This window comes from Frigoribacterium sp. PvP054 (assembly GCF_040547465.1).
In the GTDB taxonomy this organism is placed as follows: Bacteria; Actinomycetota; Actinomycetes; order Actinomycetales; family Microbacteriaceae; genus Frigoribacterium.
This window is the reverse complement of the sequence record NZ_JBEPPU010000003.1, coordinates 111,545-167,368: the sequence shown is the minus strand read 5'-3', so window position 1 is coordinate 167,368 and position 55,824 is coordinate 111,545. Positions and strand designations below refer to the sequence as shown.

The 55,824-nt window shown below is 69.0% G+C and carries 54 protein-coding genes and 1 pseudogene (1 of these 55 running past the window's edge); 31 read left to right on the top strand and 24 right to left on the bottom strand.

From position 1 onward, the window contains the following. From rnpA to ABID81_RS06350, 7 genes are all read left to right on the top strand, one after another. Positions 1–234 carry the 3' portion of a ribonuclease P protein component gene (gene rnpA / locus ABID81_RS06380; RefSeq protein WP_354593977.1) on the top strand. Its footprint begins 102 nt before the window's first position, so 234 of the gene's 336 nt are visible here — the last part of the coding sequence; the start codon falls outside the window, past its left edge; it ends in the stop codon at positions 232–234. Next, positions 231–584 carry a membrane protein insertion efficiency factor YidD gene (yidD, locus tag ABID81_RS06375; protein WP_354593976.1) on the top strand — a complete coding sequence of 118 codons (354 nt, stop codon included), beginning with the start codon at positions 231–233 and terminating at the stop codon, positions 582–584. Before rnpA ends, yidD begins: the two co-directional genes overlap by 4 nt. A gap of 10 nt (positions 585–594) precedes the next feature. Beyond that, positions 595–1,551 (top strand): membrane protein insertase YidC, encoded by a 957-nt coding sequence (yidC, locus tag ABID81_RS06370; RefSeq protein WP_354593975.1) that lies wholly within the window; start codon positions 595–597, stop codon positions 1,549–1,551. Then, entirely contained in the window at positions 1,548–2,111 is a 564-nt protein-coding gene (locus tag ABID81_RS06365) for a Jag family protein (RefSeq protein WP_354593974.1), read from the top strand. Before yidC ends, ABID81_RS06365 begins: the two co-directional genes overlap by 4 nt. Positions 2,112–2,119: 8 nt before the next feature. After that, positions 2,120–2,755, top strand: coding sequence for a 16S rRNA (guanine(527)-N(7))-methyltransferase RsmG (rsmG, locus tag ABID81_RS06360; RefSeq protein ID WP_354593973.1), 636 nt, complete (start codon positions 2,120–2,122; stop codon positions 2,753–2,755). Between the two features lie 217 nt (positions 2,756–2,972). Beyond that, positions 2,973–3,896 (top strand): ParA family protein, encoded by a 924-nt coding sequence (locus tag ABID81_RS06355; RefSeq protein WP_488628537.1) that lies wholly within the window; start codon positions 2,973–2,975, stop codon positions 3,894–3,896. Next, on the top strand, positions 3,896–4,843 hold the full coding sequence (locus ABID81_RS06350) for a ParB/RepB/Spo0J family partition protein (protein WP_354593971.1): 948 nt from the start codon (positions 3,896–3,898) through the stop codon (positions 4,841–4,843). The genes ABID81_RS06355 and ABID81_RS06350 overlap by 1 nt, the downstream gene beginning before the upstream one ends. An 809-nt stretch (positions 4,844–5,652) precedes the next feature. On the opposite strand, the gene ABID81_RS06345 is transcribed toward ABID81_RS06350, so the two are convergent. The 6 genes from ABID81_RS06345 to ABID81_RS06320 form a co-directional block, all read right to left on the bottom strand. Further along, positions 5,653–6,615 (bottom strand): D-alanine--D-alanine ligase family protein, encoded by a 963-nt coding sequence (locus tag ABID81_RS06345; protein WP_354593970.1) that lies wholly within the window; start codon positions 6,613–6,615, stop codon positions 5,653–5,655. Positions 6,616–6,689: 74 nt separating this feature from the next. Next, positions 6,690–7,994 carry an aminotransferase-like domain-containing protein gene (locus ABID81_RS06340; protein ID WP_354593969.1) on the bottom strand — a complete coding sequence of 435 codons (1,305 nt, stop codon included), beginning with the start codon at positions 7,992–7,994 and terminating at the stop codon, positions 6,690–6,692. Between the two features lie 117 nt (positions 7,995–8,111). Continuing rightward, positions 8,112–8,438, bottom strand: a complete 327-nt coding sequence (gene trxA, locus ABID81_RS06335) for a thioredoxin (RefSeq protein WP_043595317.1) — start codon at positions 8,436–8,438, stop codon at positions 8,112–8,114. Positions 8,439–8,486: 48 nt separating this feature from the next. After that, positions 8,487–9,479 carry a thioredoxin-disulfide reductase gene (trxB, locus tag ABID81_RS06330; protein ID WP_354593968.1) on the bottom strand — a complete coding sequence of 331 codons (993 nt, stop codon included), beginning with the start codon at positions 9,477–9,479 and terminating at the stop codon, positions 8,487–8,489. Positions 9,480–9,600: 121 nt separating this feature from the next. Then, a complete protein-coding gene (gene murJ / locus ABID81_RS06325) occupies positions 9,601–11,265 on the bottom strand; it encodes a murein biosynthesis integral membrane protein MurJ (protein WP_354593967.1) in 1,665 nt (554 codons plus the stop codon). Beyond that, entirely contained in the window at positions 11,262–13,511 is a 2,250-nt protein-coding gene (locus ABID81_RS06320) for a DUF6049 family protein (RefSeq protein WP_354593966.1), read from the bottom strand. The genes murJ and ABID81_RS06320 overlap by 4 nt, the downstream gene beginning before the upstream one ends. Before the next feature lie 251 nt (positions 13,512–13,762). On the opposite strand from ABID81_RS06320, the gene ABID81_RS06315 reads away from it, so the two are divergent. From ABID81_RS06315 to dnaB, 12 genes are all read left to right on the top strand, one after another. Next, on the top strand, positions 13,763–15,202 hold the full coding sequence (locus ABID81_RS06315; protein ID WP_354593965.1) for a CCA tRNA nucleotidyltransferase: 1,440 nt from the start codon (positions 13,763–13,765) through the stop codon (positions 15,200–15,202). 193 nt (positions 15,203–15,395) lie between these two features. Then, entirely contained in the window at positions 15,396–15,794 is a 399-nt protein-coding gene (gene rpsF, locus ABID81_RS06310) for a 30S ribosomal protein S6 (RefSeq protein WP_056260245.1), read from the top strand. A 4-nt stretch (positions 15,795–15,798) separates the two neighbouring features. Beyond that, positions 15,799–16,371 carry a single-stranded DNA-binding protein gene (locus ABID81_RS06305; RefSeq protein ID WP_354593964.1) on the top strand — a complete coding sequence of 191 codons (573 nt, stop codon included), beginning with the start codon at positions 15,799–15,801 and terminating at the stop codon, positions 16,369–16,371. A gap of 51 nt (positions 16,372–16,422) precedes the next feature. Then, positions 16,423–16,683, top strand: coding sequence for a 30S ribosomal protein S18 (gene rpsR / locus ABID81_RS06300; RefSeq protein WP_043595327.1), 261 nt, complete (start codon positions 16,423–16,425; stop codon positions 16,681–16,683). Between the two features lie 14 nt (positions 16,684–16,697). Then, entirely contained in the window at positions 16,698–17,150 is a 453-nt protein-coding gene (gene rplI, locus ABID81_RS06295) for a 50S ribosomal protein L9 (protein ID WP_354593963.1), read from the top strand. Between the two features lie 682 nt (positions 17,151–17,832). Next, entirely contained in the window at positions 17,833–18,987 is a 1,155-nt protein-coding gene (locus ABID81_RS06290; protein ID WP_354593962.1) for a LacI family DNA-binding transcriptional regulator, read from the top strand. A 2-nt stretch (positions 18,988–18,989) separates the two neighbouring features. Further along, complete coding sequence (locus tag ABID81_RS06285; RefSeq protein ID WP_354593961.1) at positions 18,990–20,507, top strand: sugar ABC transporter ATP-binding protein; 1,518 nt, start codon at positions 18,990–18,992, stop codon at positions 20,505–20,507. 31 nt (positions 20,508–20,538) lie between these two features. Beyond that, positions 20,539–21,510 carry an ABC transporter permease gene (locus ABID81_RS06280; RefSeq protein ID WP_354593960.1) on the top strand — a complete coding sequence of 324 codons (972 nt, stop codon included), beginning with the start codon at positions 20,539–20,541 and terminating at the stop codon, positions 21,508–21,510. A gap of 227 nt (positions 21,511–21,737) precedes the next feature. Continuing rightward, positions 21,738–22,688, top strand: coding sequence for a substrate-binding domain-containing protein (locus tag ABID81_RS06275; RefSeq protein ID WP_354593959.1), 951 nt, complete (start codon positions 21,738–21,740; stop codon positions 22,686–22,688). A gap of 119 nt (positions 22,689–22,807) precedes the next feature. Beyond that, positions 22,808–23,905 (top strand): ribokinase, encoded by a 1,098-nt coding sequence (locus tag ABID81_RS06270; protein ID WP_354593958.1) that lies wholly within the window; start codon positions 22,808–22,810, stop codon positions 23,903–23,905. Continuing rightward, complete coding sequence (rbsD, locus tag ABID81_RS06265) at positions 23,902–24,285, top strand: D-ribose pyranase (RefSeq protein WP_354593957.1); 384 nt, start codon at positions 23,902–23,904, stop codon at positions 24,283–24,285. Before ABID81_RS06270 ends, rbsD begins: the two co-directional genes overlap by 4 nt. A gap of 1,155 nt (positions 24,286–25,440) precedes the next feature. Beyond that, entirely contained in the window at positions 25,441–26,829 is a 1,389-nt protein-coding gene (gene dnaB / locus ABID81_RS06260) for a replicative DNA helicase (protein WP_354593956.1), read from the top strand. Here dnaB and ABID81_RS06255 read toward each other — a convergent pair. From ABID81_RS06255 to ABID81_RS06235, 5 genes are all read right to left on the bottom strand, one after another. After that, on the bottom strand, positions 26,826–27,140 hold the full coding sequence (locus tag ABID81_RS06255) for a DUF7882 family protein (protein ID WP_354593955.1): 315 nt from the start codon (positions 27,138–27,140) through the stop codon (positions 26,826–26,828). The two genes, dnaB and ABID81_RS06255, sit on opposite strands and share 4 nt — an antisense overlap. 172 nt (positions 27,141–27,312) lie before the next feature. Beyond that, positions 27,313–27,951: a DUF1345 domain-containing protein gene (locus ABID81_RS06250; RefSeq protein ID WP_354593954.1), complete on the bottom strand. Its 639-nt coding sequence runs from the start codon at positions 27,949–27,951 to the stop codon at positions 27,313–27,315. A gap of 62 nt (positions 27,952–28,013) precedes the next feature. Next, entirely contained in the window at positions 28,014–29,174 is a 1,161-nt protein-coding gene (locus tag ABID81_RS06245; protein ID WP_354593953.1) for a glutathione-independent formaldehyde dehydrogenase, read from the bottom strand. A gap of 122 nt (positions 29,175–29,296) precedes the next feature. Beyond that, a complete protein-coding gene (locus ABID81_RS06240; protein ID WP_354593952.1) occupies positions 29,297–30,472 on the bottom strand; it encodes a zinc-dependent alcohol dehydrogenase in 1,176 nt (391 codons plus the stop codon). Further along, positions 30,469–30,954, bottom strand: coding sequence for a hypothetical protein (locus tag ABID81_RS06235; RefSeq protein WP_354593951.1), 486 nt, complete (start codon positions 30,952–30,954; stop codon positions 30,469–30,471). Before ABID81_RS06235 ends, ABID81_RS06240 begins: the two co-directional genes overlap by 4 nt. A 400-nt stretch (positions 30,955–31,354) precedes the next feature. Between ABID81_RS06235 and ABID81_RS06230 the strand changes: the two are divergent. The 7 genes and pseudogenes from ABID81_RS06230 to ABID81_RS06200 all read left to right on the top strand — a co-directional run. Beyond that, a pseudogene (locus ABID81_RS06230) lies at positions 31,355–31,624 on the top strand (DnaB-like helicase C-terminal domain-containing protein); the annotation flags it as partial. Positions 31,625–33,294: 1,670 nt separating this feature from the next. Next, positions 33,295–34,038, top strand: coding sequence for a hypothetical protein (locus ABID81_RS06225; RefSeq protein ID WP_354593950.1), 744 nt, complete (start codon positions 33,295–33,297; stop codon positions 34,036–34,038). 214 nt (positions 34,039–34,252) lie between these two features. Next, positions 34,253–35,821, top strand: coding sequence for a class I SAM-dependent DNA methyltransferase (locus ABID81_RS06220; protein WP_354593949.1), 1,569 nt, complete (start codon positions 34,253–34,255; stop codon positions 35,819–35,821). Then, positions 35,818–37,020 (top strand): restriction endonuclease subunit S, encoded by a 1,203-nt coding sequence (locus ABID81_RS06215; protein ID WP_354593948.1) that lies wholly within the window; start codon positions 35,818–35,820, stop codon positions 37,018–37,020. The genes ABID81_RS06220 and ABID81_RS06215 overlap by 4 nt, the downstream gene beginning before the upstream one ends. After that, positions 37,020–37,757, top strand: a complete 738-nt coding sequence (locus ABID81_RS06210; protein ID WP_354594096.1) for a TIGR02391 family protein — start codon at positions 37,020–37,022, stop codon at positions 37,755–37,757. The genes ABID81_RS06215 and ABID81_RS06210 overlap by 1 nt, the downstream gene beginning before the upstream one ends. Further along, entirely contained in the window at positions 37,754–40,888 is a 3,135-nt protein-coding gene (locus tag ABID81_RS06205) for a type I restriction endonuclease subunit R (RefSeq protein WP_354593947.1), read from the top strand. The genes ABID81_RS06210 and ABID81_RS06205 overlap by 4 nt, the downstream gene beginning before the upstream one ends. 271 nt (positions 40,889–41,159) lie before the next feature. Continuing rightward, the gene (locus ABID81_RS06200; RefSeq protein ID WP_354593946.1) at positions 41,160–41,384 is read left to right on the top strand and encodes a hypothetical protein; all 225 of its coding nucleotides are present in this window, start codon (positions 41,160–41,162) and stop codon (positions 41,382–41,384) included. On the opposite strand, the gene ABID81_RS06195 is transcribed toward ABID81_RS06200, so the two are convergent. From ABID81_RS06195 to ABID81_RS06180, 4 genes are all read right to left on the bottom strand, one after another. Then, positions 41,381–42,292: a hypothetical protein gene (locus ABID81_RS06195; RefSeq protein WP_354593945.1), complete on the bottom strand. Its 912-nt coding sequence runs from the start codon at positions 42,290–42,292 to the stop codon at positions 41,381–41,383. The genes ABID81_RS06200 and ABID81_RS06195 overlap by 4 nt on opposite strands. A gap of 600 nt (positions 42,293–42,892) precedes the next feature. After that, positions 42,893–43,819 (bottom strand): metallophosphoesterase family protein, encoded by a 927-nt coding sequence (locus ABID81_RS06190; RefSeq protein WP_354593944.1) that lies wholly within the window; start codon positions 43,817–43,819, stop codon positions 42,893–42,895. Then, a complete protein-coding gene (locus tag ABID81_RS06185; RefSeq protein WP_354593943.1) occupies positions 43,812–44,507 on the bottom strand; it encodes a hypothetical protein in 696 nt (231 codons plus the stop codon). The genes ABID81_RS06190 and ABID81_RS06185 overlap by 8 nt, the downstream gene beginning before the upstream one ends. A gap of 238 nt (positions 44,508–44,745) precedes the next feature. After that, a complete protein-coding gene (locus tag ABID81_RS06180; RefSeq protein WP_354593942.1) occupies positions 44,746–45,177 on the bottom strand; it encodes a hypothetical protein in 432 nt (143 codons plus the stop codon). Positions 45,178–45,376: 199 nt separating this feature from the next. On the opposite strand from ABID81_RS06180, the gene ABID81_RS06175 reads away from it, so the two are divergent. Further along, on the top strand, positions 45,377–45,847 hold the full coding sequence (locus tag ABID81_RS06175) for an NAD-dependent epimerase/dehydratase family protein (protein WP_354593941.1): 471 nt from the start codon (positions 45,377–45,379) through the stop codon (positions 45,845–45,847). A 117-nt stretch (positions 45,848–45,964) separates the two neighbouring features. Here the strand turns inward: ABID81_RS06175 and aqpZ are convergent, their stop codons facing one another. Further along, positions 45,965–46,747: an aquaporin Z gene (gene aqpZ / locus ABID81_RS06170; protein WP_354593940.1), complete on the bottom strand. Its 783-nt coding sequence runs from the start codon at positions 46,745–46,747 to the stop codon at positions 45,965–45,967. A gap of 41 nt (positions 46,748–46,788) precedes the next feature. Continuing rightward, positions 46,789–47,187 carry a phage holin family protein gene (locus tag ABID81_RS06165; protein ID WP_354593939.1) on the bottom strand — a complete coding sequence of 133 codons (399 nt, stop codon included), beginning with the start codon at positions 47,185–47,187 and terminating at the stop codon, positions 46,789–46,791. Positions 47,188–47,409: 222 nt separating this feature from the next. Here ABID81_RS06165 and ABID81_RS06160 point away from each other — a divergent pair, with 222 nt between their 5' ends. Beyond that, the gene (locus ABID81_RS06160; protein WP_354593938.1) at positions 47,410–47,892 is read left to right on the top strand and encodes a hypothetical protein; all 483 of its coding nucleotides are present in this window, start codon (positions 47,410–47,412) and stop codon (positions 47,890–47,892) included. 88 nt (positions 47,893–47,980) lie between these two features. Here ABID81_RS06160 and ABID81_RS06155 read toward each other — a convergent pair whose 3' ends face one another. The 5 genes from ABID81_RS06155 to ABID81_RS06135 form a co-directional block, all read right to left on the bottom strand. Then, entirely contained in the window at positions 47,981–49,822 is a 1,842-nt protein-coding gene (locus ABID81_RS06155; protein WP_354593937.1) for a cation:proton antiporter, read from the bottom strand. Continuing rightward, a complete protein-coding gene (locus tag ABID81_RS06150; RefSeq protein WP_354593936.1) occupies positions 49,822–50,604 on the bottom strand; it encodes a hypothetical protein in 783 nt (260 codons plus the stop codon). The genes ABID81_RS06155 and ABID81_RS06150 overlap by 1 nt, the downstream gene beginning before the upstream one ends. A 33-nt stretch (positions 50,605–50,637) precedes the next feature. After that, positions 50,638–51,123: a tetratricopeptide repeat protein gene (locus ABID81_RS06145; RefSeq protein ID WP_354593935.1), complete on the bottom strand. Its 486-nt coding sequence runs from the start codon at positions 51,121–51,123 to the stop codon at positions 50,638–50,640. Between the two features lie 99 nt (positions 51,124–51,222). Further along, a complete protein-coding gene (locus tag ABID81_RS06140) occupies positions 51,223–52,215 on the bottom strand; it encodes an AraC family transcriptional regulator (RefSeq protein ID WP_354593934.1) in 993 nt (330 codons plus the stop codon). A gap of 275 nt (positions 52,216–52,490) precedes the next feature. After that, positions 52,491–53,414, bottom strand: coding sequence for an NmrA family NAD(P)-binding protein (locus ABID81_RS06135; protein WP_354593933.1), 924 nt, complete (start codon positions 53,412–53,414; stop codon positions 52,491–52,493). Between the two features lie 261 nt (positions 53,415–53,675). Here ABID81_RS06135 and ABID81_RS06130 point away from each other — a divergent pair, with 261 nt between their 5' ends. Continuing rightward, on the top strand, positions 53,676–53,864 hold the full coding sequence (locus tag ABID81_RS06130; RefSeq protein ID WP_354593932.1) for a hypothetical protein: 189 nt from the start codon (positions 53,676–53,678) through the stop codon (positions 53,862–53,864). On the opposite strand, the gene ABID81_RS06125 is transcribed toward ABID81_RS06130, so the two are convergent. After that, positions 53,861–54,070 (bottom strand): hypothetical protein, encoded by a 210-nt coding sequence (locus tag ABID81_RS06125; protein WP_354593931.1) that lies wholly within the window; start codon positions 54,068–54,070, stop codon positions 53,861–53,863. The two genes, ABID81_RS06130 and ABID81_RS06125, sit on opposite strands and share 4 nt — an antisense overlap. Positions 54,071–54,374: 304 nt before the next feature. Continuing rightward, entirely contained in the window at positions 54,375–54,740 is a 366-nt protein-coding gene (locus ABID81_RS06120) for a winged helix-turn-helix transcriptional regulator (protein ID WP_354593930.1), read from the bottom strand. 85 nt (positions 54,741–54,825) lie between these two features. Between ABID81_RS06120 and ABID81_RS06115 the strand changes: the two genes are divergently transcribed. Together ABID81_RS06115 and ABID81_RS06110 are read left to right on the top strand one after the other, a co-directional pair. After that, a complete protein-coding gene (locus ABID81_RS06115) occupies positions 54,826–55,227 on the top strand; it encodes a RidA family protein (protein ID WP_354593929.1) in 402 nt (133 codons plus the stop codon). A gap of 209 nt (positions 55,228–55,436) precedes the next feature. After that, on the top strand, positions 55,437–55,817 hold the full coding sequence (locus tag ABID81_RS06110; protein ID WP_354593928.1) for a hypothetical protein: 381 nt from the start codon (positions 55,437–55,439) through the stop codon (positions 55,815–55,817). Positions 55,818–55,824 lie beyond the last annotated feature (7 nt).

Genomic DNA, 55,824 nt, shown 5'->3' with positions numbered 1-55,824 from the left:
CGTCGTGACGACGACCTGATCCGGTTCGGCTTCATCGTGGCCAAGACCGTCGGCAACGCGGTCGTGCGCAACACGGTCCGTCGCCGACTCAAGGGCGTCTGCCACGAGCTGCTGCCGACGCTGCCCCCGGGGGTCGACGTCGTGATCAGGGCCTTGCCAGGCAGCCCCGACGTTGCGTGGTCTACCCTGCTCACGGACATCTCCGAGGTGGTCGGCAGGGGCGTGAGGGCATGACGAGAGCGGCGCAGTTCGTGGGGTTGCTGCCCCGCAACGCGTGCGTGCTCGTCCTCCGCGTCTACCGCGCGGTCGTCTCACCGATCTACGGCGACGTCTGCCGCTACTACCCGTCGTGTTCGAGGTACGCCCTCGAGGCCATCCAGCTGCACGGCGTCGTGCGCGGCGTGGCGATGGGCAGCTGGCGCATCGCCCGGTGCCACCCCTGGGCAGCGGGGGGCGTCGACGACGTCCCCGAGCCCCGTACACAGAAGTACCGCGTCACGAAGTCCGGCTTCGTGACACCGCGATCCACCGCCGACCTCGTCGGATCCGGCCGGATCGTCGCACAGAGCCACGGAAAGGGCTGACCCGAACACCATGGACTTCATCGGCACCATCCTCTGGCCCCTGAGATGGGTCGTCGAGGCGATCCTCGTCGGCTTCCACAACGTCCTCACGGCGTTCGGCATGGACACCGCGGCCGGCAGCACCTGGGTGCTCTCGATCGTCGGACTCGTCCTCGTGGTGCGGGCCTGCCTCATCCCCATCTTCGTGCGGCAGATCAAGAGCCAGCGTCGCATGATGGAGATCGCGCCCCGGCTCAAGAAGATCCAGGACAAGTACAAGGGCAAGCGCGACCAGTTCAGCCGCGAGGCGATGTCGCGCGAGACCATGGCGCTCTACAAGGACACGGGCACCAACCCGCTCAGCTCGTGCCTGCCCCTGCTGATCCAGATGCCGATCTTCTTCAGCCTCTACACGGTGCTGCACAACGCCCAGCAAGAGAAGGTGGGCATCGGCCTGCTGAACGCGGCCCTCTCGAACTCGTTCGGCGAGTCGGCGCTCTTCGGCGCCCCCCTGAAAGAGACCTTCCTCGGGGCCACCACGTGGGAGGTCCGTCTGATGGCCGGCGCGATGGTGGTCATCATGACCGCCTCGCAGTTCATCACCCAGCTGCAGATCGTCTCGAAGAACATGTCGCCCGAGACCAAGGCGAGCCCCATGTTCAAGCAGCAGCGCATGCTCTTGTACTTCCTCCCTCTCGTCTTCGTCTTCTCGGGCCTCTCCTTCCCCCTCGGCGTCATGTTCTACTGGCTCACCTCGAACATCTGGACGATGGTGCAGCAGTTCCTGGTCATCCGGAACATGCCCACCCCCGGCAGCGAGGCGGCCCTCGCCCGTGAGGAGCGCCTCGCGAAGAGGCAGCAGCGCAAGGGGCTGCCCACCATCACCGTGACCGAGATCGAGTCGGCACCCGCCGTGCCCAAGACGACCCAGCGGACGCAGCCCGTCGGCAAGAACCGCGCCAAGAAGCAGAACGGCCCCAAGAAATGACCTCTGACGACTCCACGACCGACATCGTCGAGCCCGCCGCCGAGAACGGCGACGACGCCGCCTCGACCGACACGCAGGAGGCGCGGGTCGACTCCGACGGCCCGTCGGACGTCCTCGACGAGGGCGACATCGCGGCCGACTACATCGAAGAGCTGCTCGACATCTGCGACTTCGACGGCGACATCGACATCGAGGTGCGCGGGGGCCGCTCGTACATCTCGGTCGACTCGAGCGGAGAGCAGAAGCTCCGCGTGCTGTCCAAGCCCGACACGGTCAACGCCCTCCAAGAGCTCACCCGCATCGCCGTGCAGACGAAGACGGGCGAGTTCTCCCGCCTCATCCTCGACATCGGTGGGTCGCGTGCGACCCGTGAGACCGAGCTCGAGCGCCTGGTCGACCACGCGGTCACCAAGCTCGAGGACGGTGCGACGTCGGCCTCCCTGCCCCCGATGTCGTCCTACGAGCGCAAGCTCGTCCACGACATCGTCGCCGCCCGTGGCTTCACCTCGGAGTCCGAGGGCGAAGGCCGCGACCGGCACACCGTCATCACGCGTCCCTGAGCCGTCGCATGACCGACACGTCGACCCTCGAGGCCGAGCCGGCCGTCGCCACCGAGATCTTCGGAGATCGGATCGACGTGGTCCGAAGTTACGTCTCCGACCTCGCCCAGCACGGTGAAGAGTTGGGCCTCATCGGGCCGCTCGAACTTCCTCGCCTCTGGACGCGCCACATCGTCAACTGCGGCCTGTTGGCTCCTCTGCTCGTCGCCGGCCGGGTCGGAGACATCGGGTCGGGTGCCGGCCTGCCCGGCCTCGTCCTCGCCGCGGCTCGACCCGACGCCACGCTGGTGCTCATCGAACCGATGGAACGTCGGGTCGACTGGCTGACGGCCGAGGCCGAGCGGATGGGCCTCGACAACGTCGAGGTCGTCCGGGGCCGCGCCGAAGAGGTGCAGTTGGACGGGTGGCTGGATCAGGCGACGGCGCGAGCCGTGTCCGCCCTGTCGAAGCTGATCCCTCTCACGGCACCCCTGGTCAAGACCGGCGGACAGTTGCTGCTGATGAAGGGTGCCCGGGTCGACGACGAGATCACCGCTGCCCGCAAGGTCATCGCGCGACACCACCTCATCGACGTCGAGGCTCGTGAACTGGGTGTGGGGCTCGTGGACGAGACGACACGCGTCTTCATCGCCACGCTCGACTAGGCTGCGACCCAGTTAAAGGCCACCTGGCCAGGAGTTCTCACGCGAGACCCTTCCTTGTGTCGACTCCGACAGAAGCGGCCGCCACGGGCTGTGCCCGGCCGTGTCGCCTGTCGTTGTCGGGTGCTCACGATAGACTCGGCCTTCGATCCCCGACGACCACCATGCCGACATCCGGCCGACGTGGTCACTCCTCCGGGTTGGTCGTTTCACGTGAAACATGGCGATACGGAGACCCTCAGTGAGTTCCTCGGCTGACGACGACAGAAGCACTCCCCTGGCCCGAGAGCTCGCCGACCTCAACCGCCGGAAGCAGGCTCTCTCACGCGAGCCCTTGCCGGCTCCGGCCGAGACCCGTGTCATCACCGTGTCGAACCAGAAGGGTGGGGTCGGCAAGACCACCACCACCGTGAACCTCTCGGCCGCCCTCGCCCGCAGCGGTGCCAAGGTCCTCGTCATCGACCTCGATCCCCAGGGCAACGCCTCGACCGCGTTGGGCGTCGAGCACCGTGCCGAGACGCCGAGCGTCTACGACGTCGTGGTCAACGACGGTGCGGTCGCCGACGTGGTGCAGAAGAGTCCCGAGTTCGACACCCTCTTCTGCATTCCCGCGACCATCCACCTGGCCGGAGCCGAGATCGAGCTCGTCTCTTTGGTGGCCCGTGAGCAGCGCCTGAGCCGTGCGCTCTCGGAGTACCTGACCGAGACCGAGAAGGCCGGTGAGCGCTTCGACTACGTCTTCATCGACTGCCCACCGTCGTTGGGTCTGCTGACCATCAACGCCTTCGTCGCCGCCAGCGAGGTGTTGATCCCCATCCAGTGCGAGTACTACGCCCTCGAGGGTCTGAGCCAACTGCTGCGCAACATCCAATTGATCGAGAAGCACCTGAACCCCCGGCTCAAGGTGTCGAGCATCCTGTTGACCATGTACGACGGTCGGACGAACCTGGCTCAGCAGGTCGTGGCCGACGTCCGCGAGCATTTCCCTGATGAGGCGCTCAACACCCTCATCCCACGGTCCGTCCGGATCAGCGAAGCGCCGGGTTACGGGCAGACTGTCATCAGTTACGACACCAACTCCCCCGGGTCCATCTCGTACCTCGAGGCGGCCGCCGAACTAGCACGTCGAGGAGCACCCCAGTAATGGCAACCAAGAGAACCGGTCTCGGCCGCGGCATCGGAGCCCTCATCCCCGTCTCGGACGAGAGTCAGGACCGTCCGGTCGACGTGTTCTTCCCCACCGCGCAGCAGACGGCGGACGAGCTCATCGCCGTGCCCGGTGCCCGGCTGGCGAACCTCAACCCCCTCGACATCACGCCGAACGCCCAGCAGCCCCGGGCGGAGTTCCGGGCCGAGGAGCTCGCCGAGCTGGTGACGTCGATCCGTGAGGTGGGCGTCCTGCAGCCGATCGTCGTCCGGCCCGTGAAGAAGGCTGGCAAGGGTGCTGCCCAGTACGAGCTGGTCATGGGTGAGCGGCGACTGCGCGCCACGAAAGAACTCGGTCTCGCCACCATCCCCGCGATCGTCAAGGACACCGCAGACGACGCGATGCTGCGCGATGCGCTCCTCGAGAACCTGCATCGAGCCGAGCTGAACCCGCTTGAAGAAGCATCCGCCTATCAGCAACTTCTCGCCGACTTCGGCATCACGCAGGACGAGCTGGCCACGCGCATCGGTCGCAGCCGGCCGCAGATCACGAACACGCTAAGGCTGCTCCGTCTGCCTGCCACCGTCCAGCGTCGCGTCGCCTCCGGCGTGCTGACGGCAGGCCATGCTCGTGCCATCTTGAGCACGGGAGACCCGGTGCTCATGGCGCGGCTGGCCGACCGCATCGTCAACGAAGACTTGAGCGTCCGGGCCGCGGAAGCCATCGCTGCAGGCGGTAGCGCCAAGCCCAAGTCGACGCGGACGGCGACACCGGGCAAACACCAGGCTCACCTCGACGAAGTAGCTGAGAGCCTCGGTGACCGGTTCGAGACGCGGGTCAAGGTGTCGCTGGGTGCTCGCAAGGGCTCCATCACCATCGACTTCGCCTCGATGCAGGACTTGAACCGCATCCTGGGTCAGCTCGGTCACGAACAAGAGAGCTGATCAGTCGGCAGCGATCTCGTTGTTTCACGTGAAACCCCGTGCCAAGCCCTGGGTGAAGAGCACGATCAACGACTCTCGCCTGTCCTGACAGTCCTCGAGAGTTACGTTTCACGTGAAACCGTCCGCGTGTTGTCCTAACTTCGACGTCGACGTCGACTTTGTTCTGCCGGCCACATGACCGACGGAGGTCGCACTTCTCCTGCTGTGTGCTGCGTAGGTGTGCTGTGTGCTGCGTGCGTGTGCTGGGCGCTGGGCGGGTGTGCTGTGCGCTGGGCGCCTGGCGCCAGGCGGCACTTGTCAGGCGCGCGGCTCGAAGTGCATGATGCGAGGGGTCAGGTGCTGAACGCTCCCGCTCGCGCTCATGTTTGCATTCCCGCTCCCCGTCACTGATCGCAGCCTCATCCTCACTCCCCCTCCCGTCTTGGTGCTCCGCCGCTGATGCGGGCGGTACCTGAAGAAGCTGATCAGGGCCCACCCGGGCTTGATATCGCTCATCGTCGAGTCTGTGTTCGCCGGCAGGGGTGGCACGTGCGTCCATCGGAAGGCCCCGGCCCGGCACCTCGGATCGACCGGAGCGAGTCCGCCGAGGCTCGCTCCGGAGGCCGTAGCCGGGGCACCGGGCCTTCGTCATGGCTACCGTGGCTGTGGCTACGGCATCCGACCAGCCCGTTCGCTTGAATCCCGAATCGATCACTCGTCACTGCACACGAACGTGGAGCGCCCGTCGACCGGTGCGGAACGACGTCACATGTTCTCTGAGAAGTCACAGACTGATGACGTTTCACGTGAAACGTCCTCGGAGCGTCAGCTCAACGCTGGTGGTCGGTGACGGCCTTCTCGGCGAGGGCGGCGTAGAACATGCCGAGCTCGTAGCCCGCGGACTCCAGGGCCATGGGGACGAGGGACGTCTCGGTCAGTCCAGGCAACACGTTGACCTCGAGGAACCACGGCGTCCCGGCGGCGTCGACGATGAGGTCGACCCGCGACAGGTGTCGCAGTCCGAGGGCCTCGTGGACGGCGACGGCAGCTCGGGCGGCGGCTTCGGCGGCCGACGGCTCGAGGCGCGCGGGTGTGTAGAACGTGGTCTCGCCAGCGTTGTACCGTGCCTCGAAACCATAGAACCCCTGTCGAGGGACGATCTCGACGGCGGGCAGGGCGAGGGGTCCGTCTCCCGTGTCGATCACGCCGACGGCGATCTCGGTGCCGGTGATCTTCTGTTCGACGATGACGTCGTCGCAGTACGTGTAGGCGTCGACCATGGCGCGAGGCAGTGCCGACACGTCGTCGACGACCGTGACACCCTGAGCCGACCCCCCTCGCGCAGGCTTGACGACTACGGGCACGGGGTGCTCGTCGGCGATGGCCGCCAGCACGCCGGCGGCTCCGAGTTCACGGAACGCGTCGTGCGACAAGGTGATGCCGCGCGGCGTGGACACGCCCACGCGTCGGGCGAGCTCCTTGGCCGTCGGTTTGTCCCAAGCCAGTCGAGCCGCTGCTGCCGTGCTGCCGACGAACGGGACGTCAAGCGCCTCGAGCAGTCCTCGCAGGGCACCGTCCTCACCGCTGGCGCCGTGCAGGGCGGGCCAGACGACGTCGGGCCGGGACGTGGTCAGGTGGCCGAGCAGCGTCGCGTCGGGATCGCGGAGCTCCACCTCGATGCCGTGGGTCGCGAGACTGTCGACCACGCGCCTCCCGGATCGCAGGGACACGTCACGCTCGTGCGAGATGCCGCCGGCGAGGACGGTGACGCTGTGCAACGGGCTCGATGCCATGGTGGGCCCTCCTCGGGTGCCGCGGTGCGCGTATGTGCTGTCACCGGCCGACCTCGATGTGTCTAAAGTGCTGGTCAGTTGGTGTTCGGGGGCGGGACGACGACGCTCTGCGGACGGGCGGCCGGGTTCGACAGGCCGGCGGCCGAGAACGTCCGCAGCAGGTCGAGCTCGCCGTTGACGACGGCCGCGAGCCGTGCGACTCCGGTGCGGATCGACTCGGGTGTCGGGTAGCAGAACGAGAGTCGGATGTTCTGTCGCCCCTGGCCGTCGGCGAAGAAGGCGGTGCCGGGCGTGTAGGCGACGAGCTCTTTGACGGCCCGGGGCAGCATCGCCTTCGAGTCCAGCTCGGGGGGCAGCCCCACCCAGACGAAGAAGCCGCCGTCGGGGACGTTCCAGCTGAGCTTGGGCAGGTACTCGCCGAGGGCCGAGATCATCGCGTCGCGTCGTTCGCGGTAGAGCCCTCGGAAGGTCTCGATCTGTCCTCGCCAGTCGGCCTGGTCGAGGTACTCGGTGATGACGAACTGCCCGAACGAGTTGGGTGACAGCGTGGCCGACTCGTTGGCCAGGATGAGCTTCTCGCGGATCGCGTGCGGGGCCAGCGCCCACCCCACCCGGAATCCGGGCGCGAGCGTCTTCGAGAACGAGCCGAGGTAGATGACGCCCTCGTCGTCGATCGAGCGCATCGCCTGGGGTGCGGGCTGGTCGAAGTAGAGCAGGCCGTAGGGGTTGTCCTCGAGGACGAGGATGCCGGCCGAGCGGCAGATCTCGAGGATCTCGACCCGGCGGGCCCAGGTTAGCGTGACGCCGGCCGGGTTGTGGAAGTTCGGGATCGTGTAGAGGAACTTGATGCGTCCGCCGCGGGCCGTGACGCCCGCGACGGCCTCACGCAGCGCCTCGGTCACGAGGCCGTGCTCGTCCATCGCGACGTGGACGACGTCGGCCTGGTAGGCCTTGAACACCCCGAGGGCCCCGACGTAGCTCGGCGATTCGGCCAGCACGACGTCGCCGGGGTTCACGAACAGGCGGGTGACCAGGTCGAGGGCCTGCTGCGAGCCGGTCGTCACGACGACGTCGTCCGCGCTGCCACGGATGCCCTCCATGGCCATGATCTGCATGATGTGCTCACGGATGGCCGGGGTGCCCTGACCGCTGCCGTACTGCATGGCCATGGCTCCCCCGTCGGCCATGACACGGTCGATCGCGCCGGTGACGAGCTCGCGGGGCAGCGCCGAGACGTATGGCATGCCGCCGGCCAGGGACACGACCTCGGGGCGCGAGGCCACGGCGAAGAGGGCTCGGACCTCGGAGGCGCTCAGGCCGGCCGTGCGGTCGGCGTACGAGTCGTACCACGGGTCGAGGTTGGTGCCCTTGTCGCTCATCGGTGTCCCTGTTCTGTCAGAGGGTGCTGCGGTCAAGACTATGCCCGTCCGGGCCGGGGACGACGAGGGCCCGCCCAGCGTGTGCTGGGCGGGCCCTCGTCGTGGTGTCGGCGTCGACTACGCGATGAACTCCGCCAGGTCGGCCTCGAGGGCCGGCTTCGGCTTGGCGCCGATGACGGTCTTGACGACCTCGCCGCCGCGGTAGACCTTCATGGCCGGGATCGAGGTGATCTGGTACTTCATGGCGGTCTGCGGGTTGTCGTCGACGTTGAGCTTGACGATCTCGATCTTGTCGCCGTGCTCGGCGGCGATCTGGTCGAGGATGGGCGAGACGGCGCGGCACGGGCCGCACCACTCGGCCCAGAAGTCGACGAGGATCGTCTTGTCGGAGTTGAGGACGTCGGCCTCGAAGGACGCGTCGGTCACTGCTTTGGCGCTGCTCATGGTGTTCCTTTCGTCAGGGTGATCTGGGTTGGCTTCGGGAGGCGCGGGTCAGGCGACCACGGACTCGGACGTCTCGACGCCCTCGGCCGACCCGATGGTCTGCTCGGCTAGAAAGGTCTGGTCGAGCGAGGCCAGGTAGTGCTCGACGTCGAGCGCCGCGACGGTGCCGGACGCCGCGGCCGTGGCGGCCTGTCGGTAGGTCGCGTCGATGACGTCGCCCGCGGCGAAGACGCCGGTCAGGTTGGTCTTCGAACTGCGGCCCTGCACGGCGATGGTGCCCTCGGAGGTCAGGTCGACCTGGCCGTGCACGAGGTGCACGCGGGGGTCGTTGCCGATGGCGATGAAGAGGCCGTCGAGGTCGAGGTCGCTCGTGCTGCCGTCGACCGTGTCGGTCAGGGTGACGCCGGTGGCCTTCTCGCCGCCGAGGATCGCCGTGACCTGCTTGTCGAACAGGAACTCGATCTTGTCGTTCGCGTGCGCCCGGTCCTGCATGATCTTGGACGCGCGCAGGCTGCTCGAGCGGTGGATCACGTAGACCTTCGACGCGAAGCGGGTCAGGAAGGTCGCCTCTTCCATCGCCGAGTCGCCGCCGCCGACGACGGCGATCGCCTTCTCCTTGAAGAAGAAGCCGTCGCACGTGGCACACCAGCTGACGCCGCGGCCGCTCAGGCGCTCTTCGTCGGCGAGGCCGAGCTTGCGGTAGGCGCTGCCCGTGGCGAAGATCACCGTCAGGCTCTCTTCGACGGTGCCGTCGCCCAGCGTGACCTTCTTCACGTCGCCGGTCAGGTCGACCGCGGTGACGTCGTCCAGCAGCACCTCGGCGCCGAACTTCTCGGCCTGCTCCTGCATCTTGAACATGAGCTCGGGGCCCTGGATGCCGTCGGGGAACCCGGGGAAGTTCTCGACCTCGGTGGTCTTCATGAGCTCGCCGCCGGCCTCGACCGAGCTCGCGACGATGAGGGGGCGGAGACCGGCGCGGGCGGCGTAGATGCCGGCCGTGTAGCCGGCGGGGCCGGAGCCGATGATGATGACCTGGCGCATGGGCACCTTCCTGGGGATGGACTTCACGAGCGGGAAGACGACGGGCGGGTGGTGGCCCGCGCGGTCGGATCCCTCGATCGTCTGGTGGAACGCATCCTACCGACGGGGCATTCCCGGGCGGTCAGCGTCGGCGCAGGCGGGACAGTGCGGGCGCGAGACGGGTGGTGACCGGGGTGGTCAGCGCGCGCAGTTCGGGGATGCGCGTGACCCAGAGCAGGGCCAGGTACACGACGGCCATCACCACACCGGCCACGACGACCGTGACGATGCCCTGCACCCGGCCCGCCTGTGCGAATCCGTAGGGGACGAAACCACCCATGGAGGCGACGACGACCAGGCCGACGACGCCCGCGACGAGCGAGAAGACCGAGAACTGCACGTAGCGCCGCAGCACCCAGCGGCCGTCGATGCCGCCGAGGCGCCTCTTGACGACGACGAGGGCGACGACCGCCTGGGTCGAGCCGGCGATCGACGTCGTGACGGCGATGGCGACGGCGATGCTCTGGGGGGCCACGACGACGGCGGAGAGACCGACGCCGGCGACGAAGACGATCGACTGGACGAGCTGCAGGAAGAACGGGGTGCGCTGGTCGTGCATCGAGTAGAAGACCCGCTGCACGATGAAGAGCACGCTGAACAGCACGAGGCCGGGCATGTAGCCGAGGATCACCTGGGCCGTGCGGGTCGAGCCGGCGAAGTCGACCTCGAAGAACCGGGCGAACGGGTAGGCGACGACGCACATGGCGACGGCCGCGAACACCATGAACATGCCGATGGCCCGCAGCGACTGCGACATGTCGACCCGCACGGCCGTGAGGTCTCCGCGTGAGGCGTGCCCGCTCATGCGCGTGAAGTAGGCGGTGCCGATCGAGACGGCGATGATGCCGTGGGGCAGCATGAAGAGCAGCCAGGCGTTGGCGAGCACGGCGTTCGAGGCACCCACCTCGCTGCCGAGGGTCGCGACACGGCTCTGGACGAGGCCCGCCAGCTGGGTCACGAGGACCATGCCGAAGAGCCAGCCCGCGGCCTTCCCGGTGGCGCCGAGGCCGACGCCCCGCCAGCGGAAGTCGGGCCGGAAGCCGAGTCCGGCCCGCCGCCAGAAGAGCAGCAGGAAGGCGGCCTGGGCGAGGACGCCGAGGGTCGCCGTGGCCGCGATGACGAAGATCCGGTCGGGCGTCCAGACCGCGACCGCGGAGTTCTCGACGGCCCCGCCGAACAGGACCATGAACACGACCAGGCCGACGATGGCGACGACGTTGTTGAGCACGGGGGCCCAGGTGAAGGGCCCGAAGACCTGTCGGGCGTTGAGCACCTCGCTCAGCAGCGAGTACATCGCGTAGAAGAAGATCTGGGGCAGGCACCAGTACGCGAACGCCGTGGCGAGGGCGAGCTGGTCGGAGGTGAACCCCGCCCCGCCGTCGGTGCTCTGCTGCGCGTAGAGCCGGACGAGCACGGGGGCGAGCAGCGTGCCGACGAGGCCGACGACCGCGAAGACGATCGTGCCGAGGGTGACGATCTTGTTGACGAACCGTTGCCCGCCGTCGTCCGAGGTCGCCGCCCGGACGATCTGCGGCACGAGCACCGCACTGAGCAGACCGCCCGCGATGAGGGCGTAGATGTTGTTCGGCAGCTGGTTCGCCAGGGCGAACGAGTCCGCCGCGCGGCTCGCCGACTGCCCGATCGCCGCGGCCAGCACGGCCGCCTTCACGAACCCGAGGACGCGCGAGACCATCGTCCCGGACGCGAGGAGGATGCTGGCGCGACCGAGACCGCCCTGGTTGCTCACATGGACTCCTGGACGGGCGGCGCGGTGGCCGCATCGGGTGTCGGGCCGTCGTCGGAGGACCGGGCCTCGTCGCGCGCCCTGCGGCGCTTGCGGAAGGTGCGGTAGAGGCCGCCGACGAACAGGGCGGCGAAGGCGACGCCGAAGATCCAGGTGATGGCGGTCTCCCACCCGGCCTGGACCGACAGCGGGACCTCGACGGGCGTCGCGATGGCGATGCCCGACAGGCTGACGAGCTGCAGCTGCACCGAGACGGTGCCGTTGGCCACCGACTGGACCGGCACGCTGACGCGGGTCTGCGACTGGGGCTGGATCGTCACCTCGATCGGGCTGCGCTCGATCGAGAGGATCGAGTTCGAGGGCGTCAGCTCGAGCATCACCGTCGCGACCGAGTCGGTCCGGTTCTCGAGGTAGAGCGGCAACGCCGACCGGTCGCCGAGGATCGAGATGGGCGACCCCTGGACGACCGCCACGAGACCGGAGGTCGCGGTCGCCTCGGCCACGGCGGAGGCCACCTCGGCGGGGAAGCCGTCGACGTTGTCACGCCAGGCGTGCGAGGCGAGGGCCATGGTGCGCAGGCGGGCGGTCTCGGTGACCAGCTGCGGCTGGGCGAGGGCGGTCGCGAAGTCGACGACCTTCTGGTCGGCGGACACGAGGTCACGCAGCTGGGCCAGGCGGGCGTCGCTCTCAGGGCTGTCGACGACCGTCGCCGTCGACGGCGTGCTCGACAACGCGTCGGTCAGCGTGGCTCCGCTCACCCACGGCAGACCGTCGACGGCCTGCAGCGTGCGGGTGAGGAACTGACCGGTCGACGGCCACTCGCGCCCGAGCGTCGTCAGCAGGGTGCGGGCGTCGCTCGGGCGTTCGTAGGCGACGGTCGCGATCGTCGCGGACAGCTGCGCCATCGTCGCCTGCCACTCGGCGAGGGTCGTCGCCTCGGCCGCCTGGGTGAGCAGGGTCGACAGGGGCTCGTCCGAGACGACGGCCGGGACGCCGTCGACCGTCACCGCGGCGTTCTCGGTCGAGTCGCCCTCGACGTCGACGTTGTCGCTCGAGAGGATGGTCGACGTGTACGACCCCGCGGCGAAGGCCGTGAGGTCGGCCCCCACGACGGACGACTGGCGGGGCCAGACGACGCCCTGCTGGGTCCACGGGAAGTCCAGCAACTGCTCGGTGGTCGGCAGGGTCACGCCGTCGGCGGGTGTCTCGGACGGGGTCGGCTCGTCGGTCGGCGCGTCGGTCGACCCGTCGCTCGGCAGGGCGGACGGGTCGGCTCCGGCGACGCCCGTGCCCGAGCCGTCGGCCGCGGCGGGCGTCTCGGCGCTCGGCGCGTCGGTGGGGGTCTCGGTCGGGGCCACCAGGCCCTCGAAGCGGTCGGGGTCGACGAGCGTGTCGAGCGAGGTCACGGTGGGCACGGTCGAGGCGCCGGCCTGGCGCAGCCCGGCGATGTCGGCGTCGGCGTACGCCAGGGGGAAGGTGTCGTTCGGCAGGGCCTGCAGCTCGGCGAGCCAGTCGAGGGCCGACTGCGGCGCCTCGGTGCCGAGCAGGCGGATCGACGCGACGATCATCGGGTCGACGCCGAGGGTCGCTCCCGTGCCCGTCACGGCGTCGAGCTCGCGACGCAGCACCCCGCCCTCGGAGGTGTAGGCGGCGAGGGCCGAGGCGTCGAGGACGCCGGTCTCGCTCTCGGGCGTCGTGATCGGCACGGCGACCGCGACGCGGGTCGGCTGGAAGCTGTCGGCCGGGTACCAGACCACGCTGCTGCGGGTCTGCGCCACCTGGCCGCCGGACGCGTCGAGCACGCGGGCCCCGAGGGCTCGGGCCCCGAAGGTGCGGCCCGCGAGGCCGAGGCCGGAGGCGGGCACGACGACCGTGTCGAGCGCGACGGACGTCCCGGCCGCGACCGCCGGCACGTCGACCTGCGCTATCTGGCGCCCGAGGTAGTCGTCGCCCGAGACGTCGTCGGGATCGAGCCACGAGGCCAGCTTGGAACGGGTGGTGAACGGCTCACGGTCCAGGTAGATGCGGGCCGTGCTCGCCGCGAGGTCGGAATCGCCGCCGTTCGAGACCGTGACCCCGAGGGTGAGGTCGTCGTCGGGTCGCAGCACGCCGTCCAAGGCCGGTTCGACGGTCATCGTGACCCCGTCGCCGACCGGTGCGGACGCGGCCCGGGCCGTCGTCGCCGGCAACCCCGCCGACACGACGAACACCGCCAGCAGGGCGGCGATCACGGCGAAGAAGAGTCTCATGGGCGTCAGGTGTCGACGGCAGCAGGGGCCGTTCGAGCATGCCGAGTCTAGGCAACGCGGACCGGGAAGCAGCGGCGAAGCGCCTGCGAGGCGGGGAGTGAGGCACCGTGAGGCGGGGAGTGAGGCACCGTGAGGCGGGGAGTGAGGCACCGTGAAGCGGGGAGGGAGGTGCGGCGAGGTGGGGCGGGACCGACCGCGCGGTGCGCCGGGGCTCAGCCCGCGCCTCCTCGGCTGTGGCAAGGTTGTCCGTCATGGACAGCGTCGCACGGGCCCTTGAGCGACTGGACGATCTGGCCGCCACCCCCCGCATCGAGAAGCTCGCCGCCGCGTTCGCCGAGGCCGGTCACGAGCTGGCCCTCGTCGGCGGCCCGGTGCGCGACGCCTTCGTCGGTCGGCCGGTCAACGACCTCGACTTCACCACCGACGCCGACCCCGACCGCATCCTCGCGATCGTCGCGCCGCTGGCCGAGGCGCACTGGGACGTCGGCCGGGCCTTCGGCACCATCGCCGCCCGCGTCGACGGCGAGACCGTCGAGATCACGACCTACCGCAGCGACGTCTACGACGGCGAGACTCGCAAGCCCGTCGTCGAGTTCGGCGACACGCTCGAGGGCGACCTCGTCCGACGCGACTTCACCGTCAACTCGATGGCGCTGCGGCTGCCCGAGCGCGTCCTGGTCGACCCGTCCGGCGGCGTCGAGGACCTGCTGCAGGCCCGGCTCGCCACCCCGGGCACGGCCGTCGACTCGTTCCGCGACGACCCGCTGCGCATGATGCGGGCCGCCCGCTTCACGGCCCAGCTCGGCTTCACCGTGTCGGACGAGGTGCGCGAGGCGATGACCGCCCGCGCCGAGACCCTGTCGATCGTCTCGGTCGAGCGCGTCGCCGACGAGCTGTCGAAACTGCTCAAGACCGAAACCCCCCGAGGCGGTGTCCGGCTGCTGGTCGACACCGGACTGGCCGACCACGTCATGCCCGAGCTCGCCGCCATGCGCCTCGAGATCGACGAGCACCACCACCACAAGGACGTCTACGAGCACAGCCTCACCGTGCTGGACCAGGCCATCGGCTACGAGCGCGAGCGGCACCCGGGCCAGGCCCCCGACCTCACGCTGCGCCTCGCGGCCCTGCTGCACGACTGCGGCAAGCCCGCCACCCGCCGTCTCGAGCCGGGCGGGGTGGTCACCTTCCACCACCACGACGTCGTCGGTGCGAAGCTCGCGAAGAAGCGATTGAAGGCGCTGCGCTTCGACAACGACACCATCGCCGCCGTCTCGCGCCTGATCGAGCTGCACCTGCGGTTCTTCGGCTACACCGAGGGCGCCTGGACCGACTCGGCCGTGCGGCGGTACGTCCGCGACGCCGGTGACCAGCTCGAGCGGTTGCACATGCTGACCCGCGCCGACGTCACGACCCGCAACCGGCGCAAGGCCGACCGGCTCGGCTTCGCCTACGACGACCTCGAGGAGCGCATCGCAGAGCTGCGCGAGCGCGAGGAGATCGACTCGCTGCGACCCGACCTCGACGGCGTCGAGATCCAGCGGGTGCTCGGCATCGGCCCGAGCCGCGAGGTCGGCGAGGCCTACCGCTTCCTGCTCGAGCTCCGCACCGAGGAGGGGCCGCTGGGGGCCGAGGTCGCCACCGAGCGCCTGCTCGCCTGGTGGGACGCACGCGGGGGCGCTGGGGAGTAACCGGTCCTGAGGGTGTCGACCCGCGCCTCCTCGGCGGTGCCCGGCCTCCCGGCCGAGGGCGCGGCATTGATTCAGGAGGCGCGCTCGGCTACGCTGGGAAGGTTGCGTCTGCCTCTCGGCCGACGCAGCGTCATGAACACCCTCCTGTCACAGACCGTCTGTGACCGTCAAGTCCGAAGGAGGTGGGTTAGTCATGCACCAGTACGAACTGATGGTCATCCTGGACCCCGAGATCGATGAGCGCACCGTCGCCCCGAGCTTGGACAAGTTCCTCAACGTCATCCGCAACGACGGTGGCACCGTCGACAACGTCGACATCTGGGGACGCCGCCGTCTGGCCTACGAGATCAACAAGAAGACCGAGGGCATCTACGCCGTCGTCAACCTGACCTCGAACCCGGCCGCCACGGTCGAGCTCGACCGCCAGCTGGGTCTCTCCGAGGCCGTGCTGCGCACCAAGGTCCTGCGTGCCGAAGAGGCGATCGCCATGGTCGCCGCCGCCAAGAAGGTCAGCGACGAGAAGGCCGCCCGCAAGGCCGCCAACGCCGCCGCCGCCCCGGCTGCTCCCGCCGCCGAGAAGGCTGCCGAGTAGTCCGATGGCAGGCGAGACCGTCATCACAGTGGTGGGCAACCTCACCAGTGACCCCGAGCTGCGCTACACGCAGAACGGGCTCGCGGTCGCGAACTTCACCATCGCGTCGACCCCCCGCACGTTCGACCGCGCGTCGAACGAGTGGAAGGACGGCGAGGCGCTCTTCCTCCGTGCCAGCGTCTGGCGCGAGTTCGGCGAGCACGTGGCCAGCAGCCTCACCAAGGGCAGCCGGGTCATCGCTCAGGGCCGGCTCAAGCAGCGCTCGTACGAGACCAAAGAGGGCGAGAAGCGCACCAGCATGGAGCTCGAGATCGACGAGATCGGCCCCTCGCTGCGGTACGCGACCGCCCAGGTGACCCGCGCCTCCTCGTCCCGCGACGGTGCTGCCGGTGGCGGTTCCTTCGGGGGCGGCGCCGGTGGTGGCAACCGTGGTGGCCAGCCGGCCCAGGTCGGCGGCGGTCAGGCGCAAGAACCGTGGGGTCAGCCCGCCGGCGGCCAGGGTGGCAACACCTCGGGCGGCGACGTCTGGAACACCCCCGGTGGCAACGGCACCTACAACGACGAGACGCCCTTCTAGGCGTCGTCGTTCCCCTTCAAGTACTTCTTCATTCATCGAAAGTAGAAACCAATGGCTGGAAAGAGCAGCGGCGACCGCCGCAAGCCCCTCCGCGGCAAGGGCGGCAAGAACGCCGCTCCCGCGAAGTCGATCCGCGTCGGTGTCATCGACTACAAAGACGTCGCGACCCTGCGCAAGTTCATCTCGGAGCGTGGAAAGATCCGCGCCCGTCGCATCACCGGCGTCTCCGTCCAGGAGCAGCGCCTCATCGCCCGTGCCGTGAAGAACGCCCGTGAGATGGCGCTCCTCCCCTACGCCGGCTCCGGCCGCTGATCGGAAGGACCACCATGTCGAAGGTAATCCTGACCCACGAGGTCTCCGGCCTCGGTTCCGCCGGTGACGTCGTCGACGTCAAGAACGGCTACGCCCGCAACTACCTGGTGCCCCAGGGCTTCGCCGTGGCGTGGAGCCGCGGTGGCGAGAAGCAGGTCGCGCAGATCCGCACGGCCCGCGAGACCCGCGAGCTCAAGACGATCGAAGAGGCCCACGACCTCAAGCAGCGTCTCGAGGCCCAGAAGATCCGCCTCACGGTGAAGACCGGTGCCGACGGCCGCCTGTTCGGCTCGGTCCGTCCGGCCGACGTCGCCGACGCCGTGACCGCCCAGGGCGTCGCGACGATCGACAAGCGCAAGGTCGAGATCCCCTCGGCCATCAAGGTGACGGGTGAGCACGAAGCCACCCTCCGCCTGCGCGAGGACGTCATCGCGACGATCACGCTGACGGTCGTCTCGGCCAAGTAGTACCCCGGGTGCTCCGGCGCCCCGGGTGCTCAGGCACCTGCTGTACGCGAGAGCGGCGGTCCCCCTCGGGGGCCGCCGCTCTTCTGCGTGCCAGGGGCGAGGTGCAGGGCTCGCAACGAACCCCGTTCACGAAGGTGAACCCCGTTTTCTCGGGGTTCGTCTTCGTGAACGGGGTTCTTCTCGTGCCGTGCCGTGCCGTGCACCGTGCCTCCTCGGGGCGGCACGTGGTCGCCATGAACCCGGTTTCGAACGATGAACCCGTTCGCAACCGGGTTCATCGCTCGAAACCGGGTTCTTCGGCAGAAGAAGACGCGGGGCAGGGGCGGCTGGCGTGACACCGAGGGGGCGCGGGGTCGAGGAGGCGCGGGGCGGCTGGTGTGACACCGGGCGGGGGACGAGGAGGCGCGGGGCGGGGAGGCGGGGAGGCAAGGAGGCGCGGGGCGGCTGGGGCGGGCACCGCGCCTCCTCGACTTCTCGCGTTGACAGGGCGGGGTCTCGCGTTGACGGGGCGGGGTCGCGTTGACAGAGCGGGGTCTCGCGTCGACAGGGCGGGGTCTCGCGTTGACAGGGCGGGGTCGCTCGTCTACTGTCGTGGAATCGGTTCCATGGAATCGATTCCACGACGAGGCACCGGCGACGGAGCCCGCAGGGCACCCGCATCACTACGACGAGGTAGAGACCGATGAACACCGTGACGATCAGGGACGTGGCGCAGCGCGCCGGCGTCTCGGCCGCGACGGCGTCCCGCGTCCTGTCGGGCAACCCCGCGACGTCGCCCGAGGCCCGTTCGCAGGTCGAGCAGGCCGCCCGTGAGCTCGACTTCCGTCCGAACGCCCAGGCCAGGGCGTTGCGCTCGACGCGGTCCGACACGGTCGGGCTGCTCGTCTCGGACGTCCGCAACCCGTTCTTCGCCGACCTCGCGCACACCATCGAGCAGTCGCTGCTCGAGCTCGGCTACGTCACCCTGCTCGGCAACGCCAACGAGAACCGCGCCCAGCAGGACCGCTACCTCGACACCCTCATCTCGCGCCGCGTCGACGGCGTCATCGTCGCCCCGCAGGGCACCGACTCGGCGAGCATCGACTCGCTGCTCGCCCGCGAGGTGCCGACCGTGTTCGTCGACCGGACGATCCCGGGCGTCGACGTGCCGAGCGTGACGACCGACAGCACCCCGGGCATCCGTGCCGCCGTCCAGCACCTGGTCGACCTCGGTCACGAGCGCGTCGGCTACGTCGCCGGGCCGCAGAGCGTGTCGACCGGCCGCGAGCGACTCGAGGCGTGGAGCGCCGCAGCCGCCGAGCTCGGCCTCAGCACCGACCCCGAGCTGGTCTACGTCGGCGACTTCCAGTCGGCCAGCGGGTCGGCCGCCGTGCACGCGCTGTTCGAGCTCGACGAGCCGCCGACCGCGATCCTCGCCGCCGACAGCCTGATGGCCGTCGGCGCCATCGCCATGCTCAACCGCCTCGGCATGCGCATGGGCACCGACGTCTCGGTGATCGCCTTCGACGACATCGAGTGGTTCTCGCTGCTCGACCCCGCGCTGACCGTCATCGCGCACAGCGTCGAGGAGATGGGCCGCATCGCCGTCCAGCTGCTGCACGAGGTCATCGACGGGTCCACCCCCGACTCGGTCGTGCTGCCCAGCGAACTGATCGTGCGCGAGTCGACGACCCGCGCCTCCCGCGGAAGCGCAGGAGGCGCGACGGGCGGTTCCGCGACGGTCACCTCCGCGACGCGCGAGACCCCCGCGACCCGCGCCTCCTCGTCCCCCACCGGCCCGACCGGCCCGACCGGCCAGACCGGCACCACCACACCCCCACCCCTCGGCAGGAACTGACCATGCCCCCTTCGATCGACGACGATCGCCCCCTGCTCACGCTCGAGAACGTCAGCAAGTCGTTCGGCCCCGTGCGGGTCATCGACGACGTCACCGTGCACGTCCGGCCCGGCAAGGTGCAGGTGCTGCTCGGTGAGAACGGCGCCGGCAAGTCCACCCTCATCAAGATGATGTCGGGCGTGTACCAGCCCGACGCCGGCCGCGTGCTGGTCGACGGTGAGGCCGTCCACCTGCCGAACACGCACGCCGCCGAGAAGCTCGGCATCGCGACGATCCACCAGGAGCTCAACCTCGTCGCGTCGCTCAGCGTCGCCGAGAACGTCATGATGGGGCGGTTCCCGACGCGGTTCGGCCTGGTCGACCGCAAGGAACTCAAGAAGCGCGCCCGCGCCGCGCTCGACCTGATCGGGCTCGACGTCGACGTCGACCAGAAGGTCGGCGAGCTCGGCATCGCCCGCCAGCAGCTGGTCGAGATCGCGAAGGCGTTGAGCATCGACGCGCGCATCCTCATCCTCGACGAGCCGACCGCGGCGCTGACCCGCCACGAGACCGAGATCCTCTTCCGGGTCGTCGAGCAGCTGCGGGCCCGCGGCGTCGGCATGCTCTTCATCAGCCACCACCTCGACGAGATCGCCGAGATCGGCGACACCGTGGCCGTGCTGCGCGACGGCGCGTTCGTCGCCGAGCTGCCCGCGTCGACCGACGAGGACGAACTCGTCCGCCTGATGGTCGGCCGCGACATCGAGCAGCAGTACCCGCGGACGCCCGGCAGCCAGGGCGACTCCCCCGTCGTGCTCGAGGTGCGGGGCCTGACCGGCTCGGTCTTCCGCGACGTCTCGTTCGACGTGCGGGCGGGCGAGGTGCTCGGCATCGCCGGGCTCGTCGGCGCCGGTCGCACCGAGGTCGTGCGGGCCATCGCCGGGGTCGACAAGTACGACTCGGGGTCCGTGAGCGTCCGCGGCAGGCGCCTCAAGAAGGGCGACGTCGCCGGGGCCATCGCCGCGGGCGTCGGCCACGTGCCCGAGGACCGCAAGGCGCAGGGGCTCGTGCTGGGCGCCTCGGTGAACGACAACCTCGGCTACGCCACCCTCGCCAGCAGCTCGAAGGCCGGCCTGGTCGACTTCGCCGGGCAGCGCGCGAAGGCCGACGAGGTCGCCTCGACCCTGCGGATCCGCATGCGCGACATCGACCAGGAGATCGGCTCGCTGTCGGGCGGCAACCAGCAGAAGGCCGTGTTCGGCCGATGGATCATCGCCGGCTCGACGGTGCTGCTGCTCGACGAGCCCACCCGCGGCGTCGACGTCGGCGCGAAGGTCGAGATCTACGAGCTGGTGAACCGCATCACCGACGCCGGAGGCGCGGTCGTGATGGTCAGCAGCGAACTGCCCGAGGTGATGGGCATGAGCGACCGCATCCTCGTGATGCGCGACGGAGTCGTCGCCGGCGAGGTCGCCGCGGCCGACGCCACCCAGGACACGCTGATGACGCTCGCGGCGCGCGACGTCTCCGAGACGAACTGACCCGAGAAGCACGGACCGAGGAAGACACCCCATGACCACCACCACCGTGAAGGCGCAGCGACGCTCCTTCGACATCAAGACCTTCCTGGCCGCGAACGGGGCCCTCGTCGGGCTCGTCGTGCTCTGCCTGGCCCTCTTCATCGCGACGCCGGACTTCCTGACCGGCCGCAACCTGCTGAACATCGGCATCCAGGTGTCGACCGTCGCCGTCCTGGCGTTCGGCATGACCTTCGTCATCGTCGCGGGCGGCATCGACCTCTCGGTCGGTTCGGTCGCCGCGCTGTCGGCGATGGTCTCGGGTTGGTTCTTCGCCTCGGCGGGGTTGCCCGGCGGCCTGGCGCTCGCGCTCGGCCTCGGCACCGGCCTCGTGGCCGGCCTGGTCAACGGCTTCGCCAGCGCGTACGGCAAGCTGCCCTCGTTCATCGCGACGCTCGCCATGCTGAGCGTCGCGCGCGGCCTCACCCTGGTCGTCTCGGACGGCCGCCCGATCGCGACTCCCCCGGCCGTGTCGTTCCTGGGCGGCAACATCGGGCCGGTGCCCGTGCCGATCATCGTGCTCGTGCTGGCCGCGATCGTCGCGTCGTTCATCCTCAACCGCACCGTCATCGGACGCTCGATGTATGCGGTCGGCGGCAACGCCGAGGCCGCGCGCCTCTCGGGCCTGCCGGTCAAGCGCATCGTCGTCACCGTCTTCGGCCTGGCCGGGCTGTTCGCGGCCCTGGCCGGCCTGCTGCTCGCCGGTCGCCTCGACTCGGCCCAGCCGCAGGCAGCCTCGGGCTACGAGCTCGACGCCATCGCCGCGGTCGTCATCGGCGGCGCGAGCCTGGCCGGCGGCGTCGGCCGCATCTCGGGCACCATCATCGGCGCCCTCGTGCTCGTGGTCATCCGCAACGGCCTCAACCTGCTCAACGTCACGTCGTTCTGGCAGCAGGTCGTCATCGGCCTCGTCATCGCCCTGGCCGTGGGCGTCGACGTGCTGCGACGCAAGACCCGCAGCAGCTGACCGCCGGGCCCCGTCGAGGGCGCGGCCGCGCGGGTCGCACCGACAGCCGAGGAGGCGCGGTGCGAGCCGGACGCGCGGCGTCGCGCCTCAGCGGGGCGGCGGCAGCTGCGGGGCCCGGCCCTGCGGCCGTCGCCGCGGATGCCGGCCCGGGTCCTCGTTAGTCGACCCGCGCCTCCTGATCTCTTCCCCTTTCCCCCCTCACCACCCCAACCCCCGAAGGACACACGATGAAGTTGACCTCGTTCCGCAAGGCCGCCACCGTCACGGCGATCGCCGCCCTGGTCGCGACCGGCACCGCCGGCTGCAACCGCACCCCCGCCGGAGAGGCGGACCGCCCCACGGTGGTCCTGTCGCTCAGCACCCTGAACAACCCGTTCTTCGTCGAGCTGCGTGACGGCGCGACCGCCGAGGCGAAGAAGAAGAACGTCGACCTCGAGATCGTCGACGCCCAGAACGACTCGGCCACCCAGGCCAACCAGCTCGCCACGGCCGCCTCGACGGCCGACGCGGTCATCTTGAACGCCGTCGACAGCGACGCCGCCGGCCCCGCCGCCAAGGCGCTCAACGACGCCAACGTGCCGATCGTGGCCGTCGACCGTGCGGTGAACGGCGCCGACGTCGCCTCGTTCGTCGCGAGCGACAACGTCGCTGGCGGCGAGCAGGCCGCCAAGGCCCTCGCCGAGGCGATCGGCGAGAAGGGCGAGGTCATCGTGCTGCAGGGCGTCGCGGGCACCTCGGCCAGCCGCGACCGCGGCGAGGGCTTCACCAAGGGCATCGCCGCCTACCCCGACATCACCGTCGTCGCGCAGCAGACCGCCAACTTCGACCGCGCCACCGCGCTCGACGTGACGACCAACCTGCTGCAGGCGCACCCGAACGCGGTCGGCGTCTTCGCCGAGAACGACGAGATGGGCCTCGGAGCGATCCAGGCGCTCGGCTCGCGGGCCGGCACCGACGTCAAGGTCGCGGCCTTCGACGGCACCGAGGACGGCCTCAAGGCCATCGAGGCCGGTACGCTCTCGAGCACGATCGCGCAGCAGCCCGCCGAGCTCGGCGCCCTCGCGGTCGACCAGGCGGTCAAGGCGATCGACGGCGGCAGCGGCGACGAGGGCCCCTCGGACCAGGCCGTCGAGGTCATCACCGTCACGAAGGAGAACGTGGGTGACTTCCTCGAATGAGTGGTTCTAGTACGGACGCAGCGGGCGTAGGAGGCGCGGGTGCGGTCGGCGCGGAGGCTTCGGTTCCGGCCGGCGCGGCTGGCGCAGGCGGCGCGGCTGCCTCGGCCGGCACGGTCGTCGTGGTCGGGTCGATCAACGTCGACCAGGTCGTGACCGTCGACCGCCTGCCCCTGCCCGGAGAGACCCTGATCGGCTCGTCGATGACCCTCTCCCCCGGCGGCAAGGGTGCGAACCAGGCCGTCGCCGCCGCCCGTCGCGGTGCCCGCACCGTGATGATCGGTGCGGTCGGCGACGACGGACGCGCCGACGACGCCCTGCCCTACCTGCGCTCGAGCGGCGTCGACGTCAGCGGCGTCGACACCGTGCCCGGGCCCACGGGCCTGGCCGTCGTCAGCGTCGGGGGCGACAGCGAGAACACGATCGTCGTCGTCCCCGGGGCGAACGGTGCCGTCGGAGCCTCGCTCGTCGACGGGCACGCGGGTGTGCTGGCCGACGCCGCGGTGGTCGTCCTGCAGGGAGAGATCCCCGTGGACGGCATCGCCGCCGCCGTGCAGCACGCCGGCGGGCGCGTGGTGTTCAACCTCGCCCCGGTGATCGACGTGCCGGTGGACGTGGTCAAGGCCGCGGATCCGCTGGTCGTCAACGAGCACGAGGGCCGGCTGCTGCTGGCGGCGTGGGGTGCTGCGGGTGCTGGTGCTGGGGCTGCCGCGGGCTCGGCCTCCGGCTCGGACGCGTCGGCTGTCGGCTCCGCTTCGCCCGCCGCGTCGGCCGCCGGTCCGGACGAGGAGGCGCGGGTCGACGACGAGTCGGTCGTCGCCTCCCTGCGCGCCCAGGGGGTCACCTCGGTCGTCATGACCCGCGGTGCCGCCGGGGCGATCGTCTCGGACGCGTCGGGCACCGTGGCGGTCGCGTCGCCTCGCGTGGTCGCCGTCGACTCCTCCGGAGCGGGAGACGCCTTCGTCGGCGCCCTCGCCGCCGGGCTGGCCGCGGGTTCGTCGCTGCTCGAGGCCGCCCAGGACGCCGTGCGCGTCGGGGCGTACTCGGTGACCGGCGTCGGCACGCAGGCGTCGTACCCGACGCTCGACGACGAGCTGCCTGCTGCTGCTTCGTCGTCCGCTGACGCTGACGCTGACGCTGCTGCTGCTGGCTCTGCGGCGACCGCCGCTCCGACGGAGGGGTCGGCGGATGCCGACTCGACTGCCGGGGTGACGTCGTGAAGCGCGGCGGCCTGCTCAATGCGCAGCTCAACCACGCGGTGAGCGGCCTCGGACACGGCGACCTCGTCGTCGTCGCGGACTGCGGCCTGCCCCTGCCGGCCGGAGTCCCCGTGGTCGACCTCGCCGTCGTCCACGGCCTGCCCGCCTTCTCCGACGTGCTCGACGCGCTGACGGCCGACGTGGTGTTCGAGGCCTGCACGGCCGCGGACGAGAGTGACGACTCCCCCGCCGGTGACTGGATCACGTCCCGCTTCGACGACGTGGCCTACGTCTCGCACGACGAGCTGAAGCGGCTGTCGGGTGGGGCGCGCCTCCTCGTCCGGACGGGTGAGGCGACCCCGTACGCCAACGTCGTCCTGCGCTGCGGCGTCCCGTTCTGAGGCACCTGCTCCCCCCCGAACCCCGTTCGCGAAGGTGAACCCCGATCGATCGGGGTTCACCTTCGTGAACGGGGTTCTTGGCCGTTCTGCCCCGCCGTCCCTCCCCCGGCCCGGCCGCCCTCGACCACCCATGAACCCGGTTTCGAACGATGAACCCAGAAGCATCCGGGTTCATCGTTCGAAACTGGGTTCTTCGTCGTGCGGGGACGGGCCGGGGCGGGCAGGCGGGCTGGGAGGCGCGGGCAGGAGCCGCGGCGCCAGGCCTCGCGCCGGTCTGGCGTCGCCCTTCGAACCCCGTTCGCGAAGGTGAACCCCGATCAACCGGGGTTCATCCTCGTGAACGGGGTTCTTCCCCGTTCCGCCCCGCCGTCCCTCCCCCGGCCCGGCCGCCTTCGACCACCCGTGAACCTGATTTCGAACGATGAACCCGGAAGGAACCGGGTTCATCGTTCGAAACCGGGTTCTTCGTCGTGCGGAGGCGGGCCGGGACGAGCAGGAGGGCGGGCAGGCGGGGGCAGGAAGCGCGGTGCGGGAGGCGCGGTGCCGGAGGCGCGGTGCGGCAGGCGCGGTGCGGGAGGCGCGGTGCGGGAGGCGCGGTGCGGGAGGCGCGGTGCGGGAGGCGCGGTGCGGGAGGCGCGGTGCGGGAGGCGCGGGGTGGCAGGCGGAGGGCAGGCGGCACGGTGCGGGAGGGCGGATGCGGCCCTGACCAGGGGCTTCGCAGGGCCCGCCTTCGGGGGTTACCGGAAGCTGAACGCGAGATGTGTCGCTACCGGTCGCCGTGCCTCCTTGTCAAGTTCTTTGTGCACAGGCAGATGTCAAATCGGATGTCTCAACCCCCGGTTTAGACAATCTTTTCCACACAGGTGTGGAATACGAAAAACCCAGGTCAGAGGGAGGTAAACCAACTGAAGTATCTCGTTGTCCACAGCGTGATCCACAGTTCTCCCCAGGGCCGCCCGGCGTTTCTCACCGGTTCTCCCCAGAGTTATCCACAGGTGCATTTGCTGTGGAGAACTCGGTGTCCATAAGGTGTACCCGCGCTCGTCAGGGGTGGGTCACGGCGGTTCGGCAGGGGGATGTCGGGGGTCTGTCGTACAACTGCTCTGAGCGTCTTCGGTGCTGCCCCGCACCCACCCGATTCTCTCTGGAGGACCCATGTCGATCGCCCATCTCGGTCTCGCTCCCGACGCGTCGGACGACCGCGGTCGCGATCGTGGGGGCCCCGTCGGCATGGACCGCGTCCCGCCGCACGACCTGCTGGCCGAGCAGAGCACCATCGGCGGCATGCTCCTGAGCAAGGACGCCGTGGCGGACGTCATCGAGACGGTGCGCGGCATGGACTTCTACGTGCCCAAGCACGAGGTCATCTACGACGCCATCCTGGGGCTGTACTCGCACGGCGAGCCCACCGACGTCATCACGGTCAGCGACGAGTTGATGAAGTCCGGCGATCTGTCGCGAGCAGGAGGCGCGGAGTACCTCCACACCCTCACCGGCGTCGTGCCGACTGCGGCGAACGCGGGGTACTACGCGTCGATCGTCGCCGAGAAGGCTGTGCTGCGCCGTCTGGTCGAGGCCGGCACGCGCATCGTGCAGATGGGGTACGCGAGCGAGGGCGAGGTCGTCGACCTGGTCAACAACGCGCAGGCCGAGGTCTACAACGTGGCCGGGGGAGTGCAGACCGAGGACTACGTGCCGCTGAACGAGGCGGTGACGGTCGCGATCGACGAGATCGAGGCGGCCAAGGGTCGTGACGGTCAGATGACGGGTGTGCCGACGGGGTTCGCGCAGCTCGACGCGTTGACGAACGGGTTCCACCCGGGTCAGCTGATCATCGTGGCGGCGCGACCGGCGCTCGGCAAGTCGACGTTGGCGCTCGACCTGGCGCGGGCGGCGTCGATCAAGCACGGGCAGGCGTCGGTGTTCTTCTCGCTCGAGATGGGGCGTAGCGAGATCGCGATGCGGCTCATGTCGGCCGAGTCGAGCGTGCCGCTGCAGAACATGCGCAAGGGCACGGTCGACGCGCGGGACTGGACGAACATCGCGCAGGTGCGGGGGCGCATCAACGACGCTCCGTTGTTCATCGACGACTCGCCGAACATGACGCTGGTCGAGATCCGGGCGAAGTGCCGCCGGCTGAAGCAGCAGCACAACCTGAAGCTCGTGGTGATCGACTACCTGCAGCTGATGACGTCGGGCAAGCGGGTCGAGAGCCGTCAGCAAGAGGTGTCGGAGTTCTCGCGTGCGCTGAAGCTGATGGCGAAGGAGCTGCAGGTGCCGGTGATCGCGCTGTCGCAGCTGAACCGTGGCCCCGAGCAGCGTGCCGACAAGAAGCCCGCGATCAGCGACCTGCGAGAGTCCGGTTCGCTCGAGCAGGACGCCGACATGGTCATCCTGCTGCACCGCGAGTCCGCCTACGAGAAGGACAACCCCCGCCAGGGCGAGGCCGACTTCATCGTCGCCAAGCACCGCAACGGCCCCACCGACACCATCACCGTGGCGTTCCACGGCATGTTCTCGCGGTTCGTTGACATGCCGAGCTAGCGAGCCGCCTCGCGGGCGTCGGGTTCGGGCACGCACTGCAGCCCCGAGCTCGTGTTCGCCGCGAGTTCGAGGGCGTGGATCCACGCAGGGTTCACCTGGGGGGTCCGCGAGCCGTAGTACTTGAACAGCAGCAGCACGGCCGGATGCAACCAGATGGTCTGCCTGCCCTTGCCCACCGTCTGTTCGTCGCGCCACGAGAAGTAGAACGACTCCTGCCGTCGCAACTTCATGCCGATGACGATCTGGAAGTGCAGCAGCAGTCGGTCGTCGAACTCCACCGACGCCACCTGGTCGTACGTGAGTCTGCCCATGGTGTCACCCCTGAGAGTGGGCGACGCGAGGCCCTAGCGGCCAGGCGTCGCGGCCCGGGCCCTGCACCAGCGGAGCCGGGTCCTCCGACGGTAGCCACATCACGGGACGGCCACAAGAGCCGCCGGGTGGGCGCCGTCACGTGCCTCGACGTCGGTGCTCATCGGCGCGTGGTCAGCTCTGCGCCAGGTTCGTCACCAGGTTCAGGGTGGTGGCGATCAGGACGGTGCCGAAGAGGTACGACAGCAGCGCGTGGGGGAGCGCGGTGCGTCGGGTGCGGGTGTCGTCGGGTTCGACGTCCGGTGCCGAGTACGACATGCCGATGGTGAAGGCCAGGTAGGCGAAGTCGCTGTAGGTGGGAGGCGCCTCCTGCTTGACGTCGAAGCCGCCGCGGTCGTGGTCGACGTAGTAGATGCGGGCGTACTTCAAGGCGTAGACCGTGTTGACGAGGGCCCAGGCGACCATGGTGGCGAGGATGCCCAGCACGACGGTGGCGACCGACACGGGGTCGCTGGCGTCGCGTGCCTGCACGAGCGCCGTCAGCATGGCCGCGACGCTCGCGAGGCACGCCACGACGAGGGCGTCGTCGGTGAGGCGTGAACTGGACTCCTCGTTCGCCAGGCGCTCGGTGCCCGCCGGGTCCTGGGGCCAGCAGGCCCGCCACACGTGCACGAGGGCGATGAGGCCGGCCGTGCACCACGCCGCGAGGGGCCCCAGGGTCGGTGCACCGGCGAGGGCGACGGCCACGCCGACGGCGACCCCGATGGCGACATAGAGTCCCGTCCGTCGGGGGGACAGGATGCGGTCGTCCATCGGGGTCCTCGGTTCTCGGTCGCGGGGCCGGTCCGGGTCCGGTCCGGGTCGGTTCGGTCGGATCAGCGGGCCGACGGCACGGCGTCGGGGTGCAGCACGACCTTCGTCCAGCCGTCGTCGCGGGCGTCGAAGTGCTCGTAGGCCTGCGGGGCCTCCTCGAGCGACAGCTCGTGGCTGACGATCCACGACGGCTTCGCCTTGCCGCCGGCGATGAGGTCGCGCAGGGCCCGGTTGTACTTCTTGACCGGGCACTGGCCGGTGCCCATGGCCTGCCCGCGGAACCAGAACTGGCCGTAGTCGAACGGGATGACGCCCTGCTTCGCCAGTTCGTCGGGCGCGCCCGGGTCCTGCGGCACGTACACGCCGACCACGCCGATGTCGCCGGTGAACCGGACCGACCGCACGAGACGGTTCAGGGTCAGGTTGGGCTGCTCGACGCCGTCGGGGTCGTGGGCCTGGTAGCCGACGCACTCGCAGCCGTTGTCGGCCCCGAGCCCCATGGTCAGGTCGAGGACGGCCTCGACCGGGTCGACGGACGAGTCGTCGATGGGGATCGCCCCGATCTCCTCGATCTTGGCGAGCCGGTCGGGGTGCCGGTCGACGACCATCACCTTGCTCGCCCCCTTGATGATCGCCGAGTAGGCGGCCATCGCGCCGACCGGCCCCGCCCCGTAGACGACGGTCTGGTCACCGGGCTTCACGTGGGCCATCTCGGTCGCGTGGTAGCCGGTGGGGAAGATGTCGGCGAGCATGACGTAGTCGGTCTGCCGTTCTTCGGCGTCCTCGCCCAGGCGCAGGCAGTTGAAGTCGCCCCAGGGCACGCGCAGCAGTTCGGCCTGCCCGCCGGGCCACGGGCCCATGTCGGCGAACCCGAAGGCGGCGCCGGCCCAGGCGAGCTCGGGCTGCGCGGTGAGGCAGTAGTTGGTCAGGCCCCGTTCGCAGTTCTTGCAGTGTCCACAGGCCACGTTGAACGGCAGGACGACCCAGTCGCCGACCTGCACCTTGTCGACGGCCGAGCCGACCTCGATCACCTGGCCCAGGTTCTCGTGGCCGAACCAGCGGCCGGTCTCGAAGTCGGTGCGGCCCTCGTACATGTGCAGGTCGGACCCGCAGATGTTGGTGCTGGTGATGCGGACGAGGACGTCGGTGGGCCGCTCGATGCGGGCGTCGGGGACGTCGCTGACCGAGACCTTCCTCGGGCCCTCGTAGACGACTGCTCTCATGATCTCTTCCCTTTCTTCGGTGGTGGGGTGACGGATGACGGAGGTGCGGTGCCGGGTGGTGGGGGAGGCGCGCCTCCTCTGGTGGGTGGGGCGCGCCTCCTCGGGGTGACGGAGGCGCGGTGTCAGGTGCCGGGACGGAAGACGGCGCGGACGCAGCCGTCGTCCTTGGCCTTGAACATCTCGTAGCCCTCGGGCCCCTGTTCGAGCGGGAGGACGTGGGTGGCGAGGTGCTCGGTGCTGATCTCACCGGCCGCGATGCGGTCGAGGATCATCGGGATGTAGCGGTGGCCGTGCTGCTGGGCGCCGCGCAGGGTGAGGCCCTTGTTCATGACGGCTCCGAGGGGGAACTTGTCGACGAGTCCGGCGAAGACGCCGAGCGTGAAGACGCTGCCGCCCTTGCGGCAGGCGTAGATCGCCTCGCGCAGTGCGGTGGGCCGGTCGGTCTGCAGTCGCAGCTGCTGTTTCACCTGGTCGTAGAGGTGTTGGACGCCGGTGCCGTCGGCCTCCATGCCGACGGCCTCGATGCAGACGTCGGGGCCGCGGCCGCCCGTGCGCTCCTTGAGTTCGGCGAGGACGTCGTCCTGTGCGAAGTCGAGGGTCTCGGCGCCGATGTGGCGTCGCACCTGGTCGAGCCGCTCGGGCAGCTGGTCGATGACGACGACCTGCTCGGCACCGAGCAGCATGGCGGCGCGGGCGGCCATCTGGCCGACGCCGCCGGCACCCCAGACGGCGACGGTGTCGCCGGGGGTGATGCCGGCGAGGTCGGCGCCGGTCCACCCGGTGGGGGCGGCATCCGAGGCGAAGAGGGCCGCCTCGTCCGAGACACCGTCGGGGACGGGAAAGGCACCGTGGTCGCCGTAGGGCACCCGGACGTAGTCGGCGTGGCTGCCGGCGAAGCCGCCCAGTGCATGGCTGTACGCGAAGCATCCGCCGATGGGGGAGCCCCAGAGGGTCTCGGTGATGGCCGGGTTGGGGTTGCCGTTGTCGCACAGTGAGAACAGCTCGTGGGTGCAGTACCAGCAGCGGCCGCAGGCGACGAACGAGCAGACCACGACGCGCTCGCCCACCTTGCGCTCGCGGACGGCAGACCCGACCTCGACGATCTCGCCCATGAACTCGTGGCCCAGGACGTCGCCCGACCGCATGGTGGGGATGTAGCCGCCGAGCAGGTGCAGGTCCGACCCGCAGGTGGTGCTGAGGTGCACCTTCACGATGACGTCCTGGTCGTTGAGGATCGTCGGGTCGTCCACGGTCTCGACCGAGGTCTCGTTGACGCCGGTCCAGGTGAGGGCTCTCACAGCAGTCCCTCCTCGTCGGCACGGTCGGTGGCTTCGTCGACGAGGGCACCGGTGGGGGTGGCCTTGCGCTCGCCGTGGGGTGTCGGGTCGACGCGCAGCACCTCGTCGGCCTCGATGACCTGCTTGGCCCGTCGGAGTGCGACGCGGATGCTCTCGGCGGCCTCGTCGGCGTCGTCCTTCGACGGAGCGGGATCGCGGAGGCGGGCGCGCAGCTCGGTGCCCTTGTCGCCGGCGGCCGGTCGCATCTCGACCTCGACGCGGTCGCCGAGGTCGGCGAGGAAGGGCGGTTTGTGGCCGTCGGCGCAGACGTGCTCGGGGTCGGCCAGGACGGTGACGGCCTGCCAACGGGCTCGGGACTCCTGCGGGGAGCCGGCGCCCTCGTCGGGCCGACGGTGGTGTCGTCGTCCGACGACGACCGCGGCGGCGGCGGTGGCCACGGCGGCGACGCCGGCGGCCCCGGCACCGGTCAGGCGGCCGGCCATCAGACGGCCCGCCACGGCGGGGGAGCGGGGGTGCCCCGCTGCTGATCGGTGGTGCTCATCACGACCTCCTCGGTTCGCGCGGATGCGCAGTTCTCTGGATGGATGAGCGGGTGGCAGGGCCCTGGATCTGCCCACCCTGCCGCCCGTTCGACCCCAGTGTGCGCACGCCCCCGACTGTGCCGTGAGACAACTTTTTGGCTCTTGACAGCACCCCGAGGCCGCGAGTTACGTGGGTGGGATGACGGCCGGAAGGAGGCGCGGCGTGGGTAGTCGGATCGGCCCGGCTAGCCGAGACTCGCGGGCGCAGGAGGCGCGGTGAGGGTCGTCGTCGAGAGGTGTCGGGGGCTCGCGCGGGCTGGCACGGATGGTGACGGTGGTGCACGTGCCCGCGCATGGGTAGGTGCCGGTGATCGCGTCGTCGCAGCTGAACCGTGGCCCCGAGCAGCGTGCCGTCGAGAAGCCCGCGATCAGCGACCTGCGAGAGTCCGGTTCGCTCGAGCAGGACGCCGACATGGTCATCCTGCTGCACCGCGAGTCCGCCTACGAGAAGGACAACCCCCGCCAGGGCGAGGCCGACTTCATCGTCGCCAAGCACCGCAACGGCCCCACCGACACCATCACGGTGGCGTTCCACGGCATGTTCTCGCGGTTCGTCGACATGCCTAGCTAGCGAACCTGTTGTCGACGTCCCTCGTAGATGGTCTCTCCGCCCTCCAGACAGTCTGACTTGGACGAACGGACCGTCTGCCCGGCGGAAATCGAGTGACTGGTCACAAGAGGAAGGCACCGGCGTAGGCATGTATCTGCAGCAGCCTGATGCGGCTAGCGTTCCTTTTTTGGGGGCACCACGAGCGCCCACCCGCGGCAAAACATCGCGACGACCGCGAACGGCCGAACCCTGGGCGGACTTCGAGGGGTGGTGCCTCCGACGAGATCTTTCGCCAATGCCTGCATCGGGCGCAACTGTAGCTGCGTACATTGCGGACCGGTGTCGAGAAGTCGACGACAACGGAGCCCTAGCCCATTCGTACGATCAGATGAAGGGTTGGGTCGACCTCATAGATGAGCGACGCATCCAGTTGGGCCACGCTCGACTGAGAACATCTCGACAGGTCTCCGAGATCCTCTTACGACTGTATCCGCGTCTCAACGGCCCCCGTCCGACGGATCCTACTGCCGCACTTGCGACGCTGAAGCGCGTACTCCGCTGGGTCAATTCGCATGAGCCCCTAGATGGAGGTACGCAGGACCGAGACCGGGCGCTGCTCCTCATTGGGGCGGCTGGTGCTCTTACGTTTCAAGAACTCGCGGAGCTGCGCGTTCGCGATGTACTCGGTGATTCTCGGGATGGACTGCGCGTGACCGTAAGATCAGCCGATCAAATCTGGATTCCGGCTTCTCCCGAAGTCGTCTTCTGCGCTCCGTGTGCGCATCGACGCTGGCTGTTGCGCTTTCAGTCTTCACTTTCGCCGGGCTTGATTCCAGACGACTCCTTTGGAAATGACTCCCACCACTGCTTGTCGGCCGAGTCCGCCGAACCGGGCCTGAGCGCGGCACCCATGTTTCCGCGAGTTGGCTCTGACGGGTTCGCCCGGATGACTTCCAGGGAGATAGCGTCAATTATCGATTCGCTTTTAGCAGACGCGCAAGCCAGCCGTTCCGATCTTGACGGGGTTCGGGATGAGCTGATGCTACGAGATCTAATCAACGCCCTGGGTAGCTCGGGCTAGCTAATCCGTCAGGCGCCTGCGGTGATCTGTCTCAATCCTCGGTGCGAGATGGCCGAACTATCGCCATTGCTATTTGTGGCATGTTCTTTCAAGTTTTGTTCTTGCTGTCGGCCGCCAGTGTTGTTGTCGTCCGCCAGATAACTTGTCCAACTGCCACGCTACGTGTCTGGAATACCGAGATGGACACGTTGTTTGGCAGTATCTGTGGGTTCCAAGCGAAAGTGTCCGATTCCAGACTTTCGTGTCCACTGGTCAGCCCCACGTCCTAGAACAACAGGTCGTCCCGTTCCTCACGGACGATGTCCGGTGCCAACAGCCGCGATCTTGACCTCTGGCCGCCGCAAGGGCGCTGTTGCCGGACAAATAGTTTGTTTCCCGCGCACCAAGTTTGTGGCCGCCTCGATGTATCCGTTCAGTCCGACGGAAGGGGAAGGATCTCGTCTTCCGCGGGATGTGGACACGTGGCAGCCATAGGGCCTAATGCACCGTGCTCGTGAGAGTGCCGAGTGTTCTGCGTTGCGCGATCGGTCAGGGAGGCCTTCTCCGATCACGACGATCATGCTCCGATGGACTGGTGTTGACTAGGTCCCAACGAACGCGGGGGGAGTACATGGTCAAGATCCACGGGTATCTCGAGTACGACGACGGCTCGCTGACGCCAGGGCAGGCGAAGGACGGCGGCCTGAGTCAGCTGCTCTTTGATAGCGAGGGGAAGCTGTCGGATCATGCGTCGTTCCATCCCGAGGATCCGGACGACGAGGACGACTACAGCTATGACTCGACATCGCCGAGTGGCGACTCCGACTCGGATGCCAGTGCGCAGGCTGCGGCGCTCCTCATCTTGGCTGTCATCGGTGCAGCGGCGGGCGGGTACGTCGTGGTCCGCAAGGCGACGCCGCACGTGCAGCGCCTGATCAATGAGCGGGCGCTGCCAGCAGTCCGGTCATTCTGGAAGAAGGTGCGCGGGCGGGGGAGCAAAGTCGATGCACCCGACGCGGACGAGACGAGCGCCGTCGTCGTACAGACCCCGACTGCACACGAAGGCGCAGCGGCACCCGGATCCGACCTCGCTGTTGCGAAGCCGCAGATGAGCTCGGACGAGTGGTACGCCCGTTTCCGGGCGATGTTCGAGGCTCGGCAGTTCGCTGACGAGCAGTGGAAGCTCTTGTCGTCGGTGCAGGTCGCAGATGATGAAGCGATCGCCGAGCTGCAGCGCGAGATGGCACGCAACCGTCCGGAGGCTGTCGTTCGGCAGGTGACGCTGATGCTTGAAGCCGCGCCGGAGATCGATGCGCATGCAGAGGCTGAGGCGATGCCAATTGTAGTTGAGCGCGACCCCGGACACCGTCCCTGAGCGATCGCTATTCACGAAAAGCCCAGTTCAGGATATACTTAGGGCAGTTATCAGCATGAGGTCGAGGCGAGCGTCCTCCCGGCCGGAACGCGACACGAAGTCTCACGTGAGGTGCCCTCGGCTCGAATGGCATAGTCGGCCGATACCTTGAGATGGAGTGACCCGACAGCATTAATCTGCGCCGTGATCGGCGTTTAGGAGACGACAGCACGCCATGGCAGGACGAACCGCGAAGCCGAAACCAACGAAGACGCTGGAGCAGCGGCTGTGGGAAGCTGCCGACAAGCTGCGCGGTAACCAGGAGCCGAGCGAGTACAAGCACGTCGTACTCGGTCTCGTGTTCCTGAAGTACATCTCAGATCGCTTCGAAGAGCGTCGCGGGTCGCTGGAGTCGGAGCTTCTCGCGGACGGTATCAAGCCAGAGCGAGTCGCATCCTTTCTTGAGGATCGCGACGAGTACACCAGCCAGAACGTCTTCTGGGTGCCTGAGAACGCTCGCTGGGGCTATGTGCAGTCACGGGCGAAGCTGACGACGGTTGGTCAGGATATCGACACGGCGATGGACCTCATCGAGAAAGAGAACCCTTCGGTTCGAGGTGTGCTCCCGCGCAACTACGGACGTGATGGTCTCGACAAGCGACGCCTCGGCGAACTCGTCGACCTGATCGGCGGCATTGGATTCACAAGCACCGACGACCACGGTGCGGACGATGTGCTTGGGCGCGTCTACGAGTACTTCTTAGGGCAGTTCGCCGGCAAGGAGACCGGCAAGGACGCTGGCGCCTTCTATACGCCGCGAAGTGTCGTGAAGACGCTGGTCGAGATGCTCGAGCCGTTCAAGGGTCGCGTCTACGACCCGGCTGCGGGATCGGGTGGGATGTTCGTACAGTCGGCCGAGTTCGTGAAGGCCCACGGCGGTAAGCGCACCGACATCTCGGTCTATGGGCAGGAGTACACCGACACGACATGGAAGCTCGCCAAGATGAACCTCGCGCTGCGGGGCATCGAAGCCGATTTCGGCCCGAAGTCAGCCGACTCGTTTACGGAAGATCTACATCCGGATCTTCGTGCGGACTTCATCATCGCGAACCCGCCGTTCAACGTCTCCGATTGGTGGGACGGGAAGCTCGCGGATGACCCGCGCTGGAAGTACGGCACGCCGCCCCAAGGCAATGCAAACTTCGGTTGGGTGCAGCACTTCATCCATCACTTGAGCCCGAAGGGCACGGCAGGCTTCGTGCTCGCGAACGGCTCACTTTCTTCAAAGAGTGGCGGCGAAGGTGAGATTCGCCGCAAGCTCGTTGAGGCAGACCTTGTGGACTGCATCGTGGCGATGCCAGAGAAGCTCTTCTTCAACACCGGGATTCCGGTGTCGCTTTGGTTTATAAGCAAAGAACGTCACGGTAACGGACGTCGTGAGCGTAGCGGCGAGGTGTTGTTCATCGACGCTCGCAAGCTCGGCACCATGGAGTCACGTCGGCTGCGAGTATTCGATGACGCCGACATCACGACGGTCGCCGATATGTATCGCTCGTGGCGCAATCGTGACGGCGGTTTTGCGGACGTGCCCGGCTTCGCGAAGGCCGCAAAGCTCGACGAGATCGAAAAGCATGACTTCGTGCTCACTCCGGGGCGGTACGTCGGCGCGGCTGAAGCCGAAGCGGATGATGAGCCGATCGACGAGAAGATCGAGCGCCTGACCACCGGACTATTCGCCGAGTTCGATCGCGGGCGCGAGCTTGAGGACGAGATCCGCACGCGGCTCGGGGGGCTCGAGTCGTGACGAGCGGATGGACCCCAACCAGGCTCGGCGAAGTCGTGAAGATCAAGCACGGTTTTGCCTTCTCAGGCATGGCCGCGAACACCGACTCGAGCCTCCCCGTCGTGGTCGGCATCGGCAACTTCGACTACGCAGGCGGTTTTCGATTCGGTTCGACGACCATCAAGCGGTATGTCGGGCAGTATCCTGCTGAGTTCACACTGACACCAGGTGATGTACTTCTGGCAATGACGTGTCAGACCGCTGGCGGTGAAATTCTCGGTATCCCCGGCACCGTTCCCGATGACGGACAGACCTACCTGCATAACCAGCGACTCGGCAAGGTAGAGGTGCTCGACCCGACGCGCATCGATCTCCGGTACTTTTTTCAGCTCGCTCGTTGGCATCCGTTCAATCGCCATCTGTACGCGACCGCCTCTGGCAGCAAGATTCTTCACACTTCGCCAAGGCGGATCGAGGACTTCGCTGTCGACCTCCCACCCCTGCCAGAACAGCAGTCGATCGCTGCTGCGCTCAGTGCAGTTGACGACAAGATCGAGTCAAATCGGCGAGCGATCGCAGCGATATCTGACCTGCTCGATGCGCAGTCAGAAAAGTTCGGGGCGGGCCTTCCGACTGTTCCACTTGGGGCCATCGCAACGTCCGTTAAGGACACAGTCGATCCTTCCAAACTTTGCGACGCGGTGGTCGACCACTTCAGCCTCCCCGCGTTCGACTCCGGGGCTCGGCCTGAGCACGTTGCCGCAGCGTCGATTAAGAGCAACAAACTTAGGGTGCCGCAGCAGGCGGTTCTCCTCTCGCGCCTCAATCCGCGATTCAATCGCACATGGTGGGCTGCCGTCGAGGCAAAGACGGCGACACTTGCATCGACCGAATTCCTCGTACTGACGTCCGAGGACGCCCTCGAGTTGGCGGCCGTGTGGCTGGCAGTGCGCGACCCCTTCTTCCGTGAAGAGCTACCGAAGCGCGTGACGGGCACGTCGGGTAGCCACCAAAGAGTGCGGCCTGATGACGCGCTCGCGATCGAAGTCCCAGATTTCAGAAGCGCAGCGCCGGAGGTGAAGCAGTCGACGCTCGCGTTGCTGATGCGAGCCGAGAGCCTACGCATCGAGTCGGATCGTGTGACCACCCTTCGCGACACCCTTCTCCCCGAACTCCTGTCCGGACGCCGGCGCAGCACCGTCGAAGGAGTTGCAGCGTGATGGGACTCAACATCGAGTGGGCTCTTAGCGAGCTGGATGAGTTCATCCAGCAGACCGTGATGACGAACAATAGTTACGTCGGTAACGGAGTCGTATCGCTCTCCAACAAGTCCAGCACCGCTGCCTCGGATGCCGAAGTGGCGCAGCAAGCACAGGTCGTGGAGAAGATTTTCGACCGGGTCATCTCGGGCTGGCGCACAGACATCGAACTGCGCAAGAGCAACCGCTGGACACGGCATCGTGAAGCGGCCATCCGCGCGAAGGCGGAGCTGGAGCGGCAGGAAGAGATTCGCAAGAACCTCGGTGATGACGCTCCAGAGTTGTCAGCCGCCAAGTTGCACCCCTGGATCTGGAGCGGGGCTTCCTCGCTGTGGCAGTCCGGCCACTACCGCGAGGCCGTCGAGGGCGCGATCAAGAAGCTGAACGCCGAGACCCAGAACAAAGTCGGTCGCCGCAATCTCAGTGAGACCGATCTCTTCAACCAGGCGTTCAGTGAGCAGCCTCCGAGTACAGGCAAGCCGCGCTTGCACCGGATGGAGGACGACGGCGGTTCGACATTCAAGTCGATTCAGCGCGGTGCTCGTACATTCGCCGAGGGCGTCTTTGCCGGCATTCGGAATCCGCTCGCACACGAGGCCAGCCAGGAGATGGCCGAGCAACAGGCGTTGGAGTATTTGGCCGCTCTCAGCGTGCTCGCACGATGGGTGGATGCATCAACGCTGGAGGTCGGCTCATGACCGCATTCAATGAGAATGTCGTAGAGCTGGCCGCGCTCGAGTACTTCGCCGAGCTTGGCTATCACACGATGCACGGCCCGAGCCTCGCGCCCGGCGAAGCTACTGCTGAGCGTGAGTCGTACGAGGAAGTCTTCCTGTGGGATCGGCTGCGAGACGCAGTTCGACTCCTGAACCCCGGTCTCGACAACGATGCCGCGGCCGAGACCATCAAGCGCGTACGACGGGCCGAGTCACAGAGTGCGATCGATGAGAACTACCGTCTACACAAGCTTGTCACCGAAGGCGTGCCTGTGGAGCAACGTGGCTCCGACGGCATCCTTCGGACGCGCACGATCAACCTAATTGACTTCGAGCACCCAGAGCGCAACGACTGGGTGGCGCTGAACCAGTTCACGATTGTCGAGAACGGCAAGAACCGCCGCCCCGACGTGCTGGTGTTCGTCAACGGAATCCCGCTGGCGCTGTTGGAGCTGAAGAACCCGGCTGCCGAGCACGCAACGCTCAAGTCTGCGTGGAACCAGGTACAGACGTATCGGAAGGACATCCCGACGTTTTTCCGGTCGAACGCAGTGACGGTCATCTCCGACGGCACCTCCGCTGCGATGAGCAGCTACAGCGGTGCGTTCGAGCACTACGCCCCCTGGAAGACGATGGACGGCCGGACGGTCATCACCGATCGGCCGGCCCTTGAGGTATTGATCAAAGGCGTCTTCGACAAAGCTCGCTTCCTCGACCTGCTCCGCAACTTCGTTGTGTTCAGCCGCGAGACGGTCACCGACAATACCACCAAGCAGAAGACATCTGTCCTTCTCAAGCGCGTCGCGAAGTACCACCAGTACTGGGCGGTCAACGCTGCGGTCGAGTCGACGATTCAGGCGTCGAGTCCGTCCGGTGACCGTCGCGGTGGTGTCGTCTGGCACACGCAGGGTTCGGGCAAGAGTTTCGAGATGGTGTTCTACGCCGCGAAGGTGATGCGCGATGCGCGGATGGCCAATCCGACACTCGTGTTCATCACAGACCGCAACGACTTGGACAACCAGCTGTACGAAGAGGTCTTCGCGCCCGCGCACATCTTGCCTGAATCGCCGGTCCAGGCCGAAACTCGGAAGGATCTACGCACAAGGCTGACGCGCGCATCCGGTGGCATCGTCTTCACGACGATTCAAAAGTTCGCACCGGGCGAGGACGGCGACGCGAACGTCGTGCTCACGGACCGACGCAATGTCATCGTGATCGCGGACGAGGCGCATCGATCTCAGTACGGCTTCAGCGAGTACCTCGACCGCAGCGGACGACTCAAGGCCGGCCTCGCCAAGCACATGCGCGATGCCTTGCCGGGAGCTACCTATCTCGGCTTCACCGGCACACCGATCGACTCCGCAGACAAGTCAACGCGCTCCGTGTTCGGCGACTACGTCGACGTCTACGACCTCACGCGCGCGGTCGAGGACGGCGCGACTGTCCGGATCTTCTACGAATCCCGCCTCGCCAAGGTAGCTCTTTCGGCTGAGGACTACGCCGCTCTAGACGACCTTGTTGAAGAAGTTACCGAGCAGGTCGAAGAGGACGCTGCGACTGCGGCGAAGTCGCGATGGTCGCGGCTCGAGGCAATCGTCGGTGCTGACGCGCGCCTCGACATGGTCGCTGCCGACATCGTCGAGCACTGGGAGAAGCGGCGCGAGTCCATCCTCGGTAAGGGCATGATCGTCACGATGAGTCGCCGCATCGCGGTGCGCCTCTACGAGAAGATCGTGGCGCTGCGACCGGAGTGGCACTCGGACGATCCCGCCAAGGGCAAGATCAAAGTTGTCATGACCGGCTCGGCGGCAGACCCGGCAGAGTTCCAGCCGCACATCTACTCGAAGGATGTGCGGAAGGATCTCAAGGCGCGGGCGAAGAACGCCGACAACCCGCTTGAGTTGGTCATCGTGCGAGACATGTGGCTGACGGGCTTCGATGCACCGTCGATGCACACGATGTACGTGGATAAGACCATGCAGGGCGCAGGGCTGATGCAGGCAATTGCCCGTGTGAACCGCACGTTCCGGGATAAGCCGGGCGGGCTGATCGTCGACTACATCGGCATCTTCGACAATCTGCAGAGCGCTCTGAGCGAGTATTCGCCGTCAGACCGCGATCAGGCGGGTGTCCCGATCGAGGACATGGTCGACATCATGCTTGAAAAGCACGACGTGGTGCGCGGGCTGCTCCACGGCGTGGAGTATGACGCGTCCCCGGCGCTGTCGCCCTCTCAGCGCCTTGCCGAGTATGCCAAAGTGCTCGACTTCGTGATGGCCGATCCGGATCGAACGAGCCGCTTCAATGATCAGGTGCTGGCGCTGGCGAAGGCATTCGCGCTTGCCGGAGCGCGTGACGAAGCGGCCGACATTCGGAACGACGTCCGCTTGTTCACCGATGTACGCGCAGCGATCCTCAAGATCCAAAACCCCGACTCCGGCCGTGGCGGAAGTGGAAGTGTCGAGATCGACACCGCCCTCGGACAGCTCCTGAACGAGGCCGTGTCGGCGAACCAGGTGATCGACGTCTACCAGCTGGCAGGTGTCGAGACCCCTGAGCTATCGCTGCTGTCCGAGGAGTTCCTCGACTCGCTCGCAGAAAAGGAGAAACCCAACCTCCAGATGGGACTGCTCCGCCGACTTCTCAACGACCAGATCCGGACCATTCAGCGGACGAACGTAGTGCAGGCACGGAAGTTCTCTGAGCAGCTCGAAGAGGCCATCAACCGCTACACGAACCGGTCGCTGACTACGGCAGAGATCATCGCGGAGCTGGTGAAGCTCGCCAAGACGATGCGGGCGGAGGACGCGCGGCACAAGTCGCTTGGGCTTCGCGAGGATGAGGCTGCGTTCTATGACGCTGTGCGACTGAACGATGCCGCTGTGCTCGAGCTTGGAGATGACACACTCAAGAAGATCGCGCAGGAACTCGTCGTTGCAGTTCGGACTTCGGCAACCATCGACTGGAATCTGAAAGACTCGGTCCGCGCTGCGATGCGCACGAAGGTGCGGCGCCTTCTTGCTAGGTACGAGTATCCGCCGGACGCAGAGGCGAAGGCGATCGAGCTGGTGCTCGAGCAAGCCGAAGTGCTGGCGGGCAGCCAGGTGCAGTAATGGACTATCGTCGCGCGGAAGTTCACAGGAATCGGCCCAGGAGTGCCGGCATCCATAAACCGTCCGGGCGCTTCGGCATGGAACCAACGAGCGGTCGACGCTCGTTGGATTCGTAGCTCGCTTCGCGTTCAGATCGGACATGCGCATCATCTAGGTACAGCTGGGTCCGAGCAGATCAGGTCAACCGCGATGAGAGCTCGGCCGAGGGGTCCAGTCGTAGTTGTCGGGTGCGAGGATCGCGACGCTGCGAGGCGAGCGGTTCCTTACGAGGATGACGCTGCGCACCTCCCACGCCTCGGCATCGGCCGTGTGGGGTGCACAAGCGCACTGCCGCGAGTTCCTCATCACCGTAACCGCTCACGGAATCCGTTGGAACTGGACCGCAGCGACCTACATCGACCAGCGCACCAACATGACCGTCACCTGCGAGACCTGCACCATGTTCGAACAGCGGCCTGACCACAACGCGCCAGCTGTGGCGAGGGCGCGCAGCTAGTTCACGGCGTTGTAGAGCGCTTGCAGTAGTGCGGGATCGTCGTTCGGGTCGTTCCACTGCACCACCGCGATCGATTCGGCTGACTCATCTCCGAGACGCTTCGAAAAGGGGTGCGGTGTCACGACAACTCCTGGGAGGGCGCCGGGTGAACGGGCGCCGAGGTGACGAAACCAGTTTGCGAAGGCAGAGGCAGAGCTCAGTCGCTTGATGATGACTGCTACCCGCTGATCGCCGATCTCCACGATGGCGTCCGCGGGGCCAGCGTCGGGCGGGTTCCGGAAAACCCGGAGGTTGTCGTGGGCCCAAGACAGCGCGATGAGGGTCTTCGTGACCGAATTCTCGTATACCACCGCCTCCGCTACTGACGATGCGGCCTTGGTACCACGATTCGCCTGCACGTAAGAATCTAGAGCGGCGAGCGCCGACTCGTTCGCCACTTCGGCTGAGGCCGCTTTTGTCTCACTATCGAACGATTGCGCCGACTCAGCGGGCACCCGAGGCTCAACTCGCGCCGCGAGCATGTCGATCATTCCGGCGCAAGCCGCTTGTTGCACCTCGGCAGTGGCGGTATCGGCCAAACGTGCGAGCGTGGCAACTGTCACGCTTTCGGGCAGTGCGTTGTCGCCCGAGCGTGAAGGAACGGCGCGCTCAGATGCCCACTCGAACATCACCCACCATGAGTCCGCCGCTGAGGTCGTCTCCTGCAGCGAGAGGGACTCGCTTGCTGCCCGCCGGTTGAGGATGATGCCTGTAAGAGCGACGCCGGCAGCAATCACCGCTGCGGTCGCGGCGGCACCTGGGCTCTTCGCAAAATCACGGAGCCACGAGCCTAAGTTAGCTAAGTTTGCGGTGGCTAGCGTCAGCGCGAGATATGCTCCGACGGCTCCGCCGACGAGGCCAGCTACCACTACCCAGGCTGCTGTCTGACGCCGGCGCCGTCTCTCACTACTCACACGCTGATTCTTGCTCATTCTGCAGTGAGCTGAAACTTCAACCTTGGCGTTTGGCCTGGATACGACGTCGGTGCAGACGCTGCAGGCTCCGTTGATTTCTGACAGGTGAGGACACCGGCTCCTGCTGGAAAGCTCTGCGCCTTCGCAAAGGCGTATTCGGAGGATCTCCGCGGTGAATGTGATCGCGGTCGCCCGGAAGGGTGAGCCGTCAGGGGCCTAGGATGAGGCAGGGCTGGTACGAACGAGACACGCGGCACGCAGCGGCCAGGTCTTCGCGCATACGAAGACTCCCTCTCGCTGGCCGTTTCTGAACTCGTCGACGCGCTTCGCGCCCTGCTCGGTGCGCGGCTTGTGGCCTTCATCGGATCTACGAACTCCACGAGCGTCGTCTCTGGATGGACCGACGGTTCTGCCTCGCCTCCGGCAACGGAGGTCGACCGGCTCAGGCTGTCGTACAGGATCGCGGCCATGCTCAACGAGCGCTACTCGCCTACCACGATTCAGACTTGGTTTTGCGGCCACAATCCGGCTCTCGGTGATGCTGCGCCAGCTCGGTTACTCCGGGAAAAGCAGCCGGCGCTGGTCAGGGAAGACCTTGTGGCCTTCGCGACCTCCTTCGCCTGCGAAGGCTAAAGGGTCGACGCGCGCCGGTAGGCCGGGCGAGAGCCTCGGGCGCACGTCGATCTCGAGCGCCTCGACATTAAGGATGCCGACGCTGTGGGCGGTGCGGTTCCGATCGAGGATCACACTTCGGACAGTGGTTGTCGCGTGCCCGAGAGGTCGAAGCAGCAGGTTGGTGTCGAGGTAGCGGTGGTAGTGCCCGGACAGGACTAGCTTCGGTTGGACCTGGAGGACGCCGCGGTGGAACATCGCCTGGCCGGCTGCAGCGTACGCGATGCCGTCGCGCGTCCAAAACCGCCGTTGCCGTGTGACATGTCGCTTAAGGGCTCTGCTGAACGGTGCGTCGTGGCCGAGGAGCACGTCGACCGGGTCCGAGCCGAGTGCTTCGAGATCCTCCTCGGTGATTTGCTCTTCGGGGTGCCACGCCGCGACGTGACCGGAGGCGGTCTGGTCTCGACGGCCGCGGCTGATGCTGTTCGCGCCGCCGAGGCTCGCAACTACAGTCCCAGCCGCGGTAGCTCCTCGCCAGCCACGTGGGAGCCAGATGATCCGCAGTGAGAGTCGCCGGTATCCCCATTCGTCGAGCGGGTAGCGACGGTGCAGCGTTGGGTAGCCCTCGTGGTTCCCGCCCGTGACGTACATGAACGCGTTGCGGGAAGTGAGCTGCTCCGTGAGGAGCCTGAGCCGTTCGCGTTCGAGCGGACTGCCGCTCGAGAGGAAACCGAAGTCGCCGAGGACGTGGATCTGACGGATGCCAACGCGGGCAAGATTCCGGACCGCGAGCCCTATCCATTGCAAGTCAGCGTGCGGATCCCCGAGCAGACCGATGCGCTCGTCGACGAGCGCGTGCTGGTCAACCATCGGACCGGTGCGCGTCGGGGATGTGGCGAAGGCCCGCGGAAAGCGCCTCATCTTCGGACCGCCTACCATTCAGCAGATCGCGGATGAGTTCCACGAGAACTTGATCCCGAAGCTCCAGGTTCTTATCTAGACCCGAAGCGCCGACCGCCTGTCGGAACGCCTGCTCGCACCGCATGGCACCGGAAACGCGAGCTGTCGCCTCGGACCGCAAGATGTCGCCGCGGTCGACTGCTTCCTGCAGGTCAACACCCCACGGCGCTGTCTCCACCTGGTAACCGGGATCAGAAGGCACATCGGGATCGACAAGGCAAGCACCGACGTCTGTCAGCACCGTGACGAACGCCACGGCCTCATCACCGCTCATCCGTCCCTCGGCAACCCATCGAGCGAGCTGCCGCGCGTACGGGTCGACGACAGTGATCCCCTCCGCGCCAAGGGCAGCGTCCGCCAGCGCGGCAGCTCGTGTTACCGACGAACGGTCAGCGGCCCGAGGACGGTTGTGGTCGATGAATTCGGATGCGTGGTCCATTGCTTCGGATTGACGTAGTTCGTCCGACCGGATCGCCAGAAGAAGAGCTTTGAGGATCGGATCTGAAACGCGCAGCGGCAAGTGCTGACGTACGTCATCACTCCTACAAACGCTGTGTGCCTCATGACCCGACCAGTTGTCGGCAGGCTGATCCCTCATCTTGGGCGCCTTTTCTCGAGTGGAGCCTCTCTCGGCCACAACTCCCGATTCGCGACGAGCCTCCTGTTGGGATTCCTCAAACGATGAAGTGCGTTCCGATCCACCAGGCCCCCGCACGTTAGCCGCTTCATCCGAGTCGGAACGAACCGGCAGCACGAGCGAGACGCACCACATCTTCCGTTCGGCCAAGCCGCATCGCCGGCGGGGGTGACGCCGTCGAGCTCTTCCGCCGGTGCGTTTAGCCACACCGCGTCGCCCGGTGGGTCAACCTGTTCCGAGTCGAGCTCAGCGAGCACTTCATGCAGCCGGGCAGGGGCTGTGCGTCCTGCCCGAACTGGAAGGCAGGACAGAGCGGGAAGCCGTCCGAAGACATTACCTCGAGCACGTCGTCGGCCCGTACCAGCGCATCGAGGGCGGCGCTGCTCACTTGGAGCGTCTCGAGCTGGGCAGCGGTGTCGCAGGACGGCCCCACCTGACCGTCCAGGGTGGCCGCGCCGTCTCCTCGGCCTGCATGAGCCTGGTCCATGCGCTCGAGGGTGCTCTGAAGTGCATCTGGTGGGGCCAGGGCTCCGATGGCAAGTTCCTGGTCCTCGAGCACCGCCACGTAGCGGACCTCCTTCGGGCGCGCCAGGCGGGCTGCCTCGTTGCAGCACGGTTCAGTGTTGGCCACGGTCGTTCTCAGCATCGGCCGGGGTCCTCGTTCGGTTCACCGACGCTGTCCTTCGGTCTGCCTTGGCGTCTGGTTGCGCTCGAGCGCTCTGCCTCAGCGTGGGCGGGGCGTTGACGGAGACTTGTCGGTTTCTCCTCGTATACGTGGAGAAGTGACAACATTGGGAGTACCGGACGGTCTGGCCCGTCGGTGATCGAAGGTGCGTCCCGCCCTGGTCGTGGGCGCCGGCGACCGGTGGGTGGTGCCGGCGATCCGGCGAGCGACCCTCGAGCTCGGCGCGACGATCGACCAGGGGCGGGCGCTCAAGTCCGTCGTCCACGTGGACGACCTGGGGGCCCTCGTCGCCGCGTTGTCGCGGCGGGCGGACGCCAGGCCCCCGGGCTCGCCGCCGAGCGTGATCGCCGCCCTGCCCCGGCCGTCGAGCGTGTCGGACCTGCTCGCCCTGCTCGTCCGTCACGGGCTCGTCGACGCGATCCCCACCACGAGCGTGACCCTGGCCGAGGCGGAGGCCGCCCTGACCCCCGAGGGCCGAGAGCTCGTGCGCAGCGTGTCCCGCGACTACCATCTCGCGCCCGCCGACGCCTGGGACGCGGCCGGCCTCACGCCGCCCGAGGCCCTCGCGTTCACCCCGCGGGACGTCGAGCACTACCGCCGCCTCGCGGGGGCCTGAGGCCGAGGGGCCAGGGGTCCGCAGGAGGCGCGGGTCACGTGACCCGCGCCTCCTGCGGTCGTCGCGGTGGCGTTGCGACCGGCCGGGTCAGCCGCGGCGGCGGTGCGACCCGCGGGGTCAGCCGCGGCGGCGGAGGGTGCGGTGCGCGAGGCCGGCGACGGCGGCACCGACGAGGGGTGCCACGACGAAGACCCAGAGCTGCGCGAGGGCGTCGGGGCCGCCGTAGAGGGCCGCCGCGAACGAGCGGGCCGGGTTCACCGACGTGTTGCTCACCGGGATGCTGATCAGGTGGATCAGCGTCAGCGTGAGGCCGATGGCCAGCGGCGCCAGGGCCTTGTACTCACCCTTGGCGGTTACAGAGAGGATCACTCCGACGAACACGGCGGTCAGCACGACCTCGGTGACGAGCACGGCTCCGAGGCCGAAGCCGCCGGGCGACGAGGCGCCGAAGCCGTTCGACGCGAAGCCCGAGTCGCGGGCCGCCGCGAAGTAGCCGGCCGGGCCGTCGGCGGCGACGAGCGCGACGACGCTCGACCCGGCGGCGGCTCCGACGAGCTGCGCGACGACGTAGCCGGGCACGCTCGACCACGGCGTGCGACCGGCCAGGGCGAAGCCGACCGTCACGGCCGGGTTGAAGTGGCCGCCCGAGATGTGTCCGACGGCGTAGATGCCCGCCATCACGCTCAGCCCGAACGCGAAGGCCACGCCGAGGAAGCCCACGCCGAGCGCGTTGCCGTCGTCGGGGAAGGACGAGGCGAAGACGGCCGTGCCGACGCCTCCGAGCACGAGCAGGAACGCTCCGAACGCCTCCGAGGCGTAGCGCGCCAGCGGCGTGTACGTCTCGGCGTGCTGCGTGCGCTGCTCTTTGGTGGTCCGGCTGGCGGAGGGGGTGCGGGGCATGACGGTTCTCTCGTGTGGGGGTGGGTGTCGGGTGGGACGGGCTAGTCGCCGGACGAGGTCAGGTTCTTGACCGTGTCGACGGGGACCGGCGGGATGCCGCGCTTCACGCCCCGCAGGCCTGCGGCGACGAGCACCGCGGTCACGACGGCGAAGACGGCGAACGTGATCAGCGCGGCGGCCCAGAGGGGCACGGCCAGGGCGAGCAGGGCGACGGCGGTGCCGGCCAGGAGGATCACCGTCACGATCGCCAGGACGGCCCCGACGGCGAGCAGCACGACGCCGGATCTCGCGTCACGCGCCCGACCGGCGATCTCGTCGCGCGCCGAGCTCAGCTCGGCGCGGACGGCCTTGACGAAGGGCTCGATCGCGCGTGTGCTCAGCTGGTCGCGGAACCTGCCGGCGAATCCGGCCTCGCCCTGCTTCTCGTCGTCTGCGCTCATGGTGGTCCTTCTCTCGCTGAGGCCACTCGGGGCGGTGGCCGGGGATCGCCGTGCCGCGATGCGGACACACCATTCGGACGCGACGGGCACCCCCGTCGTCACCGACCCCCAGCCGGCATCCAGCCATCGCGCGCCGGGCACTCGCGAACCGGCCAGTCGGGGGACAGCGCGGGGGCGCCGGGTGTGCGGCGTCCGGCGGCAGGCGTCCGGCAGGATGGCCTGGTGGCGCGACGCGAGGTTCCCGTGATCGGCCTCGTCGCGTCGACTAGCGCCGCGGTGCGCCAGGCGGACGGGCCCGACCGGTTCGCGCGCACCGATGCCGCCGTCGACCGGCTGCGTCACGGCGGACGCTCACGCGAGGACGCCCTCTACCTGCTGTCGTCGTACTGGACCGGCGAGCACGGCCGACAGCTGCCGACCCCACGCACGCTGATGATCACCATCGTGGTGACGGTGGCCGTCTGCATCGCTGCCGTCGTCGCCTTCGGCTCGACCGGCATCGCATGGCTCGCCGCCGTCTTCTTCGGCGGAGGACTGCTCTGGCGCGGAGCCGTCGAACTGCGGCGCCTCCACCGCAACTGGTACGGCTCGCCCGAGCGGCGCACCGCCGTCCGCTCCCTCGTGGGCGTGGCCCTCGACGTCGTCGGCGTCTACCGCGACGGCTACCGCCTCCCCCGGGAGGCGCGCGCGGCTGACCGGCGCTAGGCCCGGTCCTCTGAGCGTCCAGGACGAGGTGCCGGCCACATGTGTTGCTTGTTCGCGTACACGCGAGGCACCGGGCCGTCGGCCGGGGTCAGTCGGCCAGTCGGCCTCGGAGCTCGATGGCGATCTCTGAGGCGTCGAGGTTGGCGAGGGCGTCCGCGAGGACGTCGGCGTCGAACAGGCCGTTGTCACGGGCGTCGAGCAGGGCCTCGCGCTGGGCCGTCAGCATCGCGAGCGTGTGGGCCATCGAGGCGTCGAAGCCCTCCTTCGAGCGGTCCGCCGTGCGGGGGTCGGGGCCGGGCACCGCGTCGGCGCTCTCGCGCATCAGCTCGAAGATCTTCGTGCGTTCGGACTCGTTCTGCGCATGCTCCGCGGTCTGGTCGACCGGCGGCGACAGCCGCCTCAACAGGGGCCCGATCGTGCCGCCCTGCAGCAGCAGTGACAGCGCCGCCACCGCGAACGCGATGAGCACGAGCACGGGGCGCTGCGGGGTGTCCTCGGGCAGGGTCTGCGCCGCCGCCACCGTCACGGCCCCGCGCATCCCCGCCCAGACGACCGCCGTGCCGTCGCGCCAGCCGAGCGGCTGCCGCAGGAAGTACTCGATGTCCGCCAGCCCCTGCGTGACGCGCCTCGTGAACTGGTCGAGGGTGCGCTGAGAGGGGGTGCGGGTCCTGCCCTCGGGGCGACGTCGACCGCGTCGCGGGGAACGGGCGCGGGGTGACCGACCGGCCTCCGGGACGTCCGTGGGGTCGCCCACCGCGCCTCCTGCGGTGTCGCCGGCACCCGAGCCAGCACCCGCACCGGCATCGGCCTCGAGCTGCCGCGGGTCGGTGCGCGCCCGCCGGTTCAGCTCGGCGAACGAGCCGCTCGCGCCCTCGGACTCGATGCGCAACTGCATGCTCTGCACCCGCGGCTGCATCGCCTCGGCGTGCCGGGCCCGGGCCGACAGCACCCGCAGCAGCGGCGCGACGTACGCGGCCCGCACGACGATCGTCAGCACCAGGGCGCCGACCGCGACCATCAGGGCCGGCAGCACCCCGACGTGGTCTTCTTGCACGTCGGTGACGATCGACTTGATCTGCAGACCCATGGTCAAGAAGACCGCGCCCTCGAGCACCAGCTCGACCGTGCGCCAGTTCTGCGAGTCCGACAGGCGGTTCTGCGGCGACAGCACCCGCGGCGCCCGGATGCCCGTGACGAGACCCGCGACCACCGCCGCCACGAGCCCGGACGCCCCGACGGCGCTCGCCGGGAGCGACGCCACGAACGGCACGGCGAACGAGATCACCGTGTTGACCGTCGAGTCGGTCAGCCTCCGTCGGACGGCCAGGTTGACCGCACCGACGACCAGCCCGATCACCAGCGCCACGACGACCGAGTAGGCGAACGTCCCCAGCGCGCCCCAGAACGAGAAGGAGGCGGCGGTCGCCACGATCGCCGTGCGCAACAGCACCAGCGCGGTCGCGTCGTTGAGCAGGCTCTCGCCGTCGAGCATGGCGACGACCCGCTTCGACACCGACGTCTGCTTGACGATCGACGTCGCGACCGCGTCGGTCGGGCTGATCACGGCACCGAGCGCGACGCCCCAGGCGAACCCGAGGTCGGGCAGGACGAGCTGGAAGAACACGCCGAGCAGCAGGGCGGTCGCCACGACCAGCACCACGGACAGGCCGCTGATCGCCCCGAACTCGCGACGGAAGTTCATCGCCGGCATCGAGACCGCCGACGAGTAGAGCAGCGGTGGTAGCACGCCGGCGAGGATCAGCTCGGGGTCGATCTCGACCGACGCGAAGACTGGTAGGAAGCTCGCGGCGACCCCGACGGCGACGAGCAGCAGGGGAGCGGCCACGCCGAGCCGCGGGCCGACGACCGTCGCCGCGGCGATAACCACGAAGCCGGTGACGAGCAGGACGAGCAGCTCGGCGATCTCCATCAGACGTCGAGCAGGACGCGCATCGCCTGGATCAGGGCCCGGTTGCCGTCGCGGAGGGCGGCGACCTCGGCCTCGAGGGCGGAGACGCGGGTGCCGGCGGGCAGGTGGGTGCCCGCGGTCGCGCGGGTGCCGGTGGTCGCCGGGGGTGCGGGTGCGGGCTCGGGGGCGGCTTCGGGCTCGGGAGCGGCTTCGGGCACGGCACCGGATGCGGGCTCGGGCTGCGGCTCGGGTTCGCTCTCGGGCGCCGGCAGGGGCTCGGATGCCCGCTCCGACTCCGGCTCCGGATCGGGCTCGGGCTCCGGATCGGGATCGGGCTCCGGCTCCGGCTCCGGCTCCGGATCGGGCTCGGGCTCGGGCTCGGCGGCAGGATCGGACGTCGCCCAGGGGTCGTGCTCGGATGCGCTCGCGGGTTCCGGTTGCGTCGCGGGTTCCGGTTCGCTTGCGGGTTCCGGGCGGGTCGCGGGTTCCGGTTCGCTCGCGGGTTCCGGAGGTGCGATGGACGGGGGTGCCTCGGCGGGTTCGTCGTCCGTCGGGGACGCGACCCGCGCCTCCTTCGTGGTCTTGACCACCTGCGAGAACTTGGGGCGGGGCTTCCGCTGCGACTTCGGGGACTCGGGCGACGCTTCGTCGACCCAGTCGCTGAGGGTCTGGCGGGGGACGTTGAACTCTTCCGCCACGACCGTCAGGACGTTGCGGTCGGTCGGGTTGGTCATCTTGCGCTGCAGCACCCTGGCGGTCGCGGCCTCGCGGGTGGCGTCGTCGTACCACTGGTCGAAGGGCATGCTGCGATTCTAGGGACGCGGGGCCGCCCGGTTTCAGCCGTCGGTGAGAGCCGCCGCGTACGCACGGACCGACCGATGGTACCGGGGCAGGGTCGGCTCGACGGCCTCGATCGCCACGCGCAGGGCCTCGTCGGGGCGGCCCGCGCTGTGCAGGGCGAGCGCGAGGAACACCTTCGGCGCGGCTCCGGTGGCGGGGTGCAGGGGGGCGTCGCGGAGCATCGTGATCGCCTCGTCGACTCGGCCGAGGTTGCGCAGGGTCGAGGCGTGCTGCACCACCATGCGCGCGGCCCGGTCGGGGTCGACGGCGTTGAGACCCGCCTCGGTCGCGGCGGCGTAGTGGACGTGGGCCTCGGCCTCGCGTCCGCCCGAGTCGTGCGCGCCGCCGAGCTCGAAGGCGCCCAGCGCGGGGTGCGGGGCGGCGGCGGCCAGGGCCGTCATGCGCTCGATGCGCTGCTCGTCGTCGACGGTCGCGTCGGCCCAGAGGACGGCGACGCGGCCCTCCCAGTCATCGGTGCTCATCCGGCCACGCTAGCGCCGAGACCGTGCCCGGGAGCGCACTCCGGAGCCGGGTGAGGTGGGTGGCGTGGCCGACTCGACCCGCGCCTCCCGGGGTCCGCGTCAGCGGCCGGTCGAGGCGCGCAGCGTGTCGGACGGGCGCTCGCCGAACCGTGCCGCGTAGGCCGCGGCGAAACGGCCGTGGTGGGTGAAGCCCCACCGGGCCGAGACGGCGGTGACGTTCGCCCCGCCCGGTGCCGCCGCCACGAGGTCGTCACGCACCCGCTCGAGTCGCAACCGGCGCAGGTAGGCCGTCGGCGTCGTGTCGAGCGATCGCCGGAACCCTTCTTGCAGGCTGCGGACGCTCGTGGCGGTCGCCGCGGCCAGGTCGGCGACGCTCCAGTCGCGGGCGGGGTCGTCGCGCAACAGGTCGACGGCTTGCGAGACCGCCCCTCCGCCCGCCGCCGGCACGGGGGCCCGCAGCGCCTCGGAGTGGTTGTGTCCCTGCGAGAAGAGCAGGGCCTGCACGAGCGACCGCTCGAGGTGCCGCACGGCCAGCGGGTGCTGCAGCACCCCGTCCGCGTGCCGGGACGCCTCGTCCACGACTCGCACCGCCTGCAGCACGAGCTGCCCGTCCGCCGTCAGGTCGAGCGCGGGGTCGAACTCGACGGGAGCCAGCGAGGTCGACTCGAGCAGGCTCTCGATCTCTCGCTGCACCTCGGCGCGGGGGATCATCAGGGCGATCTGCGCGAAGCCGTCCCCGCAGTCGAGGTCGACCGGTCGACCCGGCATGAAGACGGCGGCCGACCGCCGCGTCGCGTCGACCCGGCGCCCGCCGGCGGCGCGCAGGACGGCCCGACCGGCCGTCGGGATGTCGACGTGGTAGTTGTCGGGCTCGGACGTCCGGATGCGGACCGCCCGGTCGAACCGCATGTAACCCAGGGTCAGCCGGCCCGTGCTCAGGGCGTTCAACTCGAGGCCGAGTCGGCTCGTGGCGCTCGCCGTCGGGAACTCCACCGGCAGGAAGGCCTCGCCCAGCACCCGCCGCGCGTCGTCGACGCCGCGGCACGTCGCCACGCGATGTGCCGCGAACACCTCCGGGTCGTCCTCGCTCATGGGCCGACACTACCGAGCGCCGGGGCCGTCGCTCGACGCTCGCCGTGCGGATCGGACGGGACGCCGCGCGGATCGGACGGGACGCCGCGCCGGGCGGATGGCGGCGGACGCCGGGCGCTGCCACCGTGGAGGTCCGCCGATGCTCACCATCTCGGCGACGAACGGTGGCCCCACCCGTCGGGGGGAGGGGCCACCGTTTTCTCGTGGGCGGGCAGGCGGGCGGGCGGGCGCGGGCGGCGTCCCGGGGTGCCGACCCGCGCCTCCTCGTCCCCGGGTCAGGCCGGGGTCGCGGCGCCGACGCGCGTCGCGAGCACGTCGCGCACGGTCGTCCAGCGGGCGGGTGCGTAGCGGGCGCCGTCGACGTGCCGCAGCTGCGCGTCACCGCTGAACATGTTGACGAAGTACTGCATGCCCTGCCAGGCGGGGAAGGTGCCGTCGTCCTTCGAGGTGCGGCGCATGACGGCCGCCATCGCCGCGAGGGTGCCGGTCGTGCCCGCCCACTGTGGCTTGAACGGGGTGCCGGTGAGCTCGCTCATCGTGCGGGCGACCTGGCGGGCGGTCACCCGGTCGCCGGCGACCTCGACCACGCGCGGCGCCTCGGGGTCGAGGGCGACCCGGGCGACGACGTGGGCGACGTCGTCCTTGGTCGTGAAGTCGAGCACCTGGTCGGCCGACGACCAGAACAGCACGCGCTTCCGGTCGAAGAGCACCATCGGCGCGTCCCCGGTCAGCAGGTCGGTGAACATGCCGTTCAGCACCGACGTCGCCCGGATCGGTGCCGCGTCGAGGAACGCCGCGAACTCGCGCCGCAGCTCGAAGTTGCGGTTGCTGCCCGGCGGGATGCTGCGGTAGTCGGCCGAGTAGTCCGACGGCACGAACCGCGGCACGCCCGCCGCGACCGCCGCCGTCAGCAGCGCCCGCTGCGCGTCGACGATCACCGGACGGACGCCGCTCACGGCCGACACGACGACGTCGGCCCCGCGCGCGGCCTCGGTCAGGGCCGGCACGTCAGCGTAGGAGGCGCGGGTCACCTCGACCCGGTCGTCGTCACCGAACAGCGTGGTCGCGCCGGTGCTGCCGGGGCGGGTCAGGACCCGCAGGCGCACGTCGTCGGGGGCGTCGCGACGGGACAGCAGCTCGCGGGCGATGCGCTGCCCGAGGTCGCCGGTCGCGCCGGCGAGGAGGACGGTGGTGGTCATGGAGGGGGCTCGTTCCGTCGGGGGGTCGGAGGCCAGTCTGCGCGCTCTGCGGTGCGGCGGTGCGGGTGCGGCGGGGATGCGGGTGCGGGTGCGGCGGCGCGTCGGGTCTGGGGGGTGCGGCGGGTGCGGGTCGCACGACACCACGAAGTGGACACCGCGCCATGGCAAGGGCTGGTGCCGTGTCCACTTCGTGGTGCTGCGGCGGTCTCGCGGGGCGGGGCGGCGGGGCGCGGCGGGCCCGGGCCTCGCTAGGGTCGGGGGATGGGAACCGCCGGTGTCGTCCTGCTCGTCGTCGGAGCCGTGCTCTTCGTGGCCGGGTTCGCCCTGGCCCTCCGCCTGCGCCGGCAGGGCGGGGCACCCGTCATGAGCGGCCGCTGGCTCGGCGTCGTCGCCCTCAGCAGCATCGGTGCGGCCGTCGTGGTGGTGAGCGTCACCTCGAGCTGGTCCTAGAGCGTCGGCACGACGACCGTCCCGACGACGAACGTCGCCGCGAGCGTGAGGGTCGACAGCACGACGACGATCCAGGCGTCCCGCCGCTTCTTCGCGACGTCGGGGGCCGCGGCGCCCGCGTGCCCGCTGCCCCGCCGGGTGCCGACCAGCACCACGATCGACCACACGAGGAACGCCACCGAGAGGGCACCGACGCTGCTGAGCACACGCCCAGTGTGCCGGACGTCACGACGGTGCGGGCCGACGAGGCGTCCGATCCGTCGGGTACGCGACCCGCGCCTCCCGGGCCGACGGCCCGCCTGCCCGACGGGCCGACCGACGCGCCGCCGGACCGACCGGCCGACCGGGCCGACCTGCCGACCGGGCCGACCTGCCGACCGGGCCGACCGGCCGGCGGGCCGACCCGCCGCCGGGCCGACCGACCGGCCGACCGACGCGCCGACCGGGCCGACGCGCCGACCGGGCCGACGCGCCGCCGGGCCGACCGGCCGACGGGCACCGGCCGACCGGCTAGGCGTCGTCGAGGGCGTCGAACGCGTCGCGGGCACGGGTGACCTCGGGCAGGCTCGCGGCCGACCAGCGGTAGAGGTCGTCGACGAGCGTCTGCACCGAGTGGGCGAGCGGGGTCAGGTGGTACTCGACCGCGACCGGGCGGGTGCCGAGCACCCGCCGCTCGACCATGCCGTTGCGTTCGAGCCGACGCAGCGTCGTCGTCAGGGACTTCGCCGTCACCTCGGGCACGGCTCGACGGAGGTCGTTGAAACGGCGCGGGGACTCGCAGAGCTCGTCGACGACCTGGAGCGACCACCGGTCGAGCACCTGCCCCAACAGCTCGCGGTGCTCGGGCGTGATCACGGCGGAGGAGGTGTCGTGCATGCCACCTAGTCTCGTTGAGGTGCCCTGCGTCCGACCCGTAGACAGGTCGTCGAGGTCGCCAGGGCGGCGGCCGCGAGAGGACACCGTGACCACCCAGCTCAGCAGCCCCGAGGGCATGCTCGCCCCCGTCCCGTACCACCACGTCTCGGTCGCGACCGGGTCGCGACACGTCGAGGTGGCGGGACAGGTCGGACACCACGATGACGGCCTGCCGACCGACCTCGCCGGGCAGGTGTCGCAGGCCCTGCGCAACACGGCGCGCGGACTGGCGGCGGCCGGCGCGACCTTCGCGGACGTCACGCGGCTGCGGTTCTTCGTCGTCGGCTGGACGGTCGACCGGATGGACGACTTCACGGCCGGGGTCGACGCCGTCGCCGCCGAGCTCGGACTGCCGCAGCCGATGCCCCCGGCGTCGCTGATCGGCGTCGAGATCCTCTTCGAGCCGGGCGTGCTGGTCGAGGTCGAGGCGTCCGCGGTCGTGGACTGAGGAGGCGCGGGTGGGTAACCACGAGGTGGACGTCACGCCCCGCGGTGGGCCCGGCGCCCCGCGGTGGACATGACGCCACGAGGTGGGCACGGCGCCACGCGAAGGGGTGGCGTGGTGCCCACATCGTGGCGCCGTGTGCCCGGGCACGCCCCGAGGGGAGCACGATGGCGGGGACCCGCGGCGCGCGCGGGCGATCGGAGACGACCCCCATGAGCACCACCGACCCCGACGACTTCGTCACCCGTGCCGCACGCCGGGCCCGCGAGCTCATCGACACCGCCGACGTCCTGCCGCCCGACGCCCGGGGCGCCCTGCGCGACCTCGCCGACCGGGCCGAGACGGCGGTGCGCGACGTGACCGACCGCGCCGGCTCGTCCGCGCACGACCTGGTCGACCGGGCCGAGGACCTCGCCGACCGCGCCGAACGGACCGTGCGCGACGCCGCCGAGACCGTCGCCACCGCCGCCCGTGAGGCCACCGACGACGCCCACCGCCGCTACCGCCACCGCACCCGCGTCACGAACGCCGTGGGGGCCGCCGTCATCTCGGGGCTCGTCGTCGCGCTCGTGGCGAGCCGCCGCCGCGAGTAGTCGGCGG

Bases quoted from the DNA above. Each gene is read 5' to 3' on its own strand.
- ABID81_RS06165 (WP_354593939.1), bottom strand. From the start codon at position 47,187: ATGAGCGCAGACGACGAGAAGCAGGGCGAGGCCGGATTCGCCGGCAGG.
- ABID81_RS06110 (WP_354593928.1), top strand. From the start codon at position 55,437: ATGAGCACCACCGACCCCGACGACTTCGTCACCCGTGCCGCACGCCGG.
- ABID81_RS06205 (WP_354593947.1), top strand. From the start codon at position 37,754: ATGACCGCATTCAATGAGAATGTCGTAGAGCTGGCCGCGCTCGAGTAC.
- yidC (WP_354593975.1), top strand. From the start codon at position 595: ATGGACTTCATCGGCACCATCCTCTGGCCCCTGAGATGGGTCGTCGAG.
- ABID81_RS06135 (WP_354593933.1), bottom strand. From the start codon at position 53,414: ATGACCACCACCGTCCTCCTCGCCGGCGCGACCGGCGACCTCGGGCAG.
- ABID81_RS06290 (WP_354593962.1), top strand. From the start codon at position 17,833: ATGAACACCGTGACGATCAGGGACGTGGCGCAGCGCGCCGGCGTCTCG.
- ABID81_RS06275 (WP_354593959.1), top strand. From the start codon at position 21,738: ATGAAGTTGACCTCGTTCCGCAAGGCCGCCACCGTCACGGCGATCGCC.
- yidD (WP_354593976.1), top strand. From the start codon at position 231: ATGACGAGAGCGGCGCAGTTCGTGGGGTTGCTGCCCCGCAACGCGTGC.
- ABID81_RS06210 (WP_354594096.1), top strand. From the start codon at position 37,020: ATGGGACTCAACATCGAGTGGGCTCTTAGCGAGCTGGATGAGTTCATC.
- ABID81_RS06145 (WP_354593935.1), bottom strand. From the start codon at position 51,123: ATGAGCACCGATGACTGGGAGGGCCGCGTCGCCGTCCTCTGGGCCGAC.
- ABID81_RS06365 (WP_354593974.1), top strand. From the start codon at position 1,548: ATGACCTCTGACGACTCCACGACCGACATCGTCGAGCCCGCCGCCGAG.
- ABID81_RS06185 (WP_354593943.1), bottom strand. From the start codon at position 44,507: ATGAGGGATCAGCCTGCCGACAACTGGTCGGGTCATGAGGCACACAGC.
- ABID81_RS06225 (WP_354593950.1), top strand. From the start codon at position 33,295: ATGGTCAAGATCCACGGGTATCTCGAGTACGACGACGGCTCGCTGACG.
- ABID81_RS06235 (WP_354593951.1), bottom strand. From the start codon at position 30,954: ATGGCCGGCCGCCTGACCGGTGCCGGGGCCGCCGGCGTCGCCGCCGTG.
- trxB (WP_354593968.1), bottom strand. From the start codon at position 9,479: ATGCGCCAGGTCATCATCATCGGCTCCGGCCCCGCCGGCTACACGGCC.
- ABID81_RS06120 (WP_354593930.1), bottom strand. From the start codon at position 54,740: ATGCACGACACCTCCTCCGCCGTGATCACGCCCGAGCACCGCGAGCTG.
- ABID81_RS06315 (WP_354593965.1), top strand. From the start codon at position 13,763: ATGGACAGCGTCGCACGGGCCCTTGAGCGACTGGACGATCTGGCCGCC.
- ABID81_RS06150 (WP_354593936.1), bottom strand. From the start codon at position 50,604: ATGCCCTTCGACCAGTGGTACGACGACGCCACCCGCGAGGCCGCGACC.
- ABID81_RS06140 (WP_354593934.1), bottom strand. From the start codon at position 52,215: ATGAGCGAGGACGACCCGGAGGTGTTCGCGGCACATCGCGTGGCGACG.
- ABID81_RS06255 (WP_354593955.1), bottom strand. From the start codon at position 27,140: ATGGGCAGACTCACGTACGACCAGGTGGCGTCGGTGGAGTTCGACGAC.
- rpsF (WP_056260245.1), top strand. From the start codon at position 15,396: ATGCACCAGTACGAACTGATGGTCATCCTGGACCCCGAGATCGATGAG.
- ABID81_RS06305 (WP_354593964.1), top strand. From the start codon at position 15,799: ATGGCAGGCGAGACCGTCATCACAGTGGTGGGCAACCTCACCAGTGAC.
- rplI (WP_354593963.1), top strand. From the start codon at position 16,698: ATGTCGAAGGTAATCCTGACCCACGAGGTCTCCGGCCTCGGTTCCGCC.
- ABID81_RS06220 (WP_354593949.1), top strand. From the start codon at position 34,253: ATGGCAGGACGAACCGCGAAGCCGAAACCAACGAAGACGCTGGAGCAG.
- dnaB (WP_354593956.1), top strand. From the start codon at position 25,441: ATGTCGATCGCCCATCTCGGTCTCGCTCCCGACGCGTCGGACGACCGC.
- ABID81_RS06245 (WP_354593953.1), bottom strand. From the start codon at position 29,174: ATGAGAGCAGTCGTCTACGAGGGCCCGAGGAAGGTCTCGGTCAGCGAC.
- ABID81_RS06280 (WP_354593960.1), top strand. From the start codon at position 20,539: ATGACCACCACCACCGTGAAGGCGCAGCGACGCTCCTTCGACATCAAG.
- ABID81_RS06155 (WP_354593937.1), bottom strand. From the start codon at position 49,822: ATGGAGATCGCCGAGCTGCTCGTCCTGCTCGTCACCGGCTTCGTGGTT.
- ABID81_RS06190 (WP_354593944.1), bottom strand. From the start codon at position 43,819: ATGGTTGACCAGCACGCGCTCGTCGACGAGCGCATCGGTCTGCTCGGG.
- ABID81_RS06250 (WP_354593954.1), bottom strand. From the start codon at position 27,951: ATGGACGACCGCATCCTGTCCCCCCGACGGACGGGACTCTATGTCGCC.
- ABID81_RS06130 (WP_354593932.1), top strand. From the start codon at position 53,676: ATGGGAACCGCCGGTGTCGTCCTGCTCGTCGTCGGAGCCGTGCTCTTC.
- aqpZ (WP_354593940.1), bottom strand. From the start codon at position 46,747: ATGCCCCGCACCCCCTCCGCCAGCCGGACCACCAAAGAGCAGCGCACG.
- ABID81_RS06200 (WP_354593946.1), top strand. From the start codon at position 41,160: ATGACGCTGCGCACCTCCCACGCCTCGGCATCGGCCGTGTGGGGTGCA.
- ABID81_RS06285 (WP_354593961.1), top strand. From the start codon at position 18,990: ATGCCCCCTTCGATCGACGACGATCGCCCCCTGCTCACGCTCGAGAAC.
- ABID81_RS06345 (WP_354593970.1), bottom strand. From the start codon at position 6,615: ATGGCATCGAGCCCGTTGCACAGCGTCACCGTCCTCGCCGGCGGCATC.
- rpsR (WP_043595327.1), top strand. From the start codon at position 16,423: ATGGCTGGAAAGAGCAGCGGCGACCGCCGCAAGCCCCTCCGCGGCAAG.
- ABID81_RS06350 (WP_354593971.1), top strand. From the start codon at position 3,896: ATGGCAACCAAGAGAACCGGTCTCGGCCGCGGCATCGGAGCCCTCATC.
- ABID81_RS06320 (WP_354593966.1), bottom strand. From the start codon at position 13,511: ATGAGACTCTTCTTCGCCGTGATCGCCGCCCTGCTGGCGGTGTTCGTC.
- rsmG (WP_354593973.1), top strand. From the start codon at position 2,120: ATGACCGACACGTCGACCCTCGAGGCCGAGCCGGCCGTCGCCACCGAG.
- ABID81_RS06355 (WP_488628537.1), top strand. From the start codon at position 2,973: ATGGCGATACGGAGACCCTCAGTGAGTTCCTCGGCTGACGACGACAGA.
- trxA (WP_043595317.1), bottom strand. From the start codon at position 8,438: ATGAGCAGCGCCAAAGCAGTGACCGACGCGTCCTTCGAGGCCGACGTC.
- ABID81_RS06340 (WP_354593969.1), bottom strand. From the start codon at position 7,994: ATGAGCGACAAGGGCACCAACCTCGACCCGTGGTACGACTCGTACGCC.